Origin of the sequence: Ruminococcus sp. AF17-12 (assembly GCF_003479245.1) — a bacterium.
Lineage (GTDB): Bacteria > Bacillota > Clostridia > Lachnospirales > Lachnospiraceae > Blautia_A > Blautia_A fusiformis.
Genome location: NZ_QUGY01000008.1, coordinates 1 through 57,671, shown reverse-complemented (window position 1 = coordinate 57,671; position 57,671 = coordinate 1). Strand labels below are relative to the sequence as shown.

The window sequence follows — 57,671 nt, the reverse complement described above, 5'->3', positions numbered from 1 at the left end:
AGCCCGGACTAATCCCGGTATCCGTGATCTGGATCGTCCGGTTAAGTCTTGTCGTACTTCTGGCCGCCAGCGCATCTACGGCGATCACCAAATCCGGCTTTGTCTCAGAAACAACACCCCGAACAATTTCCAGAGTTTCCATTCCGGTCTGTGCCATCACACCCGGAACGATCCCGCTGATCTGATGCATTTTCATATGTTCATTGCTCTTCAGCCCATATTCCCGGATCACATGCCTTGTCATATGAAGATTGGAAACTGCACGAGGGCCAAGGGAATCCGCAGTAATCTCCTGATTTCCAAGGCCTACCACCAGGATCGACTGCTGCCGTCCGAGATCGATCAGCTCCCTCAAATGATGTGCCACCTCTTCCGAGATCTCCCTGTGATAATCCTCATCCGGAACGGAAAGATCCGGTGCCTCAATGGTAATATAGGTCCCCTGTGGTTTTCCCATGGTCCTGGCTCCATTTTCCGTTGTGATCCGCACTACGGTAGTCCGAACATCCTTTTCCTCATCGTATCTTTCCCTGATCTCTACTCCACGTACTTCTACGTTTTCCGCCTGAAAGCGTTCCGTTGCTTCCAGCGCCAGGTCTGTTCTGATTCTGCTCCTTCCAGCCATACTCTCATCCTCTTTTTCTGTAAGATTGCAAAGACTTTTTCGCTGCTGCCTGCAGCTTTTCCGGTGTTTTCCCTTTTATTATTTCCCCTTTTTCCCATAAATATGTATCATTTCCCCTTTTCCACACAGCATCTGGTATTTTTTGCATATTTTTTTGGAATTTTTGCGAAAAACATCTTGACATTCCTGTGCACGTATAATAATATATATAAGCATGTTTCATAGGAGCGCCCGTGTCTGTTCCTGTGAATGTAATTTAATATTATATTTTTAAGGAATCGGAGGTGTACGAATTGGCTAACATTAAATCCGCAAAGAAGAGAATCTTAGTTAACAGCACTAAGGCTGCAAGAAACAAAGCAATCCGTTCTGCAGTTAAGACTTCCATCAAGAAAGTTGAGACAGCAGTTGAAAATAAGGATAAGGCAGCTGCAGAGGTTGCTCTTAAGGACGCAATCTCCACAATCAGCAAAGCTACATCCAAGGGCGTTTATCACAAAAATAACTGCGCCAGAAAAATTTCCCGTCTTTCCAAAGCTGTCAACAGCATTGCGTAATAGACCACGGAATATTTTAGTTATAAGCTTATAAGTAAAAGGAAAGACAGTCGAACCGTCAGCGACTGTCTTTTTTGTATATAGATTTCTGTTTTGTATATAGCTTTCTGTATTGACCAAAAGGAGTTTTTTTATGATATCTCATCCCTTTCCCTACCGCATTATCCGCAGTAGCCGGAAAACCCTGGCGATCCAGGTCAGCGTTTCCGGTCAGGTGACTGTCCGTGCTCCGCACACAATGCCAGATTCCACCATCCAGCGTTTTCTCTCCCAGAAAGAAAGCTGGATCCTGAAGCACCTCTCCCACTCTGCCTCCAGGCCGGCACAGCCCCAGGCTGAAAACCCGCCTCTTTCGGAATTCCGCCGCAGTTATTATATGGAATCCGCCAGAAAAATATTCAAAAGAAAAACCGCAGCCTACGCCAGAAAAATGGGCGTAACCTACGGCCGTATCACGATCCGGGAACAAAAAACCCGCTGGGGAAGCTGCACCAGCGAAGGAAACCTGAATTTCAACTGGCGGCTGATCTTCGCCCCGGAAAAAGTCCTGGATTATGTTGTAGTACACGAACTTTCCCACAGAAAAGAAATGAATCATTCCCCTGCCTTTTATGCAGTGGTGGCATCTGTGATGCCAGAGTATAAAGCCTGCGAAAAATGGCTCAGGGACAACGGAGCGACCCTGTGGCAGAACCCGTCTCCGTAAAACTCAGGCTCTCACTGCTCTCGCCGAGCTATACTTCACGATCAGAAGCTCCACGCTGAGCACATCTCCAAGTGTACCTGTCTTTACCGCCTCTTCCGCATCCACAAAATCCCGCACAGCATTCTCCAGCTCTTCCACAGTGTAGGATCTGGCACAGGATGCCAGATTCCGCACAACAAAAGAGGGTACTCCCAGTTTGGAAGCGATCTCGGTCTGAGAAAGACCCTCCTGTGACATTTTCTTGGTCAGGCAGATCTGACGAAACTGTTTCGCCAAAAGAAACAATATCCGCATCGGCGGTTCCCGAAGGGTCAGAAGGTCATAGTACAGATCCAGGGCCCGCTTCTGGTTCTTCTCCGTCACCGCACGCACCATATCAAAGATCTTATTGGTTGTCTGCGTGGTACAGACAGCCTGGATATCTGCAGCCGTCACAACATCTCTTCCGACCGTATAGGAGATCAGCTTTTCCAGCTCCATCCTTATATTTCCCATATCTGTTCCCGTCATGGTCAGCAGAAGCTCCACATCTCTCTGGGTGATCCTGCGGCCATTTTTTCCAAGGATCCCTGCTGCCCACCGCATAAGAGTCTTTTCATCCTGCTGTTTAAATTCCCCGATGCTGCCGCAGGCTTTTACCGCCTTGTACATACGGCTTCTTTTATCTACTTCAGACTCGCAGAACACTAGATACAGATAATCAGGCAGAGCTTTCATATAATCTGCCAGTTCCTCGCATTTGTTCTTAAAGAATCCCGTATCCTCAAGAAGGACTACTCTTCGCTCTGCAAAAAAGGGCATGGTATCACAAAGACTCAAAAGCTCCCGGACATCGATCCCCTTCCCCTCATATCTGGTAAAATTCATGGTATCATCGTCCGGGTTCAGAGCCTTCACCAGATTTCTTTTATATTGTTGTTTCAGATAGGCTTCCTCACCGTAAAGGAGATATGCCTGCTTAAATTTTCCTGTTTTAATATCTTCCTGAATATTCTTCAATCTCTGTACCCCTGTCTGATTTTCTCTGTAATCCAGTTTATACGACAACTGCCGGAAATGCAACACCCAAGCAAAAATTTGACTTTCCACCGGATTCATGCTACTGTAAACAGGTACATATTCCGGCAGATCCGTTCTGTCAGCGAAATATGTGGAAGGGAGTGTTCCATTATGGAAAAAAGAAGAAACAGCAGAACAAGCAACCTGAAGAGCGCAACCACCAAGGCCAAAGCTACCGTGAAATCAACTGTAGAAAAGATTGAAAAAACACCTGCAGCTGAAAAAACCGTTAAAGCAGTCAAAAAGGCAACAGAGACTGTAGCAGCCAAGGCACCAGAAGTAGTAGAAGAAGTTAAGAACACTGTAAAAAATCATAAGATCAGCGGCATCACACTTGAAATTTTTGAGACATCCATCACAGTTGCCGACCTTGAGGCAGCTGTTAAGAAAGATGCAGAAGCAAAGGGCCTGAAAGGCAAAGAGCTCCACATCTATGTAAATGCAGAAGAAAGAGCAGCTTACTACACTGCTGACGGAACGGGTTCCGACGATTACAGGATCGATCTGACCACTCTGTAAGCTCCGGCGGATCTGTTCCGCGATCGCTTATATGCCGGTCTGTCTGTGACATTCCGGAAACGCAAAAAAGCCATGCACAGGACATTTTCATCCGGTCCCGCTGCATGACTTTTCTTTTTTATCTTTTACTGGATCTTTTTGATCCAGTCTCTGGAGCAGCCTACTGCAGCTCTCCAGCCTTTTACCATGGCATTTCGCTTCTCATCATCGATCTCCGTGCGGAAAATACGTTCCACATCACGGCTTTCCAGTACTGCCTCCTTGCTTTCCCAGAATCCCACAGCAAGACCTGCAAGATATGCGGCACCAAGAGCAGTTGTCTCAATACATTCCGGACGTTCTACAGCCACATTACTGATATTGGCCTGGATCTGCAGGAGAAGATTGTTTGCACTTGCTCCGCCGTCTACACGAAGAACTGCAAGGTCACTTCCTGCATCTTCCTTCATAACCTCCAGCACATCATTGACCTGATATGCAAGTGATTCCAAAGTCGCACGCACAATATGATACTTATTTACACCACGGGTCAATCCCACGATCGTGCCACGGGCATACTGATCCCAGTAAGGAGCTCCAAGTCCTGTAAATGCAGGCACGACGTAGCAGCCGTTTGCATCCGGTACCTTTCCCGCAAAATACTCGGTATCCGATGCGGAATCCACCAGATGAAGCTCATCACGAAGCCACTGGATCGCAGCACCAGCCACAAATACGGATCCCTCCAGAACATAAGTGATCTCTCCGTTAAGTCCCCATCCGATGGTTGTAACCAGCCCGTTATTGGAAAATACCGGTTTATCTCCTGCATTCATCAGAAGAAAGCCACCGGTTCCATATGTATTCTTGGTTTCACCTTTCTCAAAGCAGGCCTGTCCGAACAGCGCCGCCTGCTGGTCCCCGGCAGCACCGGCTACCGGGATCCTTCCACCGAAAAAGGACGGATCTGTCTCACCATAAATCTCACTGGACTCTTTTACCTGCGGGAGCATGCATTTCGGAATATCAAGCTCCTCCAGGATCTCATCATCCCACTCCAGTGTATTGATGTTGAACATCATGGTTCTGGACGCATTGGAATAATCTGTTACATGAACAGCTCCCTTGGTCAGCTTCCAGATCAGCCAGGTCTCCACGGTACCAAACAGAAGCTCACCCTTCTCTGCTCTTTCGCGGGCACCCTCCACATTATCCAGGATCCATTTTACCTTGGTGGCAGAAAAATACGCATCAATAACAAGTCCTGTTTTCTGACGGAATTTTTCTTCCAGTCCCTTTGCTTTCAGGCTGTCGCAGTATTCTGAGGTTCTCCTGCACTGCCATACGATGGCATGATAAACCGGCTGTCCCGTATTCTTATCCCAGACAATGGTGGTCTCTCTCTGATTGGTGATACCGATCGCTGCAATATCCTCTGCCGTTGCCTCAATCTGGTTCATAGCCTCTCTGGCAACAGAAAGCTGTGTGGACCAGATCTCACCTGCATCATGCTCTACCCATCCCGGTTTTGGAAAATGCTGGATAAACTCCTTCTGTGCCACACTGCGGATCCTTCCGCTTTCATCAAAAAGAATACAGCGGTTACTGGTCGTTCCGGAATCCAGCGCCATAACATATTTTGCCATATAAAAATCCTCCAATACATTTCTTGGCTGCGGCTCAGTGCCTCTGCAGCCTCATAATTCCCATACCTTCTGATTTGTAGTGGAAACCGCTGCTGCCCCCGCACCCAGGGCTCCCATCACATCCTCCTTATCGGAGATCAAACCGCCTGCGATCACAGGCACCTTGCTTGTTTTACATATCTGTTTAAGAATCTTCGGCATCAGCCCCGGCAGAACCTCTACCACATCCGGCAGCTGCTCATGCTGATTTCCCAGATTCTCAATATTCTTGATCGCCATGGAATCAATAAGGAAAAAACGCAGAACTGTATACATTCCAAGCTTCTTCGCCCTGTTGATCATGGATGCTTTTGTTGAAATGATCCCATCTGCATGGATATTTTTACAAATATAATCCACAGAAACCTCTTTTGAGCTTAAACCTGTGATCAGGTCTATATGTGCCATCGCGATCTTCCCCGCCTGGTGGATCCGCTCCACAATTCCCCCAATAGAACGGATATCTCCATACAGGATAAAGATCACGGTAAGCTCCTCCCTGCCCAAACAGTTCTGAAGCCCCTGCTCATCCTTTACAGCCGCTATGATCGGGTTCGCCTCGATCGCGTCCAGAAATTCTTTGTTCATCTTCTCTCTTCCTCCGCAATGTTCACACAATATCATTTTATCTCCGCGCATTATTTGAAGATATTATTCTTATTGTATCAGTTTATTGCTTCAAAGACCAGACGCATTTGCCAAATATATCTGTTTTATTTCCGGCTGTATTACAATTCTCAGACAATCTTCTTCTCTGGTAAAAGAAGGGAAGCCCCTATGGACTTCCCTTCTGCAGATACATTATTTCTCAAACGGGAATTTGAACTGTGTAAGTCCGAATTCATCGCGAAGTCCGATAAACTCTTTCTGAACTGCCTCTGTCACCGGAACTCCCTTATCCTTACGATACATCCATACATCATATTCCTTCTCGCCTGCTGTGTAGATACGTTCCTGTCCAGGAGCCTTCTCGGAGCCTCTCAGGTCTCTCAGGATATCACCGCATGTTTTCTTGAATGCCTCTGCACCCATAAATGCCTCTGTGTCGATAGCAATAAAGAAATGTCCAAGATGATATGGACGGATCTTTCCTTCCTCATCCTTACCATCCAGAGCTTTCAGGAAGAGACCGGACTGAAGAGCAGCGGAAAGGATCTCAACAACCGTAGAGTATCCGTATCCCTTATATCCTCCGGTTGTCTCACCAAATCCACCGAGAGGAGCAAGTGCTGCCTGCTGGCTTCTGATCTTCTTAAGGATCTCTGCACTATCTGTAAGCTCCTCTCCTTCTCTGGAAATAACAAGACCCTTAGGAGTATCATGGTTGATACGTGCGTAGTATTCGATCTTGCCATTCTGGATAACAGATGTTGCACAGTCCAGTGTAAACGGGAACGGCTCATCTGTAGGCATACTAAATGTTAATGGGTTGGTTCCAAGCATATTCTCAACACCAAATGTCGGTGCAACAGATGGTCTTGCGTTAGTACCGCTGATACCGATCATATTCTCCTTTGCTGCGAGACCTGTCCAGTAGCCTGCGATTCCATAATGGGAAGAGTTACGGACTGCAACCATACCCATGCCGTATTTATGTGCTTTTTCGATACACATGTCCATAGCCTTCTTGCTGGCTACCATTCCCATACCATCGTTAGCATCAAGAACTGCAGTTGTCGGTGTCTCTTTAAGAATATCGATCTTTGTTACAGGATTTAAGATTCCGGATTTGATACGGTCGATATAGATCGGTTTAAAGCGGTTGCAGCCATGGCTCTCGATTCCACGTCTGTCACTTTCCAGAAGTACATCAGCGCAAAGTCTTGCATCCTCCGTCGGAACTCCCATTTTCTCAAATACTGCAGTCATAAAATCGTCTGCAAGCTGCCAGGAAATAAAAGGTCTTGTTTCTTTCTCCATTGTAAAACTCCTCCATATACATTATTATAGTTTTTTTATTTTGCTTATATAGATCTGCAGCAGGACCCCCTCCTGCCGGAGATTTCAAATTTAGCCTGCCTCCTGTATGTGCCTCACAGAAAGCGCCTTTACATCGCAGTTTCAATCCTCGTCTGCCACTGCTCTTCCTCTGTCCGGATAATTGGTAATGATGGAGTTTACTCCCCATTTCTTCATCCTTCTCATATCCTCTTCCTCGTTTACAGTCCAGACATTCACCCCGATCCCATTCTGGGAACAGCTGCGTACATGTTCTTCCTTCAGGTATTCCAGATTCGGATGATAATACTGCACATCACAGGTTCTTGCATAAACCCCTGCATTATCCACATATTTCTCTACCAGAAAGCCTCCTGCAATAGTCTCATCACTCTGTCTGCACAATACAATGGATGCGTTATTGAAAGAGGAAAGGATGATCCGATCCTCCAGACCATATTCGCAGATCATATCAATGACCTTCTCTTCCATACCACCATAATAATAAACACTGTTCTTCAGCTCGATGTTTGTAATCAGATCTTCCTCCTCTGCCATCCACTCCAAATACTCTCTCAGAGTCGGAATCTGAAGCCTGCCGAATTTTCCGGCAAACTTATCCGGATAACTGCAATCCAGTTTACACAGCTCAGCATATGTAAGATCATAGATATACCCGTTTCCATCTGTGGTACGATCAACCTTCTCATCGTGCATGATCACCGGAACCAGATCCTTGGTCAGCTGCACATCAAGCTCGATCCCCTCGCAACCAGCCTCCACTGCCTTCTGAAACGCCAGCATTGTATTCTCCGGATATTCTCCGCTGAAACCACGATGTCCAAATACTTTCATTCTAATCATCCTCCATTCAATGCATTACATCGTTGTGAGCATTTTTGCCAATTCATATTTCTGATTATATCATAGCTTTTATTTATTTTCAACATTTTTTATCGACTTTTGTGCATTTTTTTGTTATTTTTTAATTAATTATTCTTTTAAGTGCTAATATCTTTTGTGCATTTTGTACATTTTATTTCATGGCAAACAAAGCGATAAAAAAGCCTTTTCAGGTTTATTTTATTCGCTTTGTCTGCCAGAGGGCTGACATATTATAAGCATACAGATCGCCATATATATCCTTTGCAGATCACTGTATGATCTGCTTCACATTTCCTGTAGCCACGATATCCACACCTGTACCTGCTGCATTCTCCAGGATCACGTCCCCAATCTGAACCGGCGCTTCCACACATACATCCCGCAGCGCATCCACACAGTCAAAAATCTTTCCTTTCGGAATATCCTGTGCTGTCTTTACTGACACCACCGGCATGCTTCCATTCTTCACACGCACGGTCGTTGTCACGATCCTGGTCGGATCTGTCACTTCCTTCACTGCATATTCCGCACCTTTTTTACAGGTATTTCCTGTGACGGAAATGATTTCTTTTCCATTCATTTCCACCAGAAGGGCGCATCCCATAGGACATCCGATACAAGTAAGATTCCTTTTTTCCATTTTCATCACTCCTCCACCTGGATCACAAGTTCATGTTTATCCTGTTTCTGTTTTCCTTCCAGAATGGAAAGAAGCTGCTCTTTTTTCAATTTGATCTGTTCCATCTCTCCGGGTGCTGCCACCTGTTTTTTTCTGGAAAAGATCCGTTCTCCATCCAGATATGCACGGATGTAACAATTTTTATATACATTTCCCACACGGAAGCGGACCAGCTGCTCCTCCGCCATATGACCGGTACGGATCTCAGACGGCACTGTATAGCGGACTCCGTTTTGGGGCGAAAGTGTGATCTTCATCTCTTCCGGTATTTTATCCTCTCCATTGTTGTTTATATAAAGAGCCGCATTTCTTCCTGCATTGCCGGCTTCCTCCGAAACAAAATCCACCAGATCGTGAACATGAAGAACATTTCCGCAGGCAAAAATACCTTCTACATTTGTCTCCAGACTTTCGTTTACCACCGGTCCGGAAGTCACATTGCTCAGCTTCACACCTGCCTGTCCGGAAAGCTCATTCTCTGGGATCAGACCAACAGAAAGAAGAAGCGTATCGCATTCAAAAAATTCCTCTGTACCGGGAATCGGGCGTCTGTTTTCATCTACCTCTGCAAGAGTGATTCCTTCCACACGCTCTTTTCCTTTTATGTCAACCACTGTATGGCTAAGCTTCAACGGGATACCAAAGTCATCCAAGCACTGCACGATATTTCGCTTCAGGCCTCCGGAATATGGCATCAGTTCTGCCACTGCCTTAACCTCTGCACCTTCCAGCGTCATACGTCTGGCCATGATCAGTCCGATATCACCAGATCCCAGGATCACTACTTTTTTTCCCGGCATAAATCCTTCCATGTTTACAAGGCGCTGTGCTGTTCCTGCTGAATAAATGCCTGCCGGTCGATATCCCGGAATGTTCAGTGCACCTCGCGGTCTCTCTCTGCAGCCCATGGCAAGGATCACAGCTTTTGCCCGGATCTGATACATTCCCTCCTGGCGGCTCATGGCAGTGATCACCTTATCCTGGCTGATATCCATGACCATGGTGTTCAGCCGGTACTCGATCTGCTGCTCTTTTACCATCCGGATAAAACGTGCCGCATATTCCGGTCCTGTCAGCTCCTCCTGAAATGTATGAAGGCCAAATCCATTATGGATACACTGATTCAGGATCCCGCCCAGTTCCTTATCACGTTCCAGGATCAGGATACTCTCTGCTCCCTCTTTCTTTGCAGCCAGGGCTGCTGCCAGTCCTGCAGGGCCTCCGCCTATGATCACGATATCTCTCTTCACCATAATCTTATCATTCATGGTTCTCGCCCTCCTCTGCAATTTTCTTGTTGATTCCTTCGATCAGTCTGGAAGCTCCGCCTGTTTTTGTGATCTCCTCCATGGAAATGCCAAGCTCTCGGCTGAGGATTTCCATTGTTCTGGGAGAGCAGAAGCCTGACTGACATCTTCCCATTCCTGCTCTTGTACGACGTTTTACTCCGTCCAGGGATTTCGCTCCAAGCGGTCTTCGGATCGCATCCAGGATCTCTCCCTCAGAGATCATCTCACATCTGCAGATGATATTTCCATATTCCGGTGATCTTTTGATCAGCTCATTTCTTTCTTCCAGAGAAAGCTCTGACGGATCCAGGATCCCTTTTCTCACCGGATCAAAATCCGGATTTACTTCCGGATGTAATTTTTCTTTTACGATGTCAGCAACCATACAGCCAATGGCCGGTGAGCTGGTAAGTCCCGGGGATGCGATTCCTGCACAATCGATAAATCCGGGAGCATCCTCCACCTCTTTGATCACAAAATCCATACCGTCCTCGATAGCTCGAAGCCCTGCAAAGCTTGTGATCACCTTCCGCAGTGGAATATCCTTTACTGTTTTCCGGGATTTGGCACTTACTTCCTCCACCCCCTCTGAGGTAGTCGCTGTTTCCTCCCGATCCTCCAGATCCGTAGCTGTAGGCCCGATCAAAAGGTTTCCATGAACAGTCTGTGTTACCAGAACTCCTTTTCCGTTCTTATTTGGAAGTGCAAAGATCGTATGATTCACATGTGTTCCTGCACTTTTATCAAGAAGCATATACTCACCCTTACGAGGAGTGATATGCAGTTTTTTCTCACTTACCATATTATGAAAAACATCCGCATAGACACCGGCAGCATTGACGATACAGCCTGTCTCAAAATCACCCTTTGAGGTTTCCACAACAAAACCTTTTTCCTGTTTTCGGATGTTCTTTACTTCTGTATCAAATTTAAATTCCACACCATTGTTATATGCATTCTCTGCCATTGCAATGTTCAGCTCAAAGGGACAGACAATTCCGGCTGTCGGTGCATACAGCGCTGCCAGCACCTGATCAGACAGATTCGGCTCCATGGCAAGTGCTTCTTCTCTGTCAAGGATCCTCAGTCCCTCTACTCCGTTTTTCATTCCTCTTTCACGCAGCTTATGCAGCATGGCGATTCCATTCTCAGTCGTACAGACAGTCAATGAACCAGTCTGTTTAAAAGGAAAATCCAGTTCCTTCGAAAGCTGTCCCATCATATTGCTGCCCTTCACATTCAGTTCCGCCATAAGGCTTCCCGGTTCTGCATCATAACCGGAATGAGCGATTCCGCTGTTTGCCTTGGAAGTTCCACAGCATACATCCTCTTCTCGCTCCAGAACGCAGATTTTCAGCCGATATCTTGAAAGCTCTCTCGCCGCTGCCGCTCCGGAAACTCCTGCTCCGATAATGATCACATCATACATAGATCTGTTTCTCCTTTCCTGTTTGCGGATCTTCTGAACTGTCCCCGGCTTTCTCTGCGCCGGAAACAGCAGAATATCCGTTGCAACACAAGCATTGCCGTCCGCAGGTAAATATTCTGCGAGGAGTACTGCTTACGAACAGCAATCTTTCAAGTGAATATGCCATTATTTTTATGCCGTAACCCTTTGTAACCCTTGTAATCCTTTTGAAACATTAACATTTGCGCATAAAAATAGCCGGCATAAAAACACACTTATCCATGTGTCTTCATGCCGGTCTCTGTTCTCAATGGCATTCTCTGTATTCAGCAAGCTGAATCAGATTCCTTCTTCACTTTGTATTCATTGTATCAGACTATTCTTCATATTTCAAGTGCATTTTTCGTAAAATACATCTTTTTTTCTTTAACATGCTCTTAACTTTCTCAAAAACATGATAAGTTTCATTGTATTCCCGATTCCCGATCATATTTCCTCCACAGAAATAACTCCTTCCTGCTGTCTTACCTCACGAAATACAGTATGGCGTGCTTTCCATTTGGCAGCCTCCATTGTTGCCTGGATCACCACACTCTGTGTTTTGGATCTCTTTTTGATGATAACTACGTTGGAGATCATGATGTCCTCTTCCCGGAGCTTCTTTATGACCATACTCATCTTGTCTTCATTTTCAAACTCCATATATACGTCATAGGTATTGGAATGCTCTTCCACATAAACCTCTATATATTTCGCATATTTGAACACCAGAATAAGCCCCAGCGTGGTAAAGATCGCACCGCTGTAAAAGCCGATTCCCACAGCAAGTCCGATACACGCAGAAGTCCAAAGACTGGCCGCTGTCGTAAGACCGGATACATGTCTCTGTCCGGTCACAATGATGGTTCCCACTCCAAGAAAACCAATCCCGCTGACAACCTGTGCGCCAAGTCGTGCAGTATCTCCGATTCCTGCCCCATTAGAATATACATGGATAAAATCGCCCGTCATCATAACCAGAGTTGCCCCCATACAAACGATCATATGTGTTTTTACACCTGCCACACGCTTCTTCATTCCACGATCAATACCGATCAGACATCCAAGAAACATCGCAAGAATCAGCCGAAACAGCGTCGATCCCATATTTAAAGTGTGCAAATAATCCGATATTGCATTACATGCTCCGAGAATTCCGCCCATAAATTTGCTCCTTTCCTGTTGTAACATTATTTTCTGCCGGTGATAACGCCAATAGCGCATCACTTCATTTTGCCCTGCACGAACGCCGCAGGCCACACTCACTCCATTCGAAAGCTGTCTAGTCAGCCGGACTCACTCCGTCCGTCTCACTACACAGTTTTTCATATGATCCTATACCCCGGATATACATGATCTGTAGTCTCACAGCATGTAAAACAGCAGGGATACCGGCGCCCGGCGGCGGTATCCCTATCTGTTGCTCTATCTACTGATCAGAGGGCATTCTGATTATTTAATAGACTCGTTATAGTTCTCGATCGCTTTGTTTACAGAAGCTGCAAGCTGATCAACAGCGTCCTGAGTTGTAAGCTTGCCATCATATACCTGCGGCATGATCTCGTTGAATGTAAGACGGGCTTCTGTCTGTACACCTGAGAGAACACCTGCTGTATTGCAGTTTACAGGAGAATCCTTCAGCTGGTTGATAGCTGTCTCGAAGTTCGGGTTTTCTTTGAGGTAAGCCTTCATATCCTCTGTCTCATAAGCTTTCTCGTTGATCGCAAAGTATCCTGTACCCATGGACCATTTAGCCTGTACATCAGGAGTTGTGATGTACTCGATGAATTTCCATGCTGCATCTTCGTTAGCTTCGTTGCCTGTATCTGTAAGCCACAGGGATCCACCACCGATGATAACACCGCCTTCATCATTCTGCTCGATTCTCGGAAGATATCCTGTACCAACTTCGAACGGAGAAGAATCAACTGCATTTTTCAGGATAGCAGTAGACTCGATGATCATACCAACCTGTCCGGAGAAGAATGCTGTCTGAGTATCTGCTGTTGTTGTTCCGTAATCTTCGAAATATCCGGAATCATACAGCTTTTTCCACATATCAAATACTTTCAGGCCGCCGCCGTTGGAATCAAAATCAACAGCTGTAACTGCCTCTTTACGTCCATTGTCATTGTTTCCGTATGTTACACCAAGTCCTGCAAGCTGCTGCTCAAAGAACCATCCGTAAATAGCCTGTGAATAACCAACCGGAGCTGCTCCGCTCTCTACGATCTTCTTGGCATCCTCAAGAACCTCATCATAAGTTGTTGGCGGAGTTTCAGGATCAAGTCCTGCTGCCTCAAATACGTCTTTGTTGTAATACAGCATAGGTGTGGATACGTTAAATGGCATTGCATACTGCTTGCCGTCTACGGTATAGTAGCTGCTGATAACCTCCATAACAGAGCTCTTATCATAGCCTGTGCTCTCAAATTTGTCTTCTACAGGAATGACAGCACCACTGTCATACATGAACTTTGTTCCTACGTCATACATCTGGCAGACATCCGGAAGACCGGAGTCACTCTGCATAGCAGCTTTCAGTTTTGTGATGGTATCATCATAGGTTCCCTGATACTCAGCTTTAATCTCAATCTCATCCTGGGATGCGTTGAAATCATCCACGATCTGCTGAAGCACCTCACCGTTTGTGCCGCCCATTGCATGCCAGAATGTAAGTGTTGTTTTCTCAGCTGCACTTACTGAGCACGGAGCTGCCAGAGATGCAGCCATGATTCCTCCTAAAAGAATCGCCATCCATTTTTTGTTGTTCATATAGAAACCCTCCTTTTATAATGGTCCGACCCGCCCCAATACAGGTCGGACAAATTAACATTTTTGCTACTTGCTCTTATGTGATTGGATCAACCCTTAACAGCACCTGCTGTCAGACCACTGATCATCTGCTTCTGACCAATGATAAATACAAGGATCGACGGAATCAGGATAACCATAGCGCCAGCCATAACCGGTCGGAAGTCTGTTGCCTCAGCCCCCTGAAGCATACCAAGACCGATCTGAACCGTTCTCATATTTACACTGTCTGTTACAAGCAGTGGCCACAGATAGTAGTTCCAGCTCTGAAGGAATACATAGATGATCAGAGCACCCAGTGATGGTTTGATAAGCGGAACACCGATGGTATATAAGAACTTGAAATTTGTACATCCGTCAATCTCTGCCGCCTCATGGATCTCCTTCGGCAGTGTCAGGAATGCCTGACGCATGTTGAATACCGCAAAAGCTGCTGCTGCATTAGGAAGGATCAGCGCTGCGTATGTATTACGGATACCCCAGTCAGCAATAGTCAGGTAGTTTGCGATGATGATCGCCTGGCTCGGGATCATCATGGTTGCCAGCATAATATAGAACAGGACCTTTTTGCCTTTGAACTCCATCATTGCAAAAGCATATGCTGCAAGAGCACCTGTAACGACCTGAGCAAATGTGATAACACCGGATACGATCAGTGAGTTCTTAATGAAGGTAAAGAACGGTGCAAGCTGAAATGCTCTTGTGTAGTTCTCGATAGTCAGATGGGACGGCCAGAACTTTCCGCCGTAGATCTCCTTCAGATCCATCATACTAACATTGAAACAGTAGATAACAGGAACAATAATAATAATTGCAAAAATAATATTCAGCGCATACATCGCCACTTTTACATATGGTTTTTCTTTCATCAGTAGGTCACCTTCTTTTCCAGTCTAAACTGCAGTGCAGTCAGGATGATCAAAATAACAAACAGAATTACGGATTCTGAACAGGCCACACCGAAACGGCTGTTGATAAATGCCTCCTGGTAAATCTCATACACGATAACGTTGGTACTCTCTGCCGGTCCGCCCTGGGTCATCATCTTGAACTCTGCGTATGCCTGTACGGAGTTGATGACATTGATGATGAGAAGGAAGAACAGTGTCGGAGAGATTGACGGAATCGTTACATGACGGTGCTTCTGGAAGAAATTCGCTCCATCCAGGGCAACGCTCTCATAAAGCTCAGCCGGTACACTCTGGATCGCTGCAGTAAGGTAAATGAAATTCATACCGATCGCCATCCATACACTAACGATCGTAACTGCGATCAGTGCATATTTCTTATCTGTCAGCCATCCGATATGAGTTCCGAGCGCCCTGTTCAGGATACCCAGAGAGCTGTGGAAAATAAACATGAACACTACAGATGCCGCTGCTGCGGAAATAGCCATCGGAAGTGCATATACAGTACGGAAAAATCCCTTTGCCCTGATCTTCTCTGTACTGATGATCGCCAGTATAAAACCGAGCACAATAGAAAGGATAACTCGCATAACAGAAAATTTCAGTGTTGTCACCAAACTGTTAAGGAACGTTCCATCTGTAAAAATATTCGTATAGTTGTCAAGTCCTACATACTGTGCCACCTGACCAAGAGGTGTGGTTCTGGCAAAGCTCAGCTGGATCGTCTTAACGAACGGCCAGAATACAAACAGTATAAAAAGGATCATTACAGGAACCAGATAGAGATAAGGCTCCACTGTCCTGAAAAAAGATTTTTTACTTTTCATTGTATATCACCTGCTTTTCATAAATTTACGTACTACCGATCAGCTGCATCATCACGATATCTCTGTCCCCCTGACAGTGCTGATCATGTTGCTCATTACACATTCTGCTGAAAAACATTTCCGTTATATCTTCCAGCAATTACCCCAATACATTAAGCAAAACTCTCATTTACGTTCTGCTGTCAAAAATGCCCTCTCACTACCCTCCTTTGTATTTGCGCGTTTGTTATCTTTACCAACTTTTTACCAAATGATAACACATTTCTTGTATATAATCAACAGTTATTTCTCTATTTTCCAATATTTCTTTATTTATTTTAAGCAATTATTATTTGATAATAATTGTTTTTTTATCTATTTTATACAATTTATCATACTTCAATAAGGCAATCCATTCTGATCACCTTTTCTAAAAAACAGATAAAAAAATCGGCAGAAAATAACACATCCTTCGATGTATATCTTCTGCCGTTCTCTCTTCTCAATGGCATCATCTGTTTTTATACAAAACAGACACAATCTCAACTTGTTAATCCAGATTATACAGTAAAATCCACTATAAATCAAGACTAAACACGTATTTTTTATGCAAATCTTATAAATACTTTTTTCACAAGCAATCCATTTCATTACACGGAAATTGTCTTTAATTCACAGCTGTTGTGGAACACTTATACTTTTTTCTTCCTGTACCAGGATATTAAATACAAAACTATACCAAAAATTATCAAAAATGGAGCAACTGCCACCAAAACAGTTGTTAAAAGTATCACAATTAACGCTGCAATGGCGATCACGATTGCCTTCCCATACCATGTGCTCAGATCCAGTTTAAAGCTTCTTGCCTTTCCGGCACTGCTCTCCGTCCCATTATCCGCATAATCATCTGCACCGTAGCTCTCTTCAGAATAACCAGACTCATCATAAACAGCTGCACTGTCATCTGTATCGATCAAAGTCTTGGCGATCAGCCTGGGATCCCCCAGTTCTGCCAGAACATCTGATTCACTTCGACCGTTCCGGACCTGAGACTGAATGTAATCCTCATAATACCGCACATGAGCCGCAGCTCTCCCCTGGGTCATCTGTCCGGACAGCTGCCCCCGTAAAACCTCAAGAAACTCTCTTCTGCTCATAAATATGTCAAACCTTTCTTATGAAATATAATGAAAAAAACAAAACTCAAAACAACTCCAGAAACCTCACCTTGAAAACTTCTGCAAATTCTTTTTTATTACTCTCTTAAAATTTTTCTCATTATACCATAACCCATAAATTTAAATCAGAAACAAATCATAAAATTTTGATTAAAAAATAAAAAATCATAGTACAGCGCAAAGGGCGATTCATTTTCGGATGCCGCCAAAGCCGCATTCGGAAACGAATCGCCCTCCATGACGTTCGTTATGCCATCAAAAATCACTCAACATGAACAGCCCCTGTACTCCTGATATTCATCGGATAGACATTTTCCCTTCCAACATACTGAGCCATATAGTCCACATACGCATCTGCGTTCTCGATCGGAAGCACGCACATGATAACTCCTGCAAAACCACCACCATGAACTCTGCAGATACCAGCACCGATCTTATTCAGAAACAGCTTGGTAAGCGCCAGACTCAACGTGATCTTCTGCTCCTTGCAATTCTGCAGAGAATAACAGTTCTGCAGCCACTCCCAGGAAGAATTACCGGACTCCTCAAGAAGACGCAGGAATCCCTCACCGTCTTTATTCTCAACAGCCTTCACAGCATCTGCAACACGTCTGTTCTCTTCATAAAAATGCATCGCACGAAGAACAGCACGGTCATTCGGAATATCCTTCACATGTGCCAGAAGATTCTCCATATTGGACTCACAGAGAAGCTCTACGCCCATAGCCTTCGCAGCCTCACGCATCTCCATAGGAATAGAGGAATATTCCTCACTGAGATCTGCATGGCCCTTACCGGTATTTACGATCACAAGTCTGCAGCCCATATCCTCAAAGGAAAATGCGATCTTCTCACAGCTGATATTCTCTTTATCAGAGAAATCCAGAAGGATCGGGCCGCCGGCAGCACAAGCCATCTGGTCCATCAGACCGGAAGCCTTTTTCCAGTAAACATTCTCAGCATACTGACCTGCTCTCGCATACTCGCCATACTCCAGCTTACCTTCATTAAAGAAATAATTGGTGATCGCACATACAAGCATCTCAAAGGAAGCAGAAGAGCTTACACCTGCAGCGGCAATAACCTTGGTGGAAACATAAGCGTCAAATCCACCGGTAGCATAGCCTTTTTTCTGCATATACTCCATAATACCTGCAACAAGAGCATCTGTACCTTTTGTATAGGTTTCTGTGCTGAGCTTGTCAAGATCAACAACTACTTCCTGTTTGTAACCCTCACTGATCATATGGATCACATTGGTTCCGTTTGGATAAGCAGCACCGATGGTATCCAGATCGATACTTGCCGCAATGATCTGACCGCCGTTATGATCAACATGGTTGCCAATGATCTCCGTACGGCCCGGAGCAGTAAAAAACTCTGCCTTGTCATGATGATATTTCTTCTCGAAATTCACAGCAAGATTGGTATAACGGGCGCTGCTCTCCTCTGTTTCACCATAGATTTTTTTCAGCACGTCTGCTGCCGGAATTTTAATTGTTCCCATTTTTTCTTCCTCCTGTTATATAGTTTACACCCCAGATCCGGAAGAACCTGAAAAGATCTTCCGCTCTGTCACGCTTCATGGTTACTGTTCACTCCGTTCTCAGCAACACACTTCGCAATGCGCAGAATATCACCAGTGAATAGTAACGCTTCATGTACTTTTATTATAACAGTCCCGTCTTTTCTGTCCATAACAATTTTGTGTAAAAACCGTATTATTTTGTGGTGATCCCGGAATATCCCTTTGCATTTTCTGCCTTTTCTGATAAAATAAATTCCACTATGAAAAGCAGATATACACTTCAGGATCCGCGCACAGAAGGAAGGAGGTAACACCTTGCAGATCATCACAGATCCCGCCGGAAAAGAACTGAAAAAACACGGAGACAGCTCCTTCCCATTCCTGGTAAGCTACGAGCGGCTTTCCGGCTATGAGACCGGTTCCTTTCTGTGGCACTGGCATCCGGAGATCGAGCTTACCTATATCGAAAAGGGCGAAATGCTCTACAAGATCAATCAGAATACCTTTCACCTGAAAGAGGGACAGGCAATCTTTGGCAATGCCAATGCCCTTCATGCCGGACATATGTATCAGGATCAGGACTGTCAGTATATCCCCATAACCTTTGACCCCAAACTGATCTACGGATTTTCGGGAAGCCTTCTTTTCCAGAAATATACAGAACCGATCCTCCGAAGCTTTTCCCTGTCCGCCGTACCGCTTGATCTATCCTGCAAATGGCACTCCGAGGCCATAAAAGATATCCGTGACATCATCGACCTGGACAGTAGCCGGGAACCCATGTATGAATTTGAGATCATCGCCAGACTGCAGCACTTCTGGAAGATCTTGTATGAAAATACGATCTCCCGGACAACTCTTCCATCCGGTCAGGATGAAGAAAACTACCGCCGCATCCGTCAGATCATGTCCTATATCGCAGAACACTACTCTGAAAAGATCCTCCTGAATGATGTTGCAGACCTGATCCACTTAAGTCCCAGCGAATGCAGCCGGCTTTTCAAAAAATGCATGAATATCACTCTCTTCGGATACATCCAGGAATACCGCATTGAACGCAGCCTGGAATATCTGGAAAATCCCTCCTGTTCTATTACGGAATCAGGACTGCTGTCCGGTTTTTCGGACTCTAATTATTACACAAAGGTCTTTACGAAAATCAAGGGCTGTACACCAAGACAGTACAGAAAAAATCAGGAGCTGTGACATGCTCCTGATTTTTAACCATTTAGTGCTCCATACCTATGAAGCAGAACAATATTTATCCGTGAAAATGGCTGTTATCTGAACAGCTCTTTCATTGCCGGATACAGTTTGCGGAATTTCCGGTATTTTTCTTCATATTTTGCAACCAGCTCCGGTTCCGGTTCTACCGTATCTACTACCCTGACCAGCTTATTACAGATCGTTTCCACATCCGGGTATTCACCGCAGCCTACTGCTGCCAGCATTGCACCGCCCATGGACGGACCTTCCTCATTCTCCGGCACATCCACCTTCAGGTTCATCACATTTGCAATGATCTTTTTCCAAAGAGGGCTCTTGGCTCCGCCGCCGCAGATCTTGGTGCGCTCAATATGGATCCCGAGGCTTCTTGCAACCTCAAGGGAATCTCGAAGTCCGAAAGCAACTCCTTCCAGAACAGCCTGTGTCATATCTGCTCTCGTGGTATCCATGGACATTCCGAAAAATACGCCTCTTGCATCCGGGTTGTTATGCGGAGATCTCTCTCCCATCAGATACGGAAGGAAAAACACCTGATTTTCGCCAAGCTTTTGGATCGGTGCCTGCTCTGCCGCAAAATCCTTTGTCTTAAGGATCTCCTCTGACCACCATTTGTTGCAGGAAGCAGCACTTAACATGCATCCCATCAGATGATAGCTTCCATCTGCATGGTCAAAGGAATGCAGTGCATTGTTTTCATCCACTCCGAAATCTTTGCTGGAAATAAAGATCGTACCGGATGTTCCAAGGGAAATGTTGCACTGGCCATCGCCAACCGTTCCTGTTCCCACAGCTGCCGCAGCATTGTCGCCTGCACCTGCTACAACCTTCACATCTTCTGAGAAGCCAAGCTCTTTTGCAACTTCCGCTTTCAGGTTTCCGACTACCTGCCAGCTCTCGTACAGCTTCGGAAGCTGTTCCTCTGTGATATGGCAGATCTCAAGCATTTCCTTTGACCAACAGCGGTTCTTCACATCCAGAAGAAGCATACCGGAAGCATCGGATACATCTGTGCAGAAGGATCCGCTTAAGCGATAGGCAAGATAATCCTTCGGAAGCATGATCTTTACCACTTTTTTAAAATTCTCAGGCTCATGCTTCTGCATCCAGAGGATCTTTGGTGCAGTGAAGCCTGCAAATGCAATGTTTGCGGTATACTGAGAAAGTTTTTCCTTTCCGATAACCGTATTAAGATATTCCGTCTCCTCACCGGTACGGCCGTCATTCCAGAGAATCGCCGGACGGATCACATTGTCATCTTTATCCAGAGTTACAAGACCGTGCATCTGACCGCCAAAACCGATTCCTGCTACTTCTTTGCGGTCAATCCCTTCTGTGAGCTCTTTGATCCCTTCCATGCTCTGGGCGAACCAGTCCTCCGGATTCTGCTCAGACCAGCCCGGATGGGGAAAGAACAACGGATATTCTTTTGATACGATGTTGCAGATCTTTCCGGATCCTTCCATAAGAAGAAGCTTTACAGCGGAAGTTCCAAGATCAACGCCAATATAATACATAGTGATTTTTCCTCCTGTAAATACAGAAACCGCAGCTCTCAGTTCGCAGCGCCTGCACGCCTGAGAGCCCGCGGTTTCTGAATCGTATTTAACCAAATCAAGAAAGTCCCCTGCGGGGTTACGAAAAGCAATAAGCAGCGAGTGGAGACTTGCTTGTATCAGGCAGCACGTACGGATGATCTTACCTGCCTGTTTTAATTATCTCCAAGGATTCTCTGTCGGATATCTCACGCCTGCCGGCTGATTGTAACCGATCTCTTCAACCGGTACACCAATGTATTTGAACACCTCGAAGAGAGCTTTTCCGTGATGTCCGAATGCTACAGCACCGTGATGCGGGAATCCTCCCTCGATCAGCACGTGACGGTAGAAACGTCCCATCTCCGGAATTGCAAATACACCGATAGCACCGAAGGAACGTGTTGCAACCGGAAGAACCTCGCCGTGTGCGATATATGCGCGAAGCTTGTTGTCCGCTGTACTCTGCAGACGATAGAAGGTGATATCTCCAGGCTTGATATCTCCCTCAAGAGTTCCGTTTGTAACCTCGATTGGAAGGGATCTTGCCATGATCATCTGATATTTCATCTCACAGAAGGACAGCTTGCTGGATGCTGTGTTTCCACAATGGAATCCCATAAAGGTATCCTGAAGCGTATAGTTGAATTTTCCTTCGATAGATTCTTTGTACATATCCTTCGGAACGGAATTGTTGATATCAAGAAGTGTAACGATATCATCACTTACTACCTGTCCGATAAACTCACTTAATGTACCATAGATATCAACCTCACAGGATACCGGAATGCCCTGTGCTGTCAGACGACTGTTTACATAACATGGAACAAATCCAAACTGTGTCTGGAATGCAGGCCAGCATTTTCCTGTCAGTGTTACATATTTACGATATCCTTTGTGATCTCTTACCCAGTCCTTCAGAGTCAGCTCGTACTGTGCAAGCTTCGGAAGGATCTCAGGTTTCTTGTTTCCCGCACCAAGCTCTTCTTCCATCTCTTTTACGATCGCCGGGATCCTTTCATCACCTTCATGCTTGTTGAATGCCTCGAAAAGATCCAGCTCTGAGTTCTCCTCGATCTCAACGCCAAGGTTGTAAAGCTGTTTGATCGGTGCATTGCAGGCAAGGAAGTTTGTAGGACGCGGTCCGAAGCTGATGATCTTCAGGTTGCTCAATCCCTCGATCGCTCTTGCGATAGGAAGGAATTCATGGATCATATCTGCGCAGTCCTCTGCATCACCTACCGGATACTCCGGAATATAGGCTTTTACATTACGAAGCTGCAGATTATAGCTTGCATTCAGCATACCGCAGTAAGCATCTCCACGTCCCTGGCAGAGATTATCCTGTGTTTCCTCAGCTGCTGCGATAAACATCTTCGGTCCCTCGAAATGCTTTGCAAGAAGGGTCTCAGAAATCTCCGGTCCGAAGTTTCCAAGATATACACAGAGTGCGTTACAGCCTGCTTTTTTGATATCCTCCAGAGCCTGGACCATATGGATCTCACTCTCTACGATACAGACCGGACATTCGTAGATATCCTTTGCATCGTATTTCTTTGTGTAAGCGTCTACAAGAGCTTTTCTCCTGTTTACGGAAAGGCTTTCCGGAAAACAATCTCTGCTGACTGCAACGATTCCGATCTTAACTTCTGGCATGTTGTTCATAATCTTCATTCTCCTTTTTATATCCGGCAGATTTTCCACCGGTGATATTATTGTTCGTTTTTATATCCCACTGCACAGCACTTCACCGTGAAATCAGTCAAGTGTGATATTTTCACCCTTCAATCCGTTGAATGCGCCTTCGATCTTCGCATCCTCATGAGCGATAAGCCATTTATTCCGGGCTGTCATCAGACCGTCCTCTCCGTCCCCGGGCACCGGGAAATCAATCTCTGTGTTGGTTCCTCTCGGAAGAACAACTACACACTGAAATCCGCTCTCATTCACATGACACGGTGCATAGTGGAGAGTTGTGGCATAAACCTCGATCCCGGTTCCTGCCGGTACCAGAAATGCCTCCACCTTTGAGGTATCGTATGTAAGATCCTCTTCTATATCCTGCTGATGTCCGATAAGCAGTACAAGATCTGTCACTGCTACATTGATCTCGGAATTCCGATGATATTCCAGGGCATTCAGCTTTTTGTTATGACCATTGCAATATCCGATCTGGACAGGTAATCCACCAAACGCTCTGTTTTTCAGTTCCTTTTCCACATCGAGAGCTTCCAGCTCCTCTGCTGACGGAACATATACCACATCCTCCGGGACCGGTGTATGCTTCATCTCCTTCAGAAGCGGACCGAAATTGTATCCCTCCAGAACCTTTCCGTATCTGCGGAAAGCCGGATCTGTTACTTTCTGAATTTTCACGATTTAACCCTCCTTACAAAATTACTGTTTCACAGCTTCTCTGCATCTTCGTTTTGAACTGAAAAAAGCATACCACATCATGGTATGCTTTTCGCCGCTTTTCTTGACTCATTCATAGCACTTTTTTGACATTTTTATGATTCTGACGCTCCACTCTTCCCGGCAGGATCCCGTAACGCTTTACAAATTCCCTGGAAAAAGCCCTGCTGCTTGCAAACCCGTTGTCAAGTGCGATGGAGCTGATGGTATGATCTGTATTCAAAAGCTCCTTATAGGCGTATGCCATGCGGATATCCTGTAAATATGTCTTAAAATTGACCTTCGCATATTTCCGGAACATCCTTGACAGATATGCATCGGAATATCCGAACATGGCTGCAAGTCCGGAAAGCCTGAGATCCTCCTTGTAATGCTCCCGCATATAAGTGGTTATTTTTGACAAAGCATCCAATCTGCGGCTGATCTTCAGCGCATTCTCCTCCACCTCTGTTTCCCTGTATGCGGAAACCATAAGATAAAGGACTTCATAGAACACTGCCCTGATACGGAATTCGTACCCCGTTTCCCCGGATACGTACACCCGATACATCTCCCGGATCAGAGAAACCATCCGCCTGTCTGTTTCCTCAGACTCTTCGTTTCTGCTCCGAAAACGGATGAACCTCTGAGCGGTAAAATAATCCGAAAACTGCTTCAGCGGGATCTGCAGTACGATGGTCTCATTACGTACTGGCGCCTGAATAGAATGTACTTCATTGGAATTAATGATCAGAAACTCCCCTGCCTTCAGCGGATACTCTTTCTCATCGATATAGAAATAAAGGCTCCCCTCCATCACCGCAAAGATCTCGATCGAAGTATGCCAGTGTTTTTCCCGTACATAATTTCCGTTTCTTCCTTCAAAAAGAAAAAGCTTAAAAGGAAATCCTTCATTGGGAATGATCAATTCATGCTGAAACTCCATGCTCCTTCTCCCTTTCCTGCTGTCCGGTCTGGACCCGGCGCATCATACTTCCGTAAAAAGCCGCCAGGATCTGCTGAAATAACGTTCCGATCATAACCGGAAATAATGTTTCCGCCGGAAAATACGCTCCCGCGATCACCGCACCGGCGCTGATGTTCCGCATTCCGGAACCATAGATCATGGAAACCGTTGCCTCTTTATTCTGTCTTGTAAGAATGGCAATGATCCAGCCAATGGCATATCCCCCTGCTGCCAGGACCAGGATCGCTGCTGCTACCTCCAGCCGTTCTCCATTAAGATGCTTCATATAAGGAGAAACCTTGGAGGAATTGGAGGTTACCACAAAGATCAGGCACATTTTTGAAAAAGGTGCCAGCTTTTTCGGCCAGATCTCCATAACCTTTCCATGGCTGACTTCATTAAGGCACATGGCAAGGACTGCCGGCAGAGCGATCATGAAAACCAGCTCCTTCATCATTCCCACAGTATCCATTTTTACGCTGGAGCCCACCAGGAGCTTCAATACTGCCGGGATCAGAAAGGGAGCCAGGATCGTATCGATCACAACCAGTGAAAGTGACAGCGGACTGTTTCCATTATAAATGGATACCCACATCAGACTGATCACCGCTGCAGGTACGGAAAATTCCAGCACCATTCCTGTGATATAATTCATATTGCCCGGGAACAGAAGATGTCCCAGACCGCAGGCGGCCACCGGTCCCAGCACATGAAGGATCAGCAGCATCAGGATCAGCGGAAGCGGCCGCTTAAACACATCTGCAACATCACGGAACCTGGATTTCAACGCACCGATAAAGGTCATAAATGCAAAAGCATACGTCACATAGGGCACGCCATGCTTCGCAATATCCGGAAACAGCACCCCTGTAAGCAGACAGGCCGGCGTCACAAAAGCCATCCATTTCTCTATAAAGCTGTTAAATTTTTCCAGCATATCACACCTCTTGTTTGTCTTTTTTTCTGTCTTTTTTTACAGTTTATCACAAAAAAACAGCGGTGCAAGAAAAAAATCCCCTGTTTTATAGCCGATTCCGGACAAATATGATATGATAGTATCCATCCAAAAGCAACCTGAAACCAGGGCGGACTACAGATAACCGCCAAAATGATCATTTTTTATGATCTGGAAAACGAGGCAAAAAATGATTTCTTTAATTATACCATGCTTCAATGAGGAAGAATCCCTTCCGCTTTTTTACCCGGAAGCCACTTCTGTCCTCAGGCAAATGAACTGTGATTATGAGCTGATCTTTGTGAATGACGGTTCCAGAGACAGAACCCTTGAGATTTTAAGAGAGCTTTCCGAAAAGGATCCTCATGTGATCTATCTTTCTTTTTCCAGAAACTTCGGAAAGGAAGCTGCCATGTATGCAGGCTTCTGCAATGCCGGCGGCGATTATGTAGCAGTAATGGACGCTGATCTTCAAGATCCGCCGTCCCTTCTCCCGGAAATGCTGGAGAAGCTGGAATCCGGAGAATATGACAGCGTTGCCACCAGACGTGTCAGCCGTGACGGAGAGCCACCTATCCGGAGCTTTTTTGCCCGGAAATTTTATCAGCTGATCAATAAGATCTCGGATGCAGATATTGTGGACGGCGCCAGAGACTTCCGTCTGATGAAGCGCAGTATGGTGGATGCCATCGTCTCCATGAGTGAGTACAACCGCTTCTCCAAGGGAATCTTCGGCTGGATCGGTTTCCGCACCTGCTGGCTCCCCTACAAAAATATCGAACGCGTAGCCGGTGAGACCAAATGGAACTTCTGGAAGCTGTTTAAATACGCCGTCAGCGGCATCATCAATTTTTCTCAGGTACCGCTGACCATCGCCTCCTGGTTCGGAACGACCATGACCGGTTTTTCCTTTCTGGTCCTGGTAGCCATCATCGTCCGAAAGCTGATCTTCGATGATCCGGTCCCAGGCTGGGCTTCCACTATCTGTGTCATCATCTTCATCGGCGGCCTGCAGCTTTTCTGCCTGGGTATCATGGGACAATACATAGCCAAAACCTATATGGAGGTCAAGCAGCGCCCCCATTACATCATAGCAGAGTCCAACAAAAAGGACTTTACACCCATACGTTGATTTTCTATTCTGTCGGCAGCTCGACCACCTGATATTCGTGGCCCAGCGCCGGCAGGATTTTTTCTTTTACATCACTGGTCTTCATCAACAGAGTGGAAGTATTGATACACGGATGGCATCCGAAATATTCTTCATCCAGGACTTCTTTATCGATCACCAGGTGTACCTTCTTTTCTTTATCAAAGATCAGTCCCATCAGACTTAAGGACCCCGGGGTAATGTTCAGATATTCCTCCATCTGCTCTCCGTCTGCAAAGGAAAGTCTGGCTGTTCCGATCTGTTTGGACAGAAATTTTGTTTTAAATGGCTTCTCTCCCGGCATCAGCAGCAGATAGAAATCCGTTTTCTGTCGGTTGCAGAGAAAAAGATTTTTGCATATCTGCGCTCCCAGAAGCTGATCCACTGCCTCGCAGGCCTCCATGGTCATCAGTGCTTCATGATCTGCTCTTTTATATTCAATCCCAAGACTATCCAGAAAATCGTACACTGCGATTTCCTTCTCCAGACGGCCCTCGGTGTTCTCCGGTCTTCCTGTATAGACTGTTTTGTCAATTCTTGGTTCTTCCATGATGTCTCCTCCGTTATTTTTACATTCTCATATGTCCAGGTCTTAGTCGCAGCACATTACGCTTTACTGCTTCACCCGTAACCTGCCGATTTGTTTAATCATAGCACACCTGTAACAAATAAGATACTCCGGATTTCCGTCTGACTATTGACGATATCAGCCTCGGATGCTATACTCTCAGGCAGAAAGGGAATGAAGTTCTCCCCCGATCTTTATCGAAACCGCCAATGAGCTGATGACTTCTGTGCAATGCACGGGGTTATCAGCTTTTTTTGATGGATTTTTCAAAACGGGGAGATTGAAAGGAGTTACTATGACAAAAGAAACTATCCAAAAAGAACATCGGATCCTGCAGCTGAAATACGCTGTCCTTGCAGTGGTCGTGGGAATCTGCGTCGGGATCGTAGATACTATCTTCGGCCGGGGCCTGCTGGCGATCTCTGATCTTCGCACCGCATACTGGCAATATCTGCTGCCTTTCCTGCCTCTGTCCGGACTTCTTATTGTGTGGATGTATCATCATTTCAGCACCTTAAGCTTAAATGGCATGTCCCTGATCTTCGAAACCGGGCAGAAAAAAAGAGACCAGATTCCTCTGGTTCTTGTCCCTCTGGTAATGATCGGCACCTGGATCACTCATCTCTTCGGAGGAAGTGCCGGCCGTGAAGGTGTTGCCGTGCAGATCGGTGCTACACTCTCCCACGAGGCCGGACGCAGGCTGCATATCCGGGAAAATAAGCCTGTCATGCTGATCACCGGTATGGCTGCCGGTTTTGGCGGTCTGTTCCAGACGCCATTAGCCGCTGTATTTTTTGCCATGGAGGTGATCGTTGCCGGATATCTTGAGTACGATGCGCTGCTGCCGGCACTTATCGCCGCATATACAGCCTCCTTCACCTCTCATTTCCTGGGACTGGAAAAATTTGCTGTGGATATCCAAGACACCTGGACTGTGACCGATCTCCGAAGCATGATCTCTCTCATTGCTCTCGGACTTGCCTTTGGTCTCGCAGGACGATGCTTTTCCGTACTTCTTCAGAAAGCAAAGAAATTATTCGGGGAAAAAATCTCAACTCCGCTGATCCGCATCGGTGTCATGGCCATTCCACTGGCAGCTCTGCTGTTTGTGATCCATGGCGGACGCTACACAGGTCTTGGAACCAATCTCATCTCCGCTTCCTTTGCCGGAGAAACGATCTACGGATATGACTGGATTCTGAAGCTTCTGTTTACTGTATTTACACTTGCCATCGGTTTTCAGGGTGGCGAAGTGACACCACTGTTCTCCATCGGCGCTTCCCTTGGAGTCGTCCTGGGTTCCATCCTCGGGATCCCTCCCATTATCTGCGGGGCACTTGGCTACGCCGCAGTATTCGGCAGCGCCACCAACACCCTCATCGCCCCGATCCTTATCGGCCTGGAAGTCTTCGGCAACCGAAATACCCTTCCCCTCATCCTGGTATGCATCCTCGCTTATCTGGTCAACGGAAATCACTCCATTTATGGAGCACAGCAGAAGGCACTTTGCAGGTTTGAGGAGTAGATATGTACATATTTTTTATTCGGTCATGGCTGACTCGGTTGTGGCCGAATAAATTCTCCATCACCTAAAGGTAATGGGCTTCTAAGGATATCAGATTCGCCATATGATTCCTTTCTTCAGCTATTAATGGATTCTATCTCCGAATCATCATATATTTTCTTTAACTCTTTTCTCATTTCCTTATTGATACTTATATATTTTGAATCATTATCAGCCCATTTTACTTTCAGGATATCGTGTTTGCGTATATATAATACAGGCAGCCGGCTTCTGTGCTTATCCATAAAGATTCCCTGGCTTTCATAAAAAATTTCCTGCAGATAATCATTCATTTCATCTACCTGGATTACAAATGTAAAACGAATATCCTTCTTTTTTTCTTCTCTGCTCATCTCATTGATCCAGAACTCTGCAAATTTATCATTTAACAACAAAACATCATTTCTATCCATATCTGTAATATCTATAAGCGCCCAGATATTCACCTGATTATTTCTATTTTTCTTGAAAAAACTTACTTTTCCTTTTTCGTCCAGTTCATATTCTGACTTTTTTTGGTACTGGTTATGTAAAAGCCCTTTTTCAAATACAACGTTTCGTTCTTCGACCTCTTCTGGAAAAGTTATTTTGATATCTATTAACTTCTCATATTTGTAACAAATAAAACTGAATGGCATCCAGATTTCTTTTTTATTCTCTATATACCTGTAGCTTCTTGCATGAATCCTAGCACTATGCTTCAAAAATTGAACATACCCCGCTGTCATTAAAATATACAGTGGTAATAACGCTTTTTCAATCGCATCATTCCCACTGCTATTCGTCCAACATTTCCAACAGGAATATACTGCTGCAAAAAAAACATCTGTCAAAAGCAACATTTGAAACAGAAAACAACCTCTGATTCCGGAAAACCATTTTCGATTTTTTCTCATCATCCCATAAACATATAGAGGATTTTCATCTACACTTTCCGAAGAAATATCCTGATCCGGTGTTTCGCCACATCTGAATACCCATCCAGTCAATGCCAAATATCCCCAAAAGGCTACTCCAAATGTGAATCTATCATCTTCAAAAATCCAACGATATGACAAAAATAAAATACAAAATAACAAAATTTTTCCAAGTATATTATTTTTTCTTTTTCGGTTTATTATGATCCCCCCTAGTCATCAGGCCTGTACAACATCCGATATTCCCAGACAATCCAACAGATCTTTTTTCATTTTCTCATATTGTTTTTTACATCTCGAATATCTATATAACGGAAGGATTTCCAAGCGATTATAATAACGGTTATATACCGCTCCAAGACGGTATCGTCTTTTATACATCATTATCCCTGAATTATTCCGTACAATGCTCTTCAGAACACGATTATCATCTTCTACTTCCAGCACAAAGGAAAAATATATTTCCTTTTTTTCCTCTTTCGTTGTAATATACTGTTTCCAAAATTCTACAAAAGCTTTATTTAATTTTCCGATATCCGCTTCCTGAAACAAATCTGTTTTTACATATGCCAAAATATGTATCTCATCTGTTTTGTCATATCTGTAGAAAAAAGTTTTTCCATTTCGAGGAGCTTTATACGTATTTATATATTGATAAATTCCAAAATCTTTTTCCATTACATCAGAATGTATCTGTAAATCCCTGTAACACACCGGATTTTCATAATACATATTGATATTCTGGCACAGAAAACTGAATGGCGCCCAATTTCCTTCTTTATCTGTTGGGTATTTATAATTCTTTTTATAAAATTTCACATAAAATATCCACATGCATGATCTTGCCATGATCATAAAAGCCAGCGAGATATTCAGAAGGATTTCTATCACTGTACTATTTATACCTGGATTTACATACTGCATCCCCAGATATGTAAAATACACTCCCAGCCACAGAATCATTATTTTTCGCAAAAACAAAAAACTTTTTAACTTTCCGTTTTTCCTGATAGGAAGAGCATATTTCGATTCCTTTTTGTCATTTAACATACCGTGTACATAAAATGGATTCTGACAGTTATAACTATCCGGCACATTATAAGGGGTTTTCCATCTTGACGGTATAATAACCGTAGGAATAAATAGAATATTTGAGATCATCAGGCTTACCAGAACCGCCAAAATTTCCATTACACCGACCGGCGCCAAATAGAAATAAAAAGATTTCAGTAATCCTCCAAATACCAGGGCATATACGCATAAATAAATTGATTTGCTCAACATGTCGATCATTTCTCTGTATAATTGCCTCTTTCTTTTCTAATACATATTCTTTTAATCAAGTGATATCTTCTCTCCATTTACAGAAATCCAGTAATCTTTCGGTTTGTGTTCCATGTATCCATAACATATCTTTTCATTTTTGTTATTTTCTGCTTCCAGAAATTTTGTTCCCACAGAATCCTTCACATCGGCTATTACATAATTATCATCATTCGGTACTACCAGTACATACCATTCCCCATTAATTTCTATCGTTGACATATCGATATTTATCTTTACATCTTGATACTCTCTGCCTGTACCATAAAATATAGAATCCGGCAATTTCCATTTCCCAGAACTTTCCGGAAAAATCTTCCCCTCTACTGTTCCTTCGTTATCCATGATAACATATGTAGAATTTTCTCCCTGCAGAATACGGATGATCTCAGCATTATCACCATATGCTTCCACGGCTTTCTCCACAGAACTGAAACTTCGGTGAGTATACACTGTATCGCAAACAAAGAGTCCGATTCCTAATATAACAATTGGTGCGACAACCTTAACTGGTGTCTTTTTTGATTTTCTTTTATAAGAAATAGCGATCACCAGATTAATAATAATTACCAGATATACAATTGGTTCTATCACTTTGATCAACATACCTTTTTCACATCACCTTTGCATACAGTCTACAGATCTATATCACGTCTTCCGATCACCCGCTTCAGTTCTTCTCTCATTTCTCTGTAAATATTTTTATATCTGGACTTACGGTCCGTACATTTTATTTTTATGATGTCATGTTTTTTCTCATACAAAACAGCCATACGACTTCGATGTTTATACATTCGTGTTCCTGATCCATCATAAAAAATCCTGCTTATAGCATCATTGATTCTCTCAGTCTGGATCACAAAGGTAAAACGTACATCTTTCTTTTTTTCTTCTCTGGTCAGCTCATTACACCAGAAAATCTCAAATGCATCATTCAGAAGCTGGATATGCATTTTCTCCATATCTGCTATATCAATGATCGCCCATAAGTTTACCTGTTGATTTTTTCTTTTCTGATAAAAACAGATTTGGTCATTCTCTTTTAATATATAATTTGCTTTTTTAGCATATCCACTTTTAAAAAGACATTCTTCAAACACCAGAGGCTGATTTTTCTCCGTTTCTTCTGTTGGATCAGGCAGTATCCTTCCTGCCAGTCCCTGCATTTCATATCCGATAAAGCTGAATGGCATCCAGATACCTTTTTTATTTCTCGGATAGCAGAAACTTTTCTTATAAATATGGATATAATATGCCTCCACTACACCAAGACTCATTATTATTCCCCAGTAAATCCAGAAAAATTCCAGTCTGATTTCCTGATATCTTCTATGTATTATATGATCAGAAATGAACCCTGCTGTCATCAGAAGAACATAACTCAAAAGCAAAATCTGTACTACAAAATATCCATTTATCCCAGAAAGCCATTTCCTCTTCTTCATCATTTTTCGTACATACAGAGGATTCCTGTCATCATATAAATTTGCAAAAGGAAACCTTTCATTTCTTGCCCAAATTCTATCTGCCGATAATACAGCTTCTCCCATTGCCGCCAATACTAATGCCATTCTGATCTCCGGCATGATCTGGTAGCAAGCTGGTGTCAGAAGTAATGTTATTAGAAAAAAACGTTTTGTTTTTTCACTCAAGCGATATCTTCTCCCCATTTATAGAAATCCAATAATCTTTTGTTTTATGATATCTATTATTTTAATGACTACTTATTATTTTCCATCCAGTTCTGACCCAATCCTTCAAAAACCCGATTGGAACCATCTTCTGTCCATTTGCAGAAACCCAGTAGTCCTCTGGGTATTTTTTCAGATATCCATAGTAAACGTTTTCGCTTCCTTTTGCTTCGGAAAATTCTGTTCCTTCCGAATCGTATACATTCGTTATGGGAGATTTTATTCCCGGATATGGTGACACCACAACATACCATTCCCCATCAACTGCTACGGTAGATACGTCGACTATAATCCTGTCTCCTGTAAAACGCTTTGTGTCCTGAAACTCTGAATCTTCCGGAAGTTTCCAGCCGCTTTCTGTTTTTTCAAAAATCTGTGAGTCCATCACATCTCCATCATCCATAATAACCAATGCTGAAGTTTTTCCTCGCAATGTCGCCACGACATCTGACCGATCATCATAGGCTGTTACTGCTTCCTCAAGTGTATGGAAACTTTGTTCAGCCTCTTTGTTATTTTCGGACATCATAAATATGATGACCACAGACAAAACCGGAACCAGTATAAATATGGATATTTTTCGTGGGATTCTTTTCCTGGAATCCACAACTGCCACTATCATGAGCAACAGCAATAAGATTCCCCACGACCACCAGTTAGACAGTGAAATATTCATTTTTATGTTCTCCTTTTCCTACAATCTTGACGCTTCACAGATTGATCGCTACTTTATCTCCATCTACAGAAATCCAGTAATCATCTGGTTTCGTTTTCAGATATCCATAATATACCGTTATATTCTCATATTCCGTTTTTAAAAATTCTGTTCCAGCCGAATCGTGAACCTCATCTATAGAATTCTCCCCCATAAGATAATGTGGGAGTATTACAATATACCATGCTCCATGTATTTCTATTGATCTCATATCAATATTGGCATCTTCTGAAGGATAGCTCATACTTTTTCTGAAAAATGCTGAATCCGGCAATTTCCATTTCTTTCCATTTTTTGGAAAAATTCTTCCTTCAATAGATCCATCTTCATCCATGATAACATATGTAGATTTCTCATCCTGCAAGTTTGCTATTGGCTTCGCCTTAACATCATATGCCCGAATCGCTTTATCCAGCGAGGTAAAATTTCGCTGCACAAATACTGCCTGAAACATAATAAATAACAAACCAACCAGAAAAATTGGTCTGATGATAAAAAGCGGTACCTTTTTAGATTTTTTCTTGCATACGAGAGCAACTGCCAATGCAATAAACATTAATATTGTTATAACTCTTTCGAAAATGCTCAATATCAGATTCGCCATATGATTCCTTTCTTCAGCTATTAATGGATTCTATCTCCGAATCATCATATATTTTCTTTAACTCTTTTCTCATTTCCTTATTGATACTTATATATTTTGAATTATCATCAGCCCATTTTACTTTCAGGATATCGTGTTTGCGTACATATAATACAGGCAGCCGGCTTCTGTGCTTATCCATAAAGATTCCCCCGCTTTCATAAAAAGTTTCCTGCAGGTAATCATTTATTTCATCTACCTGGATTACAAATGTAAAACGAATGTCTTTCTTTTTTTCTTCTCTGTTCATCTCATTGATCCAGAACTCTGCAAATTTATCATTTAACAACAAAACATCATTTCTATCCATATCTGTAATATCTATAAGCGCCCAGATATTCACCTGATTATTTCTATTTTTCTTGAAAAAACTTACTTTTCCTTTTTCGTCCAGTTCATATTCTGACTTTTTTTGGTACTGGTTATGTAAAAGCTCTTTTTCAAATACAACGTTTCGCTCTTCGACCTCTTCTGGAAAAGTTATTTTGATATCTATTAACTTCTCGTATTTGTAACAGATAAAACTGAATGGCATCCAGATTCCTTTTTTATTCTCTATATACATGTAGCTTCTTGCATGAATCCTAACACTATGCTTCAGAAATTCAACATACCCCGCTATCATTAAAATATACAGTGATAATAACGCTTTTTCAATCGCATCATTCCCACTGCTATTCGTCCAACATTTCCAACAGGAATATACTGCTGCAAAAAAAACATCTGTCAAAAGCAACATTTGAAACAGAAAACAACCTCTGATTCCGGAAAACCATTTTCGATTTTTTCTCATCATCCCATAAACATATAGAGGATTTTCATCTACACTTTCCGAAGAAATATCCTGATCCGCTCTTCCGCCAAATCTGAATACCCATCCAGTCAATGCCATATATCCCAAACCGGCTACTGCAAATGTGAATCTATCATCTTCAAAAATCCAACGATATGACAAAAATAAAATACAAAATAACAAAATTTTTTCAGGTATATTATTTTTTCTTTTTCGGTTTATTATGATCCCCCCCTAGTCGTCAAATACATTTCCCATATATTTTTACATACAAAACTTATACATAAACCCAATATAACTTTCCTAAATACTTATAACACTTCATATACCGCGTTCCTTTTCCCGGAGTATACTCACATCCCCCGCCAATAACTCTCCCATACTTTCGTATTGCAATATTAGAATTAACAAAAGCATTGCATGCATAATCTCCACAATAAGAACTTATTTCCTCCTCTGCCAATTGCCTTATCTTTCTACTTTTTTCTTCATTAACCGCACTTCGTAATGGTAATGCCTCTGAAAATGAAAGATTCATATTTAAAATTTTTCGATTTGCGTTATGATAATCTTTTCTCATATATTCCAAATATCCTCTTTTCTCCGGCCCCATACTCGCTAAAGGATTTAAAATTAATGATATTCCCGCACTTACCGCACCATTTATAACCGCGCTTGTAAAATCTCTATTTTCATAATAATCACTTGCAAACGAAGTAACACCACTTACAACTGCACCTGTTGTCGAACCACCAATTCCCAAAAATCCCATAGCGGTTCCAAGTCCTGCGGAAGCGGCAGTGATCCAGTTTATCTCTGACAGATTTTTCCCCTCAAAAATCATCTGACATCCAACTGAAAGTCCCATTCCAGCGACAAAACTTGCTGCTGCAACCATCCATGCATTTCCATCCTGATCTGCACGTACCAGTGGATTATCGTCACAGTAGGCAAATAAATTTCGATTATGTAATGTCTCCATAGATGCTTTTTCACTTTTAAAGTTATCCGCACTGATAAATCTCCGGATCTCCGGATCATAATACCGGTTCTTCAGATAGTACATTCCGGTTTCTTCATCGTAGTAGTAGCCTCTGTAACGGAACGGGTTGATTTTCCAATGGTGCCGGCTTTGCTGCCGGTGATGCTCAGGATTTTTCCCCAGCTGTTATACTTGTATTCTACTACAGTCTCTCCGGCGTCGTCAATCAGTGCAATGACATCATTCTGCAATAGTAAATTTTTCGTTACGGTTCCCTCCGACAGCTTTCCAATCTCCCACGTTCATGCTATACTAAACCTATCTCTGTCTGCCCGTTTCAGTCATGGGGCAGACTTATTTTTTTCAGGAAAGGATTTATTTATGAAGCGTATCAAAAATATCGATCTGCTCCGTGCGGGGGCGATCCTCTACATTATGCTGTATCACTGCTACGTTCTGTCCGGGCAGCCATGGCAGTCGCATACAGCCATCCACACACTTCTGACTCTTGGAGGTGAAGTAGGAGTTACACTGTTTTTCCTGTTAAGCGGATATGGGATCTATCTTTCCCTTTCTTCTTCGGAGGCGCGAGGCTGTCTCCCCGGCTGGCGGGCTTTTATGAAAAAGCGCTGCATCCGCATTATGCCCCAGTATTATGTATGTATCACGGTCCTTCTGATCTTTATGTCTACGCAGATGTTCAGCAATGAGGGACTTCGGCATATCCTGGCGTATTATACTTTTACGGAGAACTTTTCCCCGGTGACTCATGGTTCCATCAATGGTGCGCTGTGGACGATGGGCGTGATCTTTCAGTTTTATCTGATTGCCCCGTTCCTTTATAAGGCAGTCCGGAAAAACTGGCTCGTCTCTGCCATTGTGTCCATTGTTTTCACTGTTATCTGCCGGTTCGCAGTTGTCCGCTATCTCCACAATTCCGGGATTTCGGATAACTCTGTATATTTTGTATACGAGCGTCAGGTATTCTCTGCGCTGGATAATTTCGTGCTGGGAATGGCTGCTGCCGCTTTCTGGAAGCAGACCGGAGATCGTATGCAGGATTACCGGCTGAAGCTTGGACTTCCGGTTTCTATTGCAAGCACCGCACTGATCCTGGTATGGATCTTTTATTATCACAGTCACGGGCTTTATGGCACTGCTTCCTCCGGTTATCCGGCACATTCCATCCTGGCGATCCTGCTCAGTATACTGCTTGTGGGATTCTCCCTCCTGCCGGAAATGGATTTCAGGTTTCTGCGTCCGCTGTACTTCGTAGCCCGGAACCAGTACGGGATCTATCTGTGGCATATGCCCATCATTATGATCCTGCAGGCCAATGCGCCATGGTTCAACACCATGAGCCAGCAGCGCTTCTGGCTGTTTTTGCCATGTATGGTGGTCATCACCTGCGTATTCGGCTATTTTGCAACCCGCTTTATTGATCATCCCGCTTCTGCAAAAAAGAAAGGATAACTTCCCATGAAAGACAGAACCGCCGTTAACCACAATATCCGCAAGCATTTTAACGAACTGATATACAACACAGCCCGTTACACAGAAATCGCGTTATCCATCGTGATCATTATCGTGATCGCACTGTCCGGACTGCGTCTGATCCTTACAACTGCCGGTACCTCCGTCATGGATATGGACACCAGCTTTTTTACCAGTTTCCTGTCACAGGCACTGTCCCTTGTAGTCGGTGTGGAGTTTGTAAAAATGCTCTGCCGCCATTCCGCCCAGACTGTTGTGGAGGTCCTGCTTTTTGCAACAGCAAGGCAGATGGTCGTGGAACATCTCGATCCTGTACAGACACTGATCGGGATCATCGGTATCGCCATTCTTTTTGCCGTCCGGAAATATCTGATGACGGACAGCGATGATATGACCCCGCATCAGAAGAACGCTTCAGAAGAATCCTCAAAAAAAGCTTTCTCTTCTGAGGGCAAATGAGCATAATTGCAGAAAAGCTCCAACTGTATCCCGATATTGATACGGTTGGAGCTTTTCTTATAAATTGCATTGATATAAACCCTATACGATACTATTGTCCACGTCGGACCAGCTGCATGCCCACAGCAGCTATCTCCAGATAATATATCCTGCATAGATCAGGTACATACATACCATGGAAATTCCCTCTTTCCGGCTGATCCTCTGCTTTGTGGCCGCATAGATCCACACGATCAGCGAGAACACGATAAGTATGACAATATCAATAATATTTTCCCGGATCAGTGCCACCGGATTGATGGCAGATGCAACTCCGAGAACCATCAGGATATTAAAAATATTGGAGCCTACCGCATTTCCCACAGCCATATCCACTTCGTTCTTTCTGGCTGCAACCACGGAAGTCACCAGCTCCGGAAGGGAAGTTCCGATAGAAACAATGGTCAGTCCCACCAGTGTCTGGCTCATTCCAAGATCAATGGCAATGCGGCTGGCAGCATCCACCGTAAGATCTCCGCCAAAGGCAATGGCAAGTGCGCCTCCCACAATAAAGAGGATGCTCTTCGGCCAGGAAAGGATGCCGATTTCTTCTTCCAGCTCTTCCATTCCTTCCATGTCCACATTTTTTCCTGCTGCCCTGGCCTTCATGGCACTTTGAATCATTACCACAATATAGCCTGCAAAAAATCCCAGCAGGATCATTCCATCCAGATGACCAAGTCTCATTCCGATCGTATCTCCTGCTGCCAGGATCCCAAGCCCCAGAAGAAGGAGCGCACAGATCATGGAAAACGGAATATCCCTCCGGATGGTTTCCTTCTGTACCAGGATCGGCGTCAGGATGGAACAGACTCCAACAACTACCATCAGATTAAAAATATTGGAACCTACCACATTGCTGACCGCAAGCTCATTGTTATTGACCAGTGACGCTGTAACGCTGACTGCAGTTTCCGGCAATGATGTTCCCATTGCCACAATAGTAAGGCCGATGATGATCGGCGGCACCTTCAGCCTTTTTGCGATACTGGAGCTTCCTTCTACAAAGAAATCCGCACCCTTCATCAGGAACACAAAGCCGATCACAAGAAAAACTAACACAAGGATCAGCGGTGAACTGTTTACCAGATTTTCCATTTTTCTTCTCACTTTCTTTTTTTATTTCCCATAACCCGGAGATTCATTGTCGCCCGCCCTGCTGAAAAAATTCTTTCCGGCATTCTTTTGTTACATAAAAAAGACCCATGTATGCCCTGCTGCAATAAAATATAACAAAGCATACATGAGTCTCATTCTTTAAGATTTGCCAGGTTTTTCAGAAAAAACCGGGTCTGTTGACAAATCACACTTACGTGCGAACTACTCCCTCATGGAATTAAAATTTTCAATTTTTTTCAATTTAACAGAATTGTTTTTAAAAGTCAACCCCTGGCCGGTGACTTTTCTTTATCGAAAGCACATATTTTATGTATCTTTATTGTTTTCCGCTTTCAGAAACAATCCCTTTCAGGATCTGTAAGACTCCATCTTCACTGTATGACGGACATACTTTCCTGGCTGCTGCCTGCACTTCCGCTCTGGCATTGGCTACCGCATAGCTCCTTCCCGCTTTCTGAAGCATGGCGATATCGTTGAGGTTATCTCCAAATGTACAGGTTTCCTCCGAAGAAATTCCTAACTGTTGCTGGATAAATTCGACAGCTGTACTTTTTTCGCCCTCCGGCGGTGTACTGTCCATCCATTCTTTTCCGGCAGCCGCCAACGTTACCTTATCCCTCCATGCCGGTGTAAAATACGGTGCACAAAGCTCCTCGCACCGTTCCGGGTGATAAACAGAGAATTTCAGCACCTGTTTTCCCTGAAGAGAAGAAAGATCATCCACTTTTCTCATATCATAACCATAGGAATCCCGCAGCCACCGGAACATCCTTCCATTCTCATTCTCCGCATAGCAGCACTCCGGTGTGGCAATAAAACAGTCACATTCCAGCATTTTTTCTTTCACCATATGATGCATGCGTTTCCAAACCTCATCCGGAAGTGTATGTACCTTCAGGATCTTATCATTCTTCCGGATCACCGTACCGCCATCTGACACAAAATACACCAGATCCTTCACCGGCTCAAACAGCTTCCTCTCACTGTCATACTGCCGCCCGGAACACACCACAAAAGTAATTCCCAGCTCAGTCAGCTTCCGGATCACTGTCATATATTCCGGATTGATAGTCATGGTCCCGTCTTTTACAAGAGTTCCGTCTACGTCTGTTGCGATCAGTTTTATCATGTTGTTTTTACTCCTCTCCCATCTGAAATACCAATATCCTCTCTCTCTGATTTTTCCCTTCAAAAAGATCCTGGCAGTCGATCTCGTCCAGGAATTCCAGTTCCTCTACGGTCATCAGATATGAAATATATTCGTCAGATGGATAATAGAAAAACAATAGCATTTCTCTTGTTTTTTCATACCAGGATTCCCGGATGCGGCCGATGACACTTCTCAGTATTTCCACAGAAAACGGATTGAAAAAATAAAATCTGTCTGCGGATTCCGGTACCTGAAAAAGGGCCGCATTCTCCAGTATAAATGATGTTTTTGTCCCGGAAACAGCCCGCTGCCTGTTTTCTTCTGCGGCTTTTGTCATACGTTCATCGTACTCCACGCCTGTGGTCCGGCATCTGACCTGCCACGCCAGAAAAAAATCCACTCTGCCTTTTCCACATCCGTAGTCGATCAGATGATTCTTTTTCCCCAGATATCCACAATAAGCCAGCCGTTCCAGCACCCCGTACGGCGTTGGCTCGTATGGATAACAGTACTGATCCGATCTGGAATCGTCACGACCGGTGGTTTTGATCTTCAGCAGCTTATCATATTTTACTTCATTTTGATCCATGCTTCTGTTAATCTCCGTTCGCTACATCGGGCAGCTTCGTTTTTCCTCTTTATCCATATCTCCATGGACATACCTGGCATTGAACTCCATATTGATCTCACGGATCTCTTTCTTTCCGTCAATATAATCCTGATACATATCCGCAAGTCTCGCCATACAGCCATCACAGTTCGCGGAAATATTTCCAAGAGATTCCTCCACGATCTGTTTACGTTCCTCTTTTGTTGTATCTTTGATCAGATATCCTGGCATTGTTTTTTCCTCCTGATAGGTTCACCTCTATTTCAGGTGTTTTGTACTTTCATTGTTGTTTACTTTTTCCTGTGAAAAAAGCTGCTTGTATCAGACAAACAGCTTTACAAAAATTTTTCTTTTCTGTTTTTTTATTCTACTCTGGCCCACTACCAGTGTCAATACAATTTTTCGCCTGTTTCCGAAACACAAAATAAAAGCCTCCGGAACAATTCCAGAGGCTTTATACGTGCGTTAGAGGATTCGAACCCCCGACCTTTTGGTCCGTAGCCAAACGCTCTATCCAGCTGAGCTAAACGCACATCTTTGTTGCTTTTCCTTTGTGATATTTCGTATCACCGCTGCAACAATATGTATGATACTCTAAGACCTATAAAATGTCAAGGGTTTTTTGAAACTTTTTTTGATTTTTTTTAAAAATATTTTTTATTGCTATTTTTGATGCAAAAGCAACAGTTTTTTAATTCCGTCTAAGTGCCTCGATCGGGCTCAGTTTCGCTGCCTTTTTCGCCGGATAGATTCCGAAGAACACACCTACTGCACAGGAGAACAGCGTAGCCGCCAGGATGGTTCCCGCACTGATCCCAGGTGTGATGGTCATTCCCATACTGCTGCTGATCACCGCACAGATCACATAGCCGCCTGCAATCCCCAGCACAATACCGATCAGCCCGCCTATGATCGTCAGGATCGCCGCCTCCGCAAGAAACTGTAACATAATAGACGAGGTTTTCGCTCCAAGGGATTTCCGGATACCGATCTCCCTGGTACGCTCTGTGACGGATACCAGCATGATGTTCATAACACCGATACCACCTACCAGAAGGGAAATGCCCGCAACAAAAGAGATAAACGCAGTCACCATACCAAGCATCTGATTCATGGATTTCATAACATCCTGGAAGCTCTGTACCTGGAAATATTCATCTCCGGCACACTGGTGACGTCTCTCAAGAAGATTTATGATCTTATCTGCGACCGCCTGGGAATCCAGACTCTTATCCGCCTGAACTATGATCTGATAAAATTCTCCGCTGCTTCCGGTAAAGTCGTCCATGGCCGTATAAGGCACATTTATGGTCACCGGCATTCCATCGTAAGTATAGCTGACAAAGGTTCCGTTCTCTTTCTGTGTGGTGACTCCGCAGATGCGGAATGTCTTGGTCAGATCATAGCAGGTAATGTCCAGTGTCATTCCCACTACATCATCCGTTCCGAAAAGCCTCTTCGCATCGGCATCGGAGATCACGCAGACGTTTTTTCCCTCTTCGATCTCCTTCTGCCCGAAATAGCTTCCGTACTTCACAGAAGCATTGTCCACCAGCTTGGCATCCTGGGCCTCCCCGGTCACTGTAAGATTAAAATCACCCTTTCCGGTTACGGTCTCGCCTGTATAGGAATCTGAAACATTAACACCTTCCACGCCATCCAGCTCCCGGACTGCATCAATATCTTCCGGCTCGATCCAGACCTGGTCTGCTATGGCATCATCACTGCAGTAAACAGCGATCTGGCCGCCGCCGATATCATTGATCTCGCTGTTCATCTGATTCTTCGTACCCTCACCGATGGACACAATGGCGATCACAGATGCGATACCGATGATGATCCCTAACATGGTGAGAAAGGATCTTCCCTTATTGGCCATGATATTATGGATCGCCATTTTGATATATTCATAAATATTACTCATTAGCAGTCTCCCCTGTCTCTGCTGCACTGTCACTGTCTGCCGCTGCTGCCTCTGCCTTCATTCCCTCTTCCAGGGAGCCCAGATCCTCGATGACCTTATCTCCGACTTTAATGCCATCTGTGATCTCAACAGAATCCTCGGAACTGATTCCTGTTGTGATATCCTGCTTCGTGATCACACCATCCTTCAGCACATAACAGAAAGAACCATCCTTGCCGATATTTACCACGCCTGCCGGAAGCGTTACCACATTCTCTGCCTTTTCTGCATAGATCTTTACCTTCGCATCTACTCCCAGAAAAATATCCTTGTCCGGCTTGTCGATGCTCACTGTGGCAGAGATCAGTGTGGAGCCCTTTTCGTTGGTTGTCGCAATGTGACTGATCTTAGTCACCTTGCCGGTATATTTCCTGTCGCCGATGGTAATGTCCGCATTCTGGCCTTCCTTTACCTTATCGTAGTCATACTTGGACACATTGATATCAACGCTGACCTTATCTGTATTCTGCAGGGTAAAAAGCTCCATTCCCTGTGTTGCCGCTGCGCCCTGCTGGACTGCTGATTTGGAAATGACGCCGTTAAAATCCGCCGAAATGCCTTTCTTTCCTTCTTCTACCAGCTCTTTCGCAGATTTTGCATCCAGCTCAGTAAGATTGTTGCTGACACGCATTTTTTCTTTCTCTTCTTCTGTAAGGCTGGCAGAATCCGCCTCTGCAATGGATTTCTGGGAAGCAAGGTCCGACTGCAGATCCGCCAGATCAGAGGTTGCCTGTTCGATCGCATTCTCAATGGCAGAAGTATCCACTGTACTTCCTGCAGAAGAAGCATCCGCAGATGCATGATCTGTCAGCCCCGGTGTTTCCTCTGAAGCTCCATCGGTAACAAAATCACCGGCTGCACTACTGCTGTAATCGGAATACTCCGGCATTTTTGGCTGGCTGACCTTCTTATCCTCATAAGCTTCCTTTGCTTCCTGGCAGGTGATCTCTGCCTGACTTCTTGCTGCTTCCGCTTCATCCAGCGCCTGGGCATTCTCATCGCTCTGGTCTGCCTGCCACTGTGCAAAAGCCATCTTATAACTGGTATCTGCCTGATTATAAGCATTCTGTGCCGTTACATAATCGGAATTCAGCTGTCCCAGCTCCTGCTGGTACTGCGGAAGTGTCTCATTCTGATATGTAGTCAGCGCTTCTGAATACGCTCTCTGAGTCTCTGCATCCCTGGCAGCCTGGGCCTCTGCCTTTGCCTGGGTCTCCGCCTGGGCCTGTGCCTGCGCATCTGCCGCAGCCTGAGCCTGTACAGACGCCAGCTGTGATCTCAGGGAAGCCAGATAATTCTGCTGCTCCCTTACCTGCTGTTCCAGACTGGAAACCTTTGCTTTTGCGCTGTCCTGCTTCTGCTGGGCCTCATTGGATTTATTGATGGAATTTTTGTAATCATACTGTCCGGACTGTACATTCAGCTCTGCTTTCTGATTATCCCTCTCCAGATCCTTCACTTCAAACTCTATCAGCTTCGTTCCCTTTGAAACCGTATCGCCTTCTGCGAAGGATACGCTTTTGATCTGTGCGTTCACCGGAGAATAAAAGGTCTTCTGCTCATCACTGACAACAGTTCCGGTTGCATCTACGATCTCCTCCACATCTCCTGTCTCCGCTTTGGTAACAGCAACCTGCGGAATCTGTGAACCCCCGCGGCCTGCACCTGATGCCGCATAAATACCGCCTGCCACAACAGCCACTGCTGCCACACCGATCACAATCTTTTTCCCTTTTTTCATTCTTAAGCCTCCTCGACAAATTCCTCATTGATCGTATCTGATTCAATTTTTCCATCCATGATCCGGACCACACGTCTGGCCTGAGCCGCGATCCCATTATCATGAGTGATCAGGATCAAGGTTTCTCCTGATCTGTGCATTCCCTTCAGGATTTCCATAATTTCCCTGCTGGATGCAGAGTCCAGATTTCCCGTTGGTTCATCTGCCAGGATCACCGGCGGCCTGGCTGCGATAGCTCTGGCAATAGCCACACGCTGCTGCTGTCCCCCTGACATTTCGTTTGGCTTATGGTCCATACGTTTCTCAAGTCCGACTTTTTTAAGAGATTCCACAGCAAGCTTTCTTCTTGTTTTCCGGTCGATCCCACGATAGATCAGAGGAAGCTCCACGTTTTCCAGCGCCGTAAGATTTGCGATCAGATTAAAGCCCTGAAAGATAAAACCAATCTCCTTATTTCGTACCACCGAGAGATCATTATCCTTCATTGTGGATACATCTGTTCCATTCAGATAATATTTCCCGGAGGTGGGGACATCCAGACAGCCCAGCATGTTCATAAAGGTGGATTTTCCGGAACCGGACTGTCCGATAATAGCCACAAATTCACCCTTATGGATCTCCAGGTCCACATGATCCAGCGCCCGCACCTCATTTTCTCCGGGATTGTAAACCTTGCACAGATCTACTACCCGTACCAATGCATCTTCCATAATAAAATTACTCCTTGTAAAGTAAATCAGTCCCAGGCAAGCCCCTCCTCTGCTTATTGCTTTTCGCCATTGAAACAGAGAGCTTCCCTGATCAGGTTAAAAATACAGAGCGAAGTCTGCAGGGGATACTGCTGTTTCTTGTCGGAACGCTCCAAGCCAAAACAGCAGCAGGCAGACTGCTCTGTCATTTCCGGGAAAACCCCGCTCATTGATCTGTAACGAAAAGATTACCTGAATGTCTTCAAAACTGACACACATTTATACATCTGTTTATGCATCAAGTAAAAACGCCTTATATGCCTTGTATGCCTCATATACATCCGCCTTGCTGGTAACCTCCCACGGAGCATGCATACTCAGCACTGCCACGCCACTGTCGATAACCTCCATTCCGTAAAGTGCCGCAATATAAGCGATGGTTCCGCCTCCGCCAAAATCAACCTTTCCAAGCTCTGCTGTCTGGAAAGCAACATTGTGATCATCAAAAATCCTGCGAACTCTTGCAACGTACTCTGCATTGGCATCGTTGGAACCGGATTTTCCTCTTGCTCCGGTGAACTTGTTAAGAACGATACCGCGTCCAAGATATGCTGCATTCTTTTTCTCAAAAGCCTCACCATAGGCCGGATCATAGCCGGCACTTACATCAGAAGAAAGCATGCTGGAATTACGGAGAGCTCTTCTTAATGCAAGCTCGGAATAGCAGCCCATTCCGTCCAGAAGCTCTGCCACGCTGTTCTCAAAAAATCTGGACTGCATGCCTGTGGCACCAACGCTTCCGATCTCTTCCTTATCTACAAGGAGACAGCAGCCGGTACGCTTCGGTGTCTCCTCCATCTCCAGCATTGCCGCAAGGGATGTGTAAGCGCATACACGGTCATCCTGTCCATATGCTGCGATCATGCTGCGGTCAAGTCCACAGTCTCTTGCCTTTCCTGCCGGAACGATCTCCAGCTCTGCTGAAAGAAAGTCCTCTTCCTCAATACCATACTTCTCATTTAAAATCTTCAGCACATTCTGTTTTACCGCATCCTTTTTGGAATCATCCGGAAGCTCTGCAAGAGGTCTACTGCCGATCAGGATATCCAGCATCTCACCCTCAATAACCTCTGCTGCCTTTTTCTGGAGCTGTTTTCCGGAAAGATGGATCAGAAGATCTGTGATGTAAAGTACCGGATCTTCCGCATCCTCACCAATGCTGATCTCCACAATGCTTCCGTCCTTCTTTGCAACAACACCATGCATGGCAAGAGGCAGTGTCACCCACTGGTATTTCTTTACGCCACCGTAATAATGCGTATCCAGATAAGCCAGATCCGTATCCTCATACAGAGGATTCTGCTTGACATCCAGTCGCGGAGAGTCGATATGTGCACAGAGAATGCTCATACCTCCGGAAAGCTCTTCCGTTCCTACATGAAACAGAGCAACGATCTTCTTCATCCCTACCGCATAAACCTTGTCACCGGCCTTGATCTTCTCGCCTTTTTCAAGCTTCGACTCAAGAGATTCATATCCGGCAGCCTCTGCTTCCTTCACGATTTCTGCAACACATTCCCGTTCTGTTTTTCCTTTATCCAAAAATTCTCTGTAAGCCTTCGCAAGCTTCTCCATTTCTGTTTCTTCTGCTTCCTTATAAGAAAGCCACGCATTTCTTCTTTCCATTTTAGTGGTCCACCTTTCTTTATAGCTTCCGGCAGCTGCCGTTTCTCATCATATTATCTGCAATCTGTCTACTATTATAGGTCAAACATTTACGAATTTCCACCGCAATTCCCATTCTTTACAAAATCTTTATGATTCGTTATAGTAGTTCTTAAGAATTGGCCCTGTATCCAAAATTTTCAGGTATCTCACACACGGAAAGCTTTCTGTTTCACCGTAGACTTTACCTGTATGCTCCAACAGGGCAAAGGAGGAAACAACATGCAAGCATCTGCTCAGCTAAAAGAGCTTCTTCACAGCATCAACCGCAAAAGCTATCCTGCATACAAGTCTCTGCGGGGTGCATACCAGTTTGACCGTTATATTTTGTCCATTGACCACGTGCAGGGGGATCCTTTTGCCTCTCCCTCTCACATCAGTGTGAAGCTTTCCCACCGAGACACCGGATTTCCGGCAGAATATTATAAGGATTCCCTGACCCGCATCACACTGGGAGACTTTCTGAACCGCCAATTTGAACAGCAGGTAAACCGTTATACCTTCCGTGCAAAGGGCTCCGGAAAAAGCGGCCTGATCTCAGTAAGCCACTGTGGTCAGGAGGTTCTTGCACGTACCGCCTGTGAAATAACGGAAAAAGGCATCACTGCCCGTTTTTTCATCGGTTTCCCGGCCAATGGCAGAACCATCAACTCTCCCGAACTGGAAAAAATCCTCTTCGATTTTCTTCCGATCTGTGTTCACAAGGCATTTTTTTACCGGAATCTTGACCCGGAAGCGCTGAGAAAAGCCATCTGCCTTGCCGAAGATCAGGCATTTATCCGTCAGGAGCTGAAAAAACGTTCTCTGGCTGCCTTTGTCAGTGACGGCGCTATCCTCCCCAGGGAAAGCGGCATCTCTTCACGCCCGATGAAAAACTCTGTTCCTTTTGTTTCTCCGGAAAGCCTGAGGGTTTCCATGGAGCTGCCCCACAGAGGAACCATCACAGGCATGGGCATTCCCTGCGGCATCACTTTGATCGTAGGTGGCGGCTACCATGGTAAATCCACCTTACTTAACGCACTGGAGCTGGGAATTTACGATCACATTCCCGGCGATGGCCGGGAGTATGTCATTACCGATCCTTCTGCTCAGAAGCTTCGCTCTGAGGACGGCCGTTTTATCAAAGATGTGGACATTTCTCTTTTTATCAACGATCTTCCAAATAAAAAAGACACCCTCTGCTTTTCTACAGAGGATGCCAGCGGCAGCACTTCACAGGCTGCCGGTATCGTGGAAAGTATGGAGGCCGGAAGTAAAGTCTTTCTCCTTGACGAGGATACCTCTGCCACCAACTTTATGGTCCGTGATTCCTTCATGCAGCGGGTGATCTGCCGGGAAAAGGAGCCCATCACTCCATTTCTGGAACGTGCGCGGGATCTCTATGAAAAGGCAGGGATCTCCACTATCCTGGTTGCCGGAAGCTCCGGAGCTTTTTTCCATATTGCGGATACTGTGATCCAGATGGATAATTATCATCCGGTGGACATCACAGCAGTCACCAAAAAGCTCTGTCAGGAATATCCTCTCTCAGACATTGAGACCCCTGCATTCCGCCTTCCGGGAAGCCATCGCATCATGACCAGGGCCAAAGTGGCTCCATCCCGCCACAGCCGTCCCGGACAGCCGGAAAGACTGAAAACCAAGGTTCACGGCAAAGATGGCTTTTCTCTTGGAAAAACCGAAGTGGATCTCCGCTATGTGGAGCAGCTGATCGACTCCGAGCAAACTGCATCCCTGGCGTTGCTTCTGAAATATGCCTGCGAACATCTTATTGACGGAAAACGTACTCTGCCGGAGATCATCACTTATCTGGATACTCAGCTGAAAAGGCAGGGATTGTCCTTCTTCTCGGAAGGCTCTTATATTCCATGCGGTTATGCCATGCCCAGGATCCAGGAAATATATTCCTGCTTTAACCGCTATCGCAGGCCGTAGCTGTGCCTGAAGCTGTATATCCAATAAATCTCAGACAACAAAAAAACGCTGCCGATAAACATTGGAAATCTTTATCTCCTCTGTCATTCGGCAGTTTTTTTCTGCAATGCAAAACCACCGTCCTGTCGGCTCTGTCTTGCCAATGGAACGGTGGTTTATCTTCATACATATTTTAGGGAAAGGAAAGAGTTTTTCTTAAGAGCTTCTGTTCTCTTAAGATGTTTATATCATACAGGATAAATGTGAGAGAAATTTGTACAATTTCTAATAAATTTATAAAATTTATTAAGAAACTACAAAAAACCTTGATTTTAAGTCATTCTTACGAAAGCAATCAGCGTTTTACCCCAATTATTACCCCAATCCGCTCATTTTATTCTAAAAAAGGAGCAGCAGTCATAAAACTGCCACCCCGATAAATCCATTCTCTATCTGCTGCATTTCCTGTTGCTTTGTGTTCGGAAGAACATGAGCATATAAGTCCGCAGTCATGGCCAGGCTGCTATGTCCTAAGATTTTCTGTAGCGTCTGCATGTTTCCGCCCTCTTCTATGTACCGTGTTGCGAAGGTATCTCTGAAAGCATGGTGCGTAAACCTCTCGATTTCTATATCCTGCTGCCGGAGCCGCTTTAAAACGTTATCTATAGCAGATGATACCGTGGATGATGCTATTGCCTTAGCTCCATTACTCCCGATAAAGATATTACTATCCATCTTTCTCGCATGGATTTCCCCGTAAACCATGGACATTTTGGTTTTCTGCATCTGCAAGATTTTTTTTATTGTGTCATTCATAGGAATATCGCGATTACTGGTATCTGATTTTGGCAAAGTCTCCTCAATACCGCCGCCCTCTTTCCAGCTCACGGTCTTGTTTACCCGGATCACATTGTTGATATAATCTATATCCTGCCACTTTAAAGCCGTGATCTCATTAAGTCTCATTCCCGTACACAAGGAAAAACAGAAAAACTCATATAACCATTCCGTCTTGGCTTCTTGCATAAACGCCTGCTGCTCTTCTCTGGTTAATGCTCTGTGAATAGTCTCACTCGCTTTCGGCCGGTCATCCTTCCTTAATGGTTTCACACTGGCAGCAGGATTCTTCATAAGGATTTCATCATCAACAGCCGCGTTCAACACCGTTTTCAGCAGCACTATAACACCATTAGTCATGGATGCACTCAGTTTCTTTGATAAATCCTGCTGCAATTTCACCACTGCACGCTTTTCTATTTTCTGAACCTTAATTTTTCCCAGTACTGGTCTGATATGGTTATTGTACTTCGACCGGTTTATTTTAATGCTGCTGTCCTTGATTGTTCCTCTCCGGGACTTCTCCCATTCATCAAAATATGCGTCCAGTGTTATATTTTTGTTGGAATTATACAGACCTGCCTTAATTTCCTCACGGATCCTGAGCTCATTCTCCGCACATTCCTTTGTGCTACGACCATAGGCACTGTATCTCTTGCCCTCCACGGTAAAACGCTTTTCGAATAAACCATTTTCTTTTTTTCGCATTCCTGATGGTATTCTTGCCATTATATCACCTGTCTTTCTATTGGCAATAGGGCAGCAGTCCGCCGCCCCTGATTGTCTTATTTAATTCCCAGAAAGCTACAAACAAATCTGAAAATTGTATATGTTTGGTCATGATCTGCTTTCTCTAACAGCTCTATGAGTTTCTTTTTATAGTCCATATTAATATCCTCTATTTTTTATTACTCTGGCAATGAATCTATAGAAGAATTCAAGCAGGCTATCATCATTTACCTTCTGTAATATCTCAATAGTTTCTTTCTTGTAATCCATATTAGTACCCCCACTGCTTCTTAAATGAGACAATTACGTTATACAAAAATTTCAGAAATTTCTCGCTCTGGATTTCATTCAAGAGATTTCCAATTTCTTTTTTATAATCCATGCTATACCTCCGTACCACTATCCTATCAGCGTTTTCATGAATACATAGATTGACCTTAGCCAATAAATGTTATCTATCTTCTCCAGCATCTCAATTATCTGCTTTTTGTAGTCCATGTTATGCCTCCGCCACTTTTGCATTGTCCTTTATTCGCTTTACCATCAAATAATTTGCAAGGTTATGTACCCTCTTGAGGTCTTCCGGATCATTCATCATTAAAGCATCTGTAATCAGCCAGAAACGCTCCTGATCTTCCTCTGATAATTCCATAAATGCTTCATTGCCGGAACAAGCTATCCGAAAGAGTTCTGCCAGCTCATAGGTATGCTGTAATGATCTTCTATCTTTGTTAGCCTGGACAACGTCCATAATTGCCTTTCTGCAAGGAACCTGAGTTAAATTACATTTCTCCATTGTTTTCTGCCTCCTGTTCCTTTTTAATCTGCTGGTTATAACATCCTCTAACAAATCCAAAAGCTAAATCTAATAGTTCTACATCATCCATCTTTAACACCATACTAATAATATCTGACTGCCTGGACAATGCTCGAACCTGCTCACGACACATATTCCAACTTTCTTCCCACTCTTTCGCTTCTTCCTTTGCTTCCTCCAGCTGTTTCTTGAGATCTGCGATAATCTCTGTTGCAAGAGCTGTGCTTACTTCTTCTGTCTCCTGTGCCGGAACACCTGTGGCCTGCATCACTTCTGTTTCTTCTAATGTTCTTAATGTTTTTTCTTTACTCATGCTTCATTCTCCTCTCGTTCTAATTCGTGTACATAATCACATACTTTAGCAGATATAAATCCACTCAAAAAAATTACAAGAACGTCCATTACTGATATCATACTTTCGTTCCTTTCTTTTGTTGTCTGAGGGGAATGAGTATGTTATAATACGCACAGCCCCTCAATTTTGATCGTTTGTCGGGTTACTTTGCCTTTATCAGAGTTGCCGCTCTGGTAAGGGCTTTTTATTAAATTACTTCTACCTGAGACTTTCCAAAGAAACTGGCTTTGTATGTTGCCCCGTCTCCTCTGCTTCCCCAAATCAGAGAACATCCGAATAATGCTGATGCTCCATGCTGTACCTTATAACCAAGCTCTTTCCACTTAGTAAAGGTATTGGTTTCCTCTGTGATTCCTGCTGCCTGTTTCGCTGTCTCGATTCTCTTTGCGTTGATTTCCTCAGCCTTTGCAGATAACCATGCTCTGTGAAGGGATTCCCCAAAGCTGATACCTTTTGTCTTACGGTAGATCTTCCATGCTTTCAACATGATTTTGCTGAGATTGTACTTCATTATGCTTTCCTCCTTTGCTTTTCAAGGTTTCTCAGTCCTTCAAGCATCTTCCTGACTATTGATATGCCCTATTGCGATTCTCACAGGTATATGGCTTGAAGTATTGGGGGCTTTCGGCTCTCCCGGCTGTTGTCTGTTCCCTTGAACTGATTATATTATATATCTATTTACACCAATAGTCTATTGACATTTTTGCTATATTTACACCAATATATTTATGCATTTTATATATTTACATCAATAGATTTTTGTGGTATACTTCATGTATAGTGGAAAAGGTGTATCTATATTTACCCTCCCCTATTATCACTAAGAAAGCAGGTGCCAATATGCCAGAGGAAAACAAAGTAAGTAAGGCTCAACAAAAAGCTGTAAATAAATATGTGAAAAACAATTATGATCGCATTAATGTAACTTTTCCTAAAGGCCAAAAAGAAATTATCATGCAAGCAGCAGAAGCCTCCGGGGAATCCGTAAACGGCTATATCAAAAAAGCAGTTGATGAACGAATGAAACGGGAAAACATTAAGTAGAATCCTTAATTCAAAGAAATAGTATATTTATCCAGGCAGCCAGTAGAGCGGCTGTGGTTCCCTGATCCTGAGCCTTGACAGGAGGGAATGCTTATGAGCGATTATGAGATTTTTATGATCATTCTGACGACAGCCAGCTTAATTGTATCTATCCTTACATACACACATAAGAAATAGCCGCCCTGCTCTCTGGTAAAGAATAGGCGGCTACGTCTTAAACATATATCTTGCCAGGACGGGGAACCTTGACTTCCCTTACTGGCTGTCTTGATAAGTATATTATATGCCAGCTTCCGGGATTTGTCAATTTCCCGTTGCAAATCACCCATATCTCTTACTATCCCCATTTTCTTCTTATACCGCCTCGAGGTATGCCAAATCTTTCACCGCTTCAAGTCGTTTCTTACAATCCCTGTATATCTCCTGATAATGTTTCCCTCGCATAATTCCCAGATCAACCTCATGCAAAATGATATTTTCCATTAAAGACAGGTTATTAAGCTGCATCACCGTAGCTTCGTCCCTTTTATTGATTCCAGCCATTTTATTTGCCAGTCTGGAATAAGTCATATAAAGCATTTCTGCATGGCTGCTGCCCTGTCCCTTTGCATACTCAACAAGTTTCTGGATTGTATCGGTTTCTGCTTTTCGAGTAAGCTTTCCTGCTTTTCGGGTTTCAACCCACATTTGAGTAGATTTCTCACGGATAAAGTTCTCCATCTGATTAAATGCCCGGATATACTGCAATTTCCATTCGAGGGCTTCTCTCCCAGTAAACCCCATTGCTAAAAGAGAAAAACCATCACGATTCATATAAAATTTTCTATATGATTGCCCGTTACCAGATTTGTAAGAAGAAATCTTAAACATTATTTTCACAGCTGAATTTTCAGCAATGAGATTATCAATACTCTGCAAAACATTTTTATGTTCTTTTCCAAACTTCTCAGCTACCTGCAAGCTGTCACATACTGCTTCATCATTCTTTAAATAAACAAGTTCATTCATACTGTACGCCTTTCTTTAGCTATATCCGAAAATACCAACTTTTTCCATTAATTTATTAATTTCTCACCGCTTCCTCGCCGCTTCGATCAAATATATCGACTGTTAATCGACAGTTCAAGCACTCCCGGTTCTCGCCGCCTTTTTTACCATTCTTCACGGCTTCCTCACGGCTTCATTCTCAACAACACTCCTTAAAATAGTGAAAAACTCCTTGAACCGTAGGTTCGGCAGCAGGATTTTTATTAACTACCAGCATCACCGCTTCTACTGTTTTATCGGCTCATTTAGCCTTTTTATTTGCTCTCCCTTGCAACTTTACCTCAAGCACTTTTCAATCGTTTCTTGCCCTGTTTTATCCTTGTGTTGCTGTATTTTCAGATCTGTTCTGTCTCAGTCTTTCCCCCATCTGCTGCCGCTGCTCCTCTGTATACTGCCTTGGCGGAGAAATCCGAAGCCAGGATACCGGAACATGAGCACAAATGCTTCCGTCCTCGTTATCCGCAATAATCTGACAATCTTCTGGGTGCTTCTCTGCTAGCTTACGGATCACAGACTTATACCGACCCTGTGAGAATGATAAGGTTGCTCTGGTATCATTGGTCATAAACTCAATTACATTTTCGTTACAGCTATCCATAAAAATCTCCTTTTTGTTTTGTTCGATAATATTTACAGTCTTATTTTTCGGGGTTCGCTCAGGCTTCGTTCTAACGCATTTTACTCTTTTAGGGACTCCGAAATCTCCGAATATTTTCGCGCGCGTTATCGTGTTACAAAATTCCTTCGCGCGCGTAATCGTGTCAACGAATTCCCATACTCCCGTCATTTTTTGTCTAAAAATCCATCAATTTGTAATCATCTTTAATATCATCAGGTAATCCCTTAAAAAGAAAATTCTGAGGCATTCTTCGCAATGTTCCAATAATTTCAGATCTCTGTTCACTCTCCAACATGGCTGTTATTTCTGGATATTCTTCTGTGCACTTGGTATACCATGACTTCTGTTGTGGCGGAGAATACCGGGGATCATCACGGACAAACAGGAACAACCATTCTATGCACAGGCTCATTGTAAATTGAACATACAACCCACATTCGTAATAATATTGAGCTATCATTAATGCATCATGAAGTGTAGTTGTTATCTGCTCTGGTTTCTGATAATGTCCCTCTGGATAATATTTCACGATACATTCATCTTTTATAAAACTCCATGGAGCTATGGACACAAACGGAGCATGATCTGCCTGAACTGCCATTACCATCTGAGCTCTTTGGTATAAAGCATCAAGCCTTTTAATCAACGGACTTCCCATAATCCACCACCGCCTTTAAATATGTAAATCCTTTGCCTGTTTCTTCGTACCATTATGGCCCTGTGATTTCTTTCTGGCATTTTCCCTTTTGCAAGCTCTCAACCACTGATGCAGCTCCGGCACACTCGTAGCTCTTATCGTTACACGCTTATTTCTTCTCGGCATTTAATGCTCCTTCCTATCAGATTAAACCCGTCCGATTCATAAATCTATCATTTACCCCTCTTCTGTGATTTCTGTTCTTGTTCTACACGTGACATCAATTCTTCCATAGTTTCCAGACGTTCAATCATATCTACATTTTTTGTCCACTGAGAACACTGAGACAATGCCGCATTAGCTGCGTTCACTCTGATCTGTGCCGGTACTTCCGTATCAATAGCCGTATTGACCAACACTGCTGCACATTCTCCAAGTTTTCCCTGCAGGTATGCAATCGCTCCTGTTACGGCCTCGTTTCTTGCCTCAGAATACTTACGCTGGAAGCTGTCTGAATGAATCACAGTATAAATTGTAGGTCTGGGAATTTTCGTCTTTTTAGATATCTCACTTATATTTGGACACGTTAAAAATGCCTGTACTAAGATGTCCTCGCGCGCTTCTGCTGATACACCTTTTGCCATAATAATCACCCCTAACTAATCAATGATATTTTCCAATACATAAAAACAGACGGTTTTGACAGGTTCTACTCTAACCTTTAAAATGGATATCTATTACATGCCTGTAATGCCGCCCGGAACACAGCCAACGTTTTCTTCCGGTACGCATAAAAATCTTTACGATCAAGCGCAACAAACTTCTTTTTGTTCATCTTGTCATAGCTCATTCCAATTACGATACAGCAGTATAATTCGTCAATAATGTTCGGATACACCTCCGCTGCGCACTGCAACAGCAATATCTTGTCACGCATCTCAAGATTCTTGCAAAATTCACCCAATCTCTTATCTTCATCTTCTGAAAATCCATAATCCTCATAAGTTGCTTCTCTTGTAAGCATTGAATTCCTCCCTGTATTTCCCCTGCCACACTTTCTGCATGACAGGGAATTATTCTATGCCATCTCAAACGGGTTTCTGCCGCTTGTATCTCGTCTCATCTGCGCTTCTTTCATCATCTCGTCAAACAGTGTCCTGCGGTTGATCTGAGCTGTAAACCGGTAACTTCCACCGCCTGCCTGTCGTCCTGCTGTTTCTTCCCGGACGATCTTTCTGAGCAGAGCTTCCGGCGTCTCGATGTTGTTACCCTGTTTCTGGTCGCCCAACACTGCAAGGAACTCGCTTCGAGGTGGGATGACTGCGCCTTTAGCCAGATACGGAACCGTATTGACTCTTGGTAAATTCATTGAGTATTTACCCCATCTCCGCTTCCCATCAGGGGTTGTAACATCGTAAGAAAATGTAAATGCCTTCTCAATACCGGAAAGAGAAGAATTAACATTGCTGATCGTGCTGTTAACCTTACTAACTACTTCATTCAGAATCCCTGCGATTCCTGTTACTGCCCCGGAAATCCCATTAATCAGATTATTGCTCATCTCATTTCCAATCGTATTCATATTTCTGGTAAATCCGTTTAAACTATCCTTTGTACTACGCACCATCTGAGTTATCAACTGGCCAATTCTCTCGCAAGCCTTTTCCCATTTCTTAGTCATTGTGTTATACTGACCTGAAAAATGGCTCTCCACAGTCTTCTGCATCTCGCCAAGCTTTAAATTGGCAGTCTGCTTCATTTTATCCAGATTTTTCTTTACTTCTGATGCCGAATTCCCCCAGTTTGTCACTGTGGTTGTATTCACATCTCCAGAAGCATCCTCTGCTGCTTTCTTTACTCCTGCAAGATTAGTCTCCGCATCCGTTTTCATTTTTCCAGTTGAACTACTTACTGTCTTCTGAGCTTCAACAATACTAGAATCAACACTGCTTTTTGTCGCCTGAGCTGCGGAAGGAAACTCCTGTGCCAGTTTTTTATTCAGCTCATCCAATGGGACTCCTGCTTCTTTCAAGGCATTATAGACAATATTAAAAGCATCCTGCGCATTGGCCGCTGATCCGCTTGTATTATTAAATACTTCTAAAACACCTCTGTATGTTCCTGCATACTCACTAGAAGATACACTGAGATCATATAGTACACTTCTGATTCCTTTTATTGATTCTTTCACAGTTATTGAAGATGTATCTATTGTGGAAGAGCTTTCAGAAAAACCTTTTCCCAGAGCTTGCACCTTACCTGTCATTTCTTCAACAAATGCACTTGACACTCCGGCTTGCGCTCCATATTGCTCAATTCCTTTATTTTTGTCAACATCCAAATCAATTACAACTAAACCGTTTGATTTGTTCCCAGTTGCGATGCCGATATTATACCGAGGGTTTTGATTCCACCATCGTTCTATCTTTGATTTCTCCGTTGTAGCCGCTTTGCAACCACCTTCAATCGCAGGCACTTTATTTCGATAAGCCAGTGGGAAAACCGCCAGTCCCAGCTCTGCATAATACAAAGCCCATTCTTTCATACTTTTTACTTCTGCTGACAAATATCCCACCGCCCTTACTCAGAGATTTCGTCCAGATTCTCTACATCGATGCGATCCACTACTCCGTAAGAGACAATGGCGTGATCCGAAAGCT

The 57,671-nt window shown here is 44.1% G+C and carries 60 protein-coding genes, 1 tRNA gene and 1 riboswitch (1 of these 62 running past the window's edge); of the genes, 10 read left to right on the top strand and 51 right to left on the bottom strand.

Annotated elements, in window-relative coordinates; translation table 11 throughout:
• Both gpr and DWW77_RS17865 read right to left on the bottom strand, forming a co-directional pair.
• Positions 1–625, bottom strand: the 5' portion of a protein-coding gene (gpr, locus tag DWW77_RS10280) for a GPR endopeptidase (RefSeq protein WP_015527438.1). 305 nt of this gene lie to the left of the window's left edge; the window shows 625 of its 930 coding nt (coding positions 1–625); the start codon lies at positions 623–625; its stop codon lies off the left edge, out of view.
• Positions 626–629: 4 nt separating this feature from the next.
• Entirely contained in the window at positions 630–848 is a 219-nt protein-coding gene (locus tag DWW77_RS17865) for a hypothetical protein (protein WP_015527439.1), read from the bottom strand.
• A gap of 70 nt (positions 849–918) precedes the next feature.
• On the opposite strand from DWW77_RS17865, the gene rpsT reads away from it, so the two are divergent.
• On the top strand, positions 919–1,182 hold the full coding sequence (gene rpsT, locus DWW77_RS10275; RefSeq protein ID WP_022426951.1) for a 30S ribosomal protein S20: 264 nt from the start codon (positions 919–921) through the stop codon (positions 1,180–1,182).
• A gap of 133 nt (positions 1,183–1,315) precedes the next feature.
• On the top strand, positions 1,316–1,888 hold the full coding sequence (locus DWW77_RS10270; RefSeq protein WP_022426950.1) for a M48 family metallopeptidase: 573 nt from the start codon (positions 1,316–1,318) through the stop codon (positions 1,886–1,888).
• Between the two features lie 3 nt (positions 1,889–1,891).
• Here DWW77_RS10270 and holA read toward each other — a convergent pair whose 3' ends face one another.
• The gene (gene holA, locus DWW77_RS10265) at positions 1,892–2,887 is read right to left on the bottom strand and encodes a DNA polymerase III subunit delta (RefSeq protein ID WP_022426949.1); all 996 of its coding nucleotides are present in this window, start codon (positions 2,885–2,887) and stop codon (positions 1,892–1,894) included.
• 171 nt (positions 2,888–3,058) lie between these two features.
• Between holA and DWW77_RS10260 the strand changes: the two genes are divergently transcribed.
• The gene (locus DWW77_RS10260) at positions 3,059–3,466 is read left to right on the top strand and encodes a DUF6465 family protein (protein WP_022426948.1); all 408 of its coding nucleotides are present in this window, start codon (positions 3,059–3,061) and stop codon (positions 3,464–3,466) included.
• 125 nt (positions 3,467–3,591) lie between these two features.
• Here the strand turns inward: DWW77_RS10260 and glpK are convergent, their stop codons facing one another.
• The 13 genes from glpK to DWW77_RS10195 form a co-directional block, all read right to left on the bottom strand.
• Positions 3,592–5,091, bottom strand: a complete 1,500-nt coding sequence (gene glpK / locus DWW77_RS10255; RefSeq protein ID WP_022426947.1) for a glycerol kinase GlpK — start codon at positions 5,089–5,091, stop codon at positions 3,592–3,594.
• Between the two features lie 51 nt (positions 5,092–5,142).
• On the bottom strand, positions 5,143–5,718 hold the full coding sequence (locus tag DWW77_RS10250) for a glycerol-3-phosphate responsive antiterminator (protein ID WP_015527444.1): 576 nt from the start codon (positions 5,716–5,718) through the stop codon (positions 5,143–5,145).
• A 213-nt stretch (positions 5,719–5,931) separates the two neighbouring features.
• Entirely contained in the window at positions 5,932–7,050 is a 1,119-nt protein-coding gene (locus DWW77_RS10245) for an Ldh family oxidoreductase (protein ID WP_015527445.1), read from the bottom strand.
• Positions 7,051–7,191: 141 nt separating this feature from the next.
• Complete coding sequence (locus tag DWW77_RS10240) at positions 7,192–7,923, bottom strand: glycerophosphodiester phosphodiesterase (protein WP_021976755.1); 732 nt, start codon at positions 7,921–7,923, stop codon at positions 7,192–7,194.
• 298 nt (positions 7,924–8,221) lie between these two features.
• Positions 8,222–8,593: a DUF1667 domain-containing protein gene (locus DWW77_RS10235; protein ID WP_022426946.1), complete on the bottom strand. Its 372-nt coding sequence runs from the start codon at positions 8,591–8,593 to the stop codon at positions 8,222–8,224.
• Between the two features lie 5 nt (positions 8,594–8,598).
• Entirely contained in the window at positions 8,599–9,885 is a 1,287-nt protein-coding gene (locus DWW77_RS10230; protein ID WP_059086922.1) for an NAD(P)/FAD-dependent oxidoreductase, read from the bottom strand.
• A gap of 7 nt (positions 9,886–9,892) precedes the next feature.
• Positions 9,893–11,350 carry an NAD(P)/FAD-dependent oxidoreductase gene (locus tag DWW77_RS10225; protein WP_118608660.1) on the bottom strand — a complete coding sequence of 486 codons (1,458 nt, stop codon included), beginning with the start codon at positions 11,348–11,350 and terminating at the stop codon, positions 9,893–9,895.
• Between the two features lie 465 nt (positions 11,351–11,815).
• Positions 11,816–12,532, bottom strand: coding sequence for an MgtC/SapB family protein (locus DWW77_RS10220; protein ID WP_022426944.1), 717 nt, complete (start codon positions 12,530–12,532; stop codon positions 11,816–11,818).
• A gap of 288 nt (positions 12,533–12,820) precedes the next feature.
• On the bottom strand, positions 12,821–14,143 hold the full coding sequence (locus tag DWW77_RS10215) for an ABC transporter substrate-binding protein (RefSeq protein WP_015527452.1): 1,323 nt from the start codon (positions 14,141–14,143) through the stop codon (positions 12,821–12,823).
• 89 nt (positions 14,144–14,232) lie between these two features.
• Positions 14,233–15,051 carry a carbohydrate ABC transporter permease gene (locus DWW77_RS10210; protein WP_021651865.1) on the bottom strand — a complete coding sequence of 273 codons (819 nt, stop codon included), beginning with the start codon at positions 15,049–15,051 and terminating at the stop codon, positions 14,233–14,235.
• Positions 15,051–15,917 carry a carbohydrate ABC transporter permease gene (locus tag DWW77_RS10205; RefSeq protein WP_022426943.1) on the bottom strand — a complete coding sequence of 289 codons (867 nt, stop codon included), beginning with the start codon at positions 15,915–15,917 and terminating at the stop codon, positions 15,051–15,053. Before DWW77_RS10205 ends, DWW77_RS10210 begins: the two co-directional genes overlap by 1 nt.
• Positions 15,918–16,588: 671 nt before the next feature.
• Positions 16,589–17,053 carry a DUF1700 domain-containing protein gene (locus tag DWW77_RS10200; protein WP_022426942.1) on the bottom strand — a complete coding sequence of 155 codons (465 nt, stop codon included), beginning with the start codon at positions 17,051–17,053 and terminating at the stop codon, positions 16,589–16,591.
• A 283-nt stretch (positions 17,054–17,336) separates the two neighbouring features.
• Entirely contained in the window at positions 17,337–18,581 is a 1,245-nt protein-coding gene (locus DWW77_RS10195; RefSeq protein WP_173739796.1) for a galactokinase, read from the bottom strand.
• A gap of 336 nt (positions 18,582–18,917) precedes the next feature.
• On the opposite strand from DWW77_RS10195, the gene DWW77_RS10190 reads away from it, so the two are divergent.
• Positions 18,918–19,808, top strand: a complete 891-nt coding sequence (locus DWW77_RS10190; protein WP_118608658.1) for an AraC family transcriptional regulator — start codon at positions 18,918–18,920, stop codon at positions 19,806–19,808.
• A 74-nt stretch (positions 19,809–19,882) separates the two neighbouring features.
• Here DWW77_RS10190 and xylB read toward each other — a convergent pair whose 3' ends face one another.
• The 5 genes from xylB to DWW77_RS10165 form a co-directional block, all read right to left on the bottom strand.
• Positions 19,883–21,343 carry a xylulokinase gene (gene xylB, locus DWW77_RS10185; RefSeq protein ID WP_021651858.1) on the bottom strand — a complete coding sequence of 487 codons (1,461 nt, stop codon included), beginning with the start codon at positions 21,341–21,343 and terminating at the stop codon, positions 19,883–19,885.
• A gap of 198 nt (positions 21,344–21,541) precedes the next feature.
• A complete protein-coding gene (locus tag DWW77_RS10180) occupies positions 21,542–23,026 on the bottom strand; it encodes an L-fucose/L-arabinose isomerase family protein (protein WP_015527462.1) in 1,485 nt (494 codons plus the stop codon).
• Positions 23,027–23,119: 93 nt separating this feature from the next.
• Positions 23,120–23,737 (bottom strand): DUF4867 family protein, encoded by a 618-nt coding sequence (locus tag DWW77_RS10175; RefSeq protein ID WP_118608657.1) that lies wholly within the window; start codon positions 23,735–23,737, stop codon positions 23,120–23,122.
• Between the two features lie 112 nt (positions 23,738–23,849).
• Positions 23,850–24,701 carry an AraC family transcriptional regulator gene (locus tag DWW77_RS10170; protein WP_118608656.1) on the bottom strand — a complete coding sequence of 284 codons (852 nt, stop codon included), beginning with the start codon at positions 24,699–24,701 and terminating at the stop codon, positions 23,850–23,852.
• On the bottom strand, positions 24,685–25,659 hold the full coding sequence (locus DWW77_RS10165) for a bile acid:sodium symporter family protein (protein ID WP_022426937.1): 975 nt from the start codon (positions 25,657–25,659) through the stop codon (positions 24,685–24,687). The genes DWW77_RS10170 and DWW77_RS10165 overlap by 17 nt, the downstream gene beginning before the upstream one ends.
• Positions 25,660–25,867: 208 nt before the next feature.
• Between DWW77_RS10165 and DWW77_RS10160 the strand changes: the two genes are divergently transcribed.
• Complete coding sequence (locus tag DWW77_RS10160) at positions 25,868–26,809, top strand: glycosyltransferase family 2 protein (RefSeq protein ID WP_022426936.1); 942 nt, start codon at positions 25,868–25,870, stop codon at positions 26,807–26,809.
• A 4-nt stretch (positions 26,810–26,813) separates the two neighbouring features.
• Here the strand turns inward: DWW77_RS10160 and DWW77_RS10155 are convergent, their stop codons facing one another.
• Positions 26,814–27,377, bottom strand: a complete 564-nt coding sequence (locus DWW77_RS10155) for a prolyl-tRNA synthetase associated domain-containing protein (RefSeq protein WP_021651853.1) — start codon at positions 27,375–27,377, stop codon at positions 26,814–26,816.
• 179 nt (positions 27,378–27,556) lie between these two features.
• Positions 27,557–27,629: riboswitch (Fluoride riboswitch) on the top strand.
• Positions 27,630–27,690: 61 nt separating this feature from the next.
• Here DWW77_RS10155 and DWW77_RS10150 point away from each other — a divergent pair.
• Complete coding sequence (locus tag DWW77_RS10150; protein WP_022426935.1) at positions 27,691–28,920, top strand: chloride channel protein; 1,230 nt, start codon at positions 27,691–27,693, stop codon at positions 28,918–28,920.
• A gap of 116 nt (positions 28,921–29,036) precedes the next feature.
• Here the strand turns inward: DWW77_RS10150 and DWW77_RS10145 are convergent, their stop codons facing one another.
• The 9 genes from DWW77_RS10145 to DWW77_RS18325 form a co-directional block, all read right to left on the bottom strand.
• Positions 29,037–29,948, bottom strand: coding sequence for a hypothetical protein (locus DWW77_RS10145; RefSeq protein ID WP_118608655.1), 912 nt, complete (start codon positions 29,946–29,948; stop codon positions 29,037–29,039).
• Between the two features lie 147 nt (positions 29,949–30,095).
• The gene (locus tag DWW77_RS17860; RefSeq protein WP_129976250.1) at positions 30,096–30,449 is read right to left on the bottom strand and encodes a hypothetical protein; all 354 of its coding nucleotides are present in this window, start codon (positions 30,447–30,449) and stop codon (positions 30,096–30,098) included.
• A 762-nt stretch (positions 30,450–31,211) separates the two neighbouring features.
• Positions 31,212–31,805, bottom strand: a complete 594-nt coding sequence (locus DWW77_RS10135) for a hypothetical protein (protein WP_110102830.1) — start codon at positions 31,803–31,805, stop codon at positions 31,212–31,214.
• Positions 31,806–31,834: 29 nt separating this feature from the next.
• Complete coding sequence (locus tag DWW77_RS10130; protein WP_118369379.1) at positions 31,835–32,851, bottom strand: hypothetical protein; 1,017 nt, start codon at positions 32,849–32,851, stop codon at positions 31,835–31,837.
• Positions 32,852–32,912: 61 nt separating this feature from the next.
• On the bottom strand, positions 32,913–33,566 hold the full coding sequence (locus DWW77_RS10125; protein ID WP_110102833.1) for a hypothetical protein: 654 nt from the start codon (positions 33,564–33,566) through the stop codon (positions 32,913–32,915).
• A 34-nt stretch (positions 33,567–33,600) separates the two neighbouring features.
• Positions 33,601–34,209, bottom strand: a complete 609-nt coding sequence (locus tag DWW77_RS10120) for a hypothetical protein (protein ID WP_147419589.1) — start codon at positions 34,207–34,209, stop codon at positions 33,601–33,603.
• Positions 34,210–34,222: 13 nt separating this feature from the next.
• The gene (locus DWW77_RS10115) at positions 34,223–35,134 is read right to left on the bottom strand and encodes a hypothetical protein (protein ID WP_147419588.1); all 912 of its coding nucleotides are present in this window, start codon (positions 35,132–35,134) and stop codon (positions 34,223–34,225) included.
• Positions 35,135–35,318: 184 nt separating this feature from the next.
• A complete protein-coding gene (locus DWW77_RS10110; protein WP_243164956.1) occupies positions 35,319–36,107 on the bottom strand; it encodes an RHS repeat-associated core domain-containing protein in 789 nt (262 codons plus the stop codon).
• Positions 36,095–36,274, bottom strand: coding sequence for a hypothetical protein (locus DWW77_RS18325; protein WP_243148673.1), 180 nt, complete (start codon positions 36,272–36,274; stop codon positions 36,095–36,097). Before DWW77_RS18325 ends, DWW77_RS10110 begins: the two co-directional genes overlap by 13 nt.
• 130 nt (positions 36,275–36,404) lie before the next feature.
• On the opposite strand from DWW77_RS18325, the gene DWW77_RS10105 reads away from it, so the two are divergent.
• Together DWW77_RS10105 and DWW77_RS10100 are read left to right on the top strand one after the other, a co-directional pair.
• On the top strand, positions 36,405–37,496 hold the full coding sequence (locus tag DWW77_RS10105; RefSeq protein ID WP_118608651.1) for an acyltransferase family protein: 1,092 nt from the start codon (positions 36,405–36,407) through the stop codon (positions 37,494–37,496).
• A gap of 6 nt (positions 37,497–37,502) precedes the next feature.
• On the top strand, positions 37,503–37,976 hold the full coding sequence (locus tag DWW77_RS10100) for a transporter (protein WP_118608650.1): 474 nt from the start codon (positions 37,503–37,505) through the stop codon (positions 37,974–37,976).
• Positions 37,977–38,105: 129 nt separating this feature from the next.
• Here DWW77_RS10100 and DWW77_RS10095 read toward each other — a convergent pair whose 3' ends face one another.
• From DWW77_RS10095 to DWW77_RS10055, 9 genes are all read right to left on the bottom strand, one after another.
• Complete coding sequence (locus tag DWW77_RS10095) at positions 38,106–39,113, bottom strand: calcium/sodium antiporter (RefSeq protein WP_022427049.1); 1,008 nt, start codon at positions 39,111–39,113, stop codon at positions 38,106–38,108.
• A 337-nt stretch (positions 39,114–39,450) separates the two neighbouring features.
• Positions 39,451–40,263 (bottom strand): Cof-type HAD-IIB family hydrolase, encoded by an 813-nt coding sequence (locus tag DWW77_RS10090; RefSeq protein ID WP_118608649.1) that lies wholly within the window; start codon positions 40,261–40,263, stop codon positions 39,451–39,453.
• 7 nt (positions 40,264–40,270) lie between these two features.
• Entirely contained in the window at positions 40,271–40,873 is a 603-nt protein-coding gene (locus DWW77_RS10085) for a class I SAM-dependent methyltransferase (protein ID WP_092071915.1), read from the bottom strand.
• Positions 40,874–40,894: 21 nt separating this feature from the next.
• The gene (locus DWW77_RS10080) at positions 40,895–41,125 is read right to left on the bottom strand and encodes a hypothetical protein (protein ID WP_015527478.1); all 231 of its coding nucleotides are present in this window, start codon (positions 41,123–41,125) and stop codon (positions 40,895–40,897) included.
• A gap of 228 nt (positions 41,126–41,353) precedes the next feature.
• Positions 41,354–41,427: transfer RNA gene (locus DWW77_RS10075), tRNA-Arg, on the bottom strand.
• Between the two features lie 158 nt (positions 41,428–41,585).
• Entirely contained in the window at positions 41,586–42,818 is a 1,233-nt protein-coding gene (locus DWW77_RS10070; protein ID WP_015527479.1) for an ABC transporter permease, read from the bottom strand.
• Positions 42,811–44,598: an efflux RND transporter periplasmic adaptor subunit gene (locus DWW77_RS10065; RefSeq protein WP_118608648.1), complete on the bottom strand. Its 1,788-nt coding sequence runs from the start codon at positions 44,596–44,598 to the stop codon at positions 42,811–42,813. The genes DWW77_RS10070 and DWW77_RS10065 overlap by 8 nt, the downstream gene beginning before the upstream one ends.
• 2 nt (positions 44,599–44,600) lie before the next feature.
• Complete coding sequence (locus tag DWW77_RS10060) at positions 44,601–45,308, bottom strand: ABC transporter ATP-binding protein (protein ID WP_118608647.1); 708 nt, start codon at positions 45,306–45,308, stop codon at positions 44,601–44,603.
• 270 nt (positions 45,309–45,578) lie between these two features.
• Positions 45,579–46,973, bottom strand: a complete 1,395-nt coding sequence (locus tag DWW77_RS10055) for an aminopeptidase (protein ID WP_022427054.1) — start codon at positions 46,971–46,973, stop codon at positions 45,579–45,581.
• Positions 46,974–47,234: 261 nt separating this feature from the next.
• Here DWW77_RS10055 and DWW77_RS10050 point away from each other — a divergent pair, with 261 nt between their 5' ends.
• The gene (locus DWW77_RS10050) at positions 47,235–48,947 is read left to right on the top strand and encodes an ABC-ATPase domain-containing protein (protein ID WP_118608646.1); all 1,713 of its coding nucleotides are present in this window, start codon (positions 47,235–47,237) and stop codon (positions 48,945–48,947) included.
• Between the two features lie 396 nt (positions 48,948–49,343).
• On the opposite strand, the gene DWW77_RS10045 is transcribed toward DWW77_RS10050, so the two are convergent.
• From DWW77_RS10045 to DWW77_RS10030, 4 genes are all read right to left on the bottom strand, one after another.
• Positions 49,344–50,492 (bottom strand): tyrosine-type recombinase/integrase, encoded by a 1,149-nt coding sequence (locus tag DWW77_RS10045; protein ID WP_118608645.1) that lies wholly within the window; start codon positions 50,490–50,492, stop codon positions 49,344–49,346.
• A 499-nt stretch (positions 50,493–50,991) separates the two neighbouring features.
• A complete protein-coding gene (locus DWW77_RS10040; protein WP_118608644.1) occupies positions 50,992–51,288 on the bottom strand; it encodes a hypothetical protein in 297 nt (98 codons plus the stop codon).
• Positions 51,275–51,622, bottom strand: a complete 348-nt coding sequence (locus DWW77_RS10035; protein ID WP_118608643.1) for a hypothetical protein — start codon at positions 51,620–51,622, stop codon at positions 51,275–51,277. The genes DWW77_RS10040 and DWW77_RS10035 overlap by 14 nt, the downstream gene beginning before the upstream one ends.
• Before the next feature lie 229 nt (positions 51,623–51,851).
• On the bottom strand, positions 51,852–52,175 hold the full coding sequence (locus DWW77_RS10030; RefSeq protein WP_118608642.1) for a hypothetical protein: 324 nt from the start codon (positions 52,173–52,175) through the stop codon (positions 51,852–51,854).
• A 329-nt stretch (positions 52,176–52,504) separates the two neighbouring features.
• On the opposite strand from DWW77_RS10030, the gene DWW77_RS10025 reads away from it, so the two are divergent.
• The gene (locus tag DWW77_RS10025) at positions 52,505–52,708 is read left to right on the top strand and encodes a type II toxin-antitoxin system TacA family antitoxin (protein WP_118608641.1); all 204 of its coding nucleotides are present in this window, start codon (positions 52,505–52,507) and stop codon (positions 52,706–52,708) included.
• Positions 52,709–53,062: 354 nt separating this feature from the next.
• On the opposite strand, the gene DWW77_RS10020 is transcribed toward DWW77_RS10025, so the two are convergent.
• From DWW77_RS10020 to DWW77_RS09995, 7 genes are all read right to left on the bottom strand, one after another.
• Positions 53,063–53,716 carry a Rha family transcriptional regulator gene (locus DWW77_RS10020; RefSeq protein WP_118608640.1) on the bottom strand — a complete coding sequence of 218 codons (654 nt, stop codon included), beginning with the start codon at positions 53,714–53,716 and terminating at the stop codon, positions 53,063–53,065.
• 352 nt (positions 53,717–54,068) lie between these two features.
• Positions 54,069–54,353, bottom strand: a complete 285-nt coding sequence (locus tag DWW77_RS10015) for a hypothetical protein (protein ID WP_118169461.1) — start codon at positions 54,351–54,353, stop codon at positions 54,069–54,071.
• Between the two features lie 196 nt (positions 54,354–54,549).
• Complete coding sequence (locus DWW77_RS10010) at positions 54,550–55,032, bottom strand: hypothetical protein (RefSeq protein ID WP_118608639.1); 483 nt, start codon at positions 55,030–55,032, stop codon at positions 54,550–54,552.
• Positions 55,033–55,047: 15 nt separating this feature from the next.
• Positions 55,048–55,197 (bottom strand): hypothetical protein, encoded by a 150-nt coding sequence (locus DWW77_RS18070; protein WP_178087492.1) that lies wholly within the window; start codon positions 55,195–55,197, stop codon positions 55,048–55,050.
• A gap of 47 nt (positions 55,198–55,244) precedes the next feature.
• Entirely contained in the window at positions 55,245–55,655 is a 411-nt protein-coding gene (locus DWW77_RS10005; protein WP_118608638.1) for a hypothetical protein, read from the bottom strand.
• Positions 55,656–55,732: 77 nt separating this feature from the next.
• A complete protein-coding gene (locus DWW77_RS10000) occupies positions 55,733–56,035 on the bottom strand; it encodes a hypothetical protein (RefSeq protein ID WP_118608637.1) in 303 nt (100 codons plus the stop codon).
• 54 nt (positions 56,036–56,089) lie between these two features.
• A complete protein-coding gene (locus DWW77_RS09995) occupies positions 56,090–57,577 on the bottom strand; it encodes a bifunctional DNA primase/polymerase (protein WP_147419587.1) in 1,488 nt (495 codons plus the stop codon).
• Positions 57,578–57,671 lie beyond the last annotated feature (94 nt).

Bases quoted from the DNA above. Each gene is read 5' to 3' on its own strand.
- DWW77_RS10245 (WP_015527445.1), bottom strand. From the start codon at position 7,050: ATGGAGAAAGAAACAAGACCTTTTATTTCCTGGCAGCTTGCAGACGAT.
- DWW77_RS10035 (WP_118608643.1), bottom strand. From the start codon at position 51,622: ATGAGTAAAGAAAAAACATTAAGAACATTAGAAGAAACAGAAGTGATG.
- DWW77_RS10000 (WP_118608637.1), bottom strand. From the start codon at position 56,035: ATGCTTACAAGAGAAGCAACTTATGAGGATTATGGATTTTCAGAAGAT.
- DWW77_RS10170 (WP_118608656.1), bottom strand. From the start codon at position 24,701: ATGGAGTTTCAGCATGAATTGATCATTCCCAATGAAGGATTTCCTTTT.
- DWW77_RS10015 (WP_118169461.1), bottom strand. From the start codon at position 54,353: ATGGATAGCTGTAACGAAAATGTAATTGAGTTTATGACCAATGATACC.
- DWW77_RS10100 (WP_118608650.1), top strand. From the start codon at position 37,503: ATGAAAGACAGAACCGCCGTTAACCACAATATCCGCAAGCATTTTAAC.
- DWW77_RS10240 (WP_021976755.1), bottom strand. From the start codon at position 7,923: ATGAAAGTATTTGGACATCGTGGTTTCAGCGGAGAATATCCGGAGAAT.
- DWW77_RS10050 (WP_118608646.1), top strand. From the start codon at position 47,235: ATGCAAGCATCTGCTCAGCTAAAAGAGCTTCTTCACAGCATCAACCGC.
- DWW77_RS10165 (WP_022426937.1), bottom strand. From the start codon at position 25,659: ATGCTGGAAAAATTTAACAGCTTTATAGAGAAATGGATGGCTTTTGTG.
- DWW77_RS10010 (WP_118608639.1), bottom strand. From the start codon at position 55,032: ATGGGAAGTCCGTTGATTAAAAGGCTTGATGCTTTATACCAAAGAGCT.
- DWW77_RS10095 (WP_022427049.1), bottom strand. From the start codon at position 39,113: ATGGAAAATCTGGTAAACAGTTCACCGCTGATCCTTGTGTTAGTTTTT.
- DWW77_RS10120 (WP_147419589.1), bottom strand. From the start codon at position 34,209: ATGGCGAATCTGATATTGAGCATTTTCGAAAGAGTTATAACAATATTA.
- DWW77_RS10155 (WP_021651853.1), bottom strand. From the start codon at position 27,377: ATGGAAGAACCAAGAATTGACAAAACAGTCTATACAGGAAGACCGGAG.
- DWW77_RS10105 (WP_118608651.1), top strand. From the start codon at position 36,405: ATGAAGCGTATCAAAAATATCGATCTGCTCCGTGCGGGGGCGATCCTC.
- glpK (WP_022426947.1), bottom strand. From the start codon at position 5,091: ATGGCAAAATATGTTATGGCGCTGGATTCCGGAACGACCAGTAACCGC.
- DWW77_RS10225 (WP_118608660.1), bottom strand. From the start codon at position 11,350: ATGTATGATGTGATCATTATCGGAGCAGGAGTTTCCGGAGCGGCAGCG.
- DWW77_RS10230 (WP_059086922.1), bottom strand. From the start codon at position 9,885: ATGGTGAAGAGAGATATCGTGATCATAGGCGGAGGCCCTGCAGGACTG.
- DWW77_RS10150 (WP_022426935.1), top strand. From the start codon at position 27,691: ATGACAAAAGAAACTATCCAAAAAGAACATCGGATCCTGCAGCTGAAA.
- DWW77_RS10025 (WP_118608641.1), top strand. From the start codon at position 52,505: ATGCCAGAGGAAAACAAAGTAAGTAAGGCTCAACAAAAAGCTGTAAAT.
- DWW77_RS10180 (WP_015527462.1), bottom strand. From the start codon at position 23,026: ATGAACAACATGCCAGAAGTTAAGATCGGAATCGTTGCAGTCAGCAGA.
- DWW77_RS10215 (WP_015527452.1), bottom strand. From the start codon at position 14,143: ATGAACAACAAAAAATGGATGGCGATTCTTTTAGGAGGAATCATGGCT.
- DWW77_RS10135 (WP_110102830.1), bottom strand. From the start codon at position 31,805: ATGTTGATCAAAGTGATAGAACCAATTGTATATCTGGTAATTATTATT.
- DWW77_RS10090 (WP_118608649.1), bottom strand. From the start codon at position 40,263: ATGATAAAACTGATCGCAACAGACGTAGACGGAACTCTTGTAAAAGAC.
- DWW77_RS10205 (WP_022426943.1), bottom strand. From the start codon at position 15,917: ATGAAAAGTAAAAAATCTTTTTTCAGGACAGTGGAGCCTTATCTCTAT.
- DWW77_RS10220 (WP_022426944.1), bottom strand. From the start codon at position 12,532: ATGGGCGGAATTCTCGGAGCATGTAATGCAATATCGGATTATTTGCAC.
- xylB (WP_021651858.1), bottom strand. From the start codon at position 21,343: ATGTATTATATTGGCGTTGATCTTGGAACTTCCGCTGTAAAGCTTCTT.
- DWW77_RS10020 (WP_118608640.1), bottom strand. From the start codon at position 53,716: ATGAATGAACTTGTTTATTTAAAGAATGATGAAGCAGTATGTGACAGC.
- DWW77_RS10070 (WP_015527479.1), bottom strand. From the start codon at position 42,818: ATGAGTAATATTTATGAATATATCAAAATGGCGATCCATAATATCATG.
- DWW77_RS10195 (WP_173739796.1), bottom strand. From the start codon at position 18,581: ATGGGAACAATTAAAATTCCGGCAGCAGACGTGCTGAAAAAAATCTAT.
- DWW77_RS10045 (WP_118608645.1), bottom strand. From the start codon at position 50,492: ATGGCAAGAATACCATCAGGAATGCGAAAAAAAGAAAATGGTTTATTC.
- DWW77_RS10160 (WP_022426936.1), top strand. From the start codon at position 25,868: ATGATTTCTTTAATTATACCATGCTTCAATGAGGAAGAATCCCTTCCG.
- DWW77_RS10210 (WP_021651865.1), bottom strand. From the start codon at position 15,051: ATGAAAGAAAAACCATATGTAAAAGTGGCGATGTATGCGCTGAATATT.
- DWW77_RS10040 (WP_118608644.1), bottom strand. From the start codon at position 51,288: ATGGAGAAATGTAATTTAACTCAGGTTCCTTGCAGAAAGGCAATTATG.
- DWW77_RS10005 (WP_118608638.1), bottom strand. From the start codon at position 55,655: ATGGCAAAAGGTGTATCAGCAGAAGCGCGCGAGGACATCTTAGTACAG.
- DWW77_RS10250 (WP_015527444.1), bottom strand. From the start codon at position 5,718: ATGAACAAAGAATTTCTGGACGCGATCGAGGCGAACCCGATCATAGCG.
- DWW77_RS10065 (WP_118608648.1), bottom strand. From the start codon at position 44,598: ATGAAAAAAGGGAAAAAGATTGTGATCGGTGTGGCAGCAGTGGCTGTT.
- DWW77_RS10235 (WP_022426946.1), bottom strand. From the start codon at position 8,593: ATGGAAAAAAGGAATCTTACTTGTATCGGATGTCCTATGGGATGCGCC.
- DWW77_RS10060 (WP_118608647.1), bottom strand. From the start codon at position 45,308: ATGGAAGATGCATTGGTACGGGTAGTAGATCTGTGCAAGGTTTACAAT.
- DWW77_RS10260 (WP_022426948.1), top strand. From the start codon at position 3,059: ATGGAAAAAAGAAGAAACAGCAGAACAAGCAACCTGAAGAGCGCAACC.
- DWW77_RS17865 (WP_015527439.1), bottom strand. From the start codon at position 848: ATGAAACATGCTTATATATATTATTATACGTGCACAGGAATGTCAAGA.
- DWW77_RS10030 (WP_118608642.1), bottom strand. From the start codon at position 52,175: ATGAAGTACAATCTCAGCAAAATCATGTTGAAAGCATGGAAGATCTAC.
- DWW77_RS10085 (WP_092071915.1), bottom strand. From the start codon at position 40,873: ATGGATCAAAATGAAGTAAAATATGATAAGCTGCTGAAGATCAAAACC.
- DWW77_RS10270 (WP_022426950.1), top strand. From the start codon at position 1,316: ATGATATCTCATCCCTTTCCCTACCGCATTATCCGCAGTAGCCGGAAA.
- DWW77_RS18070 (WP_178087492.1), bottom strand. From the start codon at position 55,197: ATGCCGAGAAGAAATAAGCGTGTAACGATAAGAGCTACGAGTGTGCCG.
- DWW77_RS10200 (WP_022426942.1), bottom strand. From the start codon at position 17,053: ATGAGCAGAAGAGAGTTTCTTGAGGTTTTACGGGGGCAGCTGTCCGGA.
- DWW77_RS10055 (WP_022427054.1), bottom strand. From the start codon at position 46,973: ATGGAAAGAAGAAATGCGTGGCTTTCTTATAAGGAAGCAGAAGAAACA.
- DWW77_RS10080 (WP_015527478.1), bottom strand. From the start codon at position 41,125: ATGCCAGGATATCTGATCAAAGATACAACAAAAGAGGAACGTAAACAG.
- DWW77_RS10125 (WP_110102833.1), bottom strand. From the start codon at position 33,566: ATGAATATTTCACTGTCTAACTGGTGGTCGTGGGGAATCTTATTGCTG.
- DWW77_RS10110 (WP_243164956.1), bottom strand. From the start codon at position 36,107: ATGTACTATCTGAAGAACCGGTATTATGATCCGGAGATCCGGAGATTT.